At 69.8% G+C, this 57,671-nt stretch carries 45 protein-coding genes, 1 CRISPR repeat array and 1 riboswitch (2 of these 47 only partly in view); of the genes, 26 read left to right on the top strand and 19 right to left on the bottom strand.

Annotated features, from left to right (window positions below; all coding sequences use genetic code 11):
- Together ACX1D0_RS08225 and ACX1D0_RS08220 are read right to left on the bottom strand one after the other, a co-directional pair.
- Positions 1-466, bottom strand: the 5' portion of a protein-coding gene (locus tag ACX1D0_RS08225; RefSeq protein WP_459017430.1) for a precorrin-8X methylmutase. The gene continues 200 nt to the left of window position 1, outside the view; only the first 466 of its 666 coding nucleotides appear in the window; the start codon lies at positions 464-466; its stop codon lies beyond the left edge, outside the window.
- Positions 463-1,311 carry a ferredoxin-like domain-containing protein gene (locus ACX1D0_RS08220; protein ID WP_459017429.1) on the bottom strand — a complete coding sequence of 283 codons (849 nt, stop codon included), beginning with the start codon at positions 1,309-1,311 and terminating at the stop codon, positions 463-465. The genes ACX1D0_RS08225 and ACX1D0_RS08220 overlap by 4 nt, the downstream gene beginning before the upstream one ends.
- 57 nt (positions 1,312-1,368) lie before the next feature.
- A riboswitch (cobalamin riboswitch) is annotated at positions 1,369-1,561 on the bottom strand.
- 89 nt (positions 1,562-1,650) lie between these two features.
- Between ACX1D0_RS08220 and ACX1D0_RS08215 the strand changes: the two genes are divergently transcribed.
- Positions 1,651-3,009, top strand: a complete 1,359-nt coding sequence (locus ACX1D0_RS08215; RefSeq protein ID WP_459017428.1) for a 13E12 repeat family protein — start codon at positions 1,651-1,653, stop codon at positions 3,007-3,009.
- A 78-nt stretch (positions 3,010-3,087) separates the two neighbouring features.
- A CRISPR array of direct repeats spans positions 3,088-10,192; the repeat unit is 29 nt; unit sequence CGGATGACCCCCGCTCGCGCGGGGACGAC.
- A 9-nt stretch (positions 10,193-10,201) separates the two neighbouring features.
- Here ACX1D0_RS08215 and cas2e read toward each other — a convergent pair.
- From cas2e to ACX1D0_RS08170, 9 genes are all read right to left on the bottom strand, one after another.
- Complete coding sequence (cas2e, locus tag ACX1D0_RS08210) at positions 10,202-10,477, bottom strand: type I-E CRISPR-associated endoribonuclease Cas2e (protein WP_459020422.1); 276 nt, start codon at positions 10,475-10,477, stop codon at positions 10,202-10,204.
- 11 nt (positions 10,478-10,488) lie between these two features.
- Complete coding sequence (gene cas1e / locus ACX1D0_RS08205) at positions 10,489-11,478, bottom strand: type I-E CRISPR-associated endonuclease Cas1e (RefSeq protein ID WP_459017427.1); 990 nt, start codon at positions 11,476-11,478, stop codon at positions 10,489-10,491.
- A 5-nt stretch (positions 11,479-11,483) separates the two neighbouring features.
- Positions 11,484-12,191 (bottom strand): type I-E CRISPR-associated protein Cas6/Cse3/CasE, encoded by a 708-nt coding sequence (gene cas6e / locus ACX1D0_RS08200; RefSeq protein ID WP_459017426.1) that lies wholly within the window; start codon positions 12,189-12,191, stop codon positions 11,484-11,486.
- 10 nt (positions 12,192-12,201) lie between these two features.
- The gene (cas5e, locus tag ACX1D0_RS08195) at positions 12,202-12,969 is read right to left on the bottom strand and encodes a type I-E CRISPR-associated protein Cas5/CasD (RefSeq protein WP_459017425.1); all 768 of its coding nucleotides are present in this window, start codon (positions 12,967-12,969) and stop codon (positions 12,202-12,204) included.
- Positions 12,966-14,087 carry a type I-E CRISPR-associated protein Cas7/Cse4/CasC gene (cas7e, locus tag ACX1D0_RS08190; RefSeq protein WP_459017424.1) on the bottom strand — a complete coding sequence of 374 codons (1,122 nt, stop codon included), beginning with the start codon at positions 14,085-14,087 and terminating at the stop codon, positions 12,966-12,968. Before cas7e ends, cas5e begins: the two co-directional genes overlap by 4 nt.
- Positions 14,084-14,623 (bottom strand): type I-E CRISPR-associated protein Cse2/CasB, encoded by a 540-nt coding sequence (gene casB / locus ACX1D0_RS08185; RefSeq protein ID WP_459017423.1) that lies wholly within the window; start codon positions 14,621-14,623, stop codon positions 14,084-14,086. The genes cas7e and casB overlap by 4 nt, the downstream gene beginning before the upstream one ends.
- Positions 14,620-16,173, bottom strand: coding sequence for a type I-E CRISPR-associated protein Cse1/CasA (casA, locus tag ACX1D0_RS08180; protein WP_459017422.1), 1,554 nt, complete (start codon positions 16,171-16,173; stop codon positions 14,620-14,622). Before casA ends, casB begins: the two co-directional genes overlap by 4 nt.
- Before the next feature lie 96 nt (positions 16,174-16,269).
- Positions 16,270-19,074 carry a CRISPR-associated helicase Cas3' gene (cas3, locus tag ACX1D0_RS08175; RefSeq protein WP_459017421.1) on the bottom strand — a complete coding sequence of 935 codons (2,805 nt, stop codon included), beginning with the start codon at positions 19,072-19,074 and terminating at the stop codon, positions 16,270-16,272.
- Positions 19,075-19,256: 182 nt separating this feature from the next.
- Positions 19,257-22,307 carry a glycine--tRNA ligase gene (locus ACX1D0_RS08170; RefSeq protein ID WP_459020421.1) on the bottom strand — a complete coding sequence of 1,017 codons (3,051 nt, stop codon included), beginning with the start codon at positions 22,305-22,307 and terminating at the stop codon, positions 19,257-19,259.
- Between the two features lie 90 nt (positions 22,308-22,397).
- On the opposite strand from ACX1D0_RS08170, the gene ACX1D0_RS08165 reads away from it, so the two are divergent.
- Positions 22,398-23,342, top strand: a complete 945-nt coding sequence (locus ACX1D0_RS08165) for an NAD(P)-dependent oxidoreductase (RefSeq protein WP_459017420.1) — start codon at positions 22,398-22,400, stop codon at positions 23,340-23,342.
- Between the two features lie 43 nt (positions 23,343-23,385).
- Positions 23,386-24,288, top strand: coding sequence for a cation diffusion facilitator family transporter (locus ACX1D0_RS08160; RefSeq protein ID WP_459017419.1), 903 nt, complete (start codon positions 23,386-23,388; stop codon positions 24,286-24,288).
- A gap of 22 nt (positions 24,289-24,310) precedes the next feature.
- Here the strand turns inward: ACX1D0_RS08160 and ACX1D0_RS08155 are convergent, their stop codons facing one another.
- From ACX1D0_RS08155 to ACX1D0_RS08140, 4 genes are all read right to left on the bottom strand, one after another.
- Positions 24,311-25,045 (bottom strand): esterase/lipase family protein, encoded by a 735-nt coding sequence (locus ACX1D0_RS08155; protein WP_459017418.1) that lies wholly within the window; start codon positions 25,043-25,045, stop codon positions 24,311-24,313.
- Positions 25,042-25,815, bottom strand: a complete 774-nt coding sequence (locus tag ACX1D0_RS08150; RefSeq protein WP_459017417.1) for an alpha/beta fold hydrolase — start codon at positions 25,813-25,815, stop codon at positions 25,042-25,044. The genes ACX1D0_RS08155 and ACX1D0_RS08150 overlap by 4 nt, the downstream gene beginning before the upstream one ends.
- 84 nt (positions 25,816-25,899) lie before the next feature.
- Positions 25,900-26,520 (bottom strand): dihydroxyacetone kinase subunit DhaL, encoded by a 621-nt coding sequence (gene dhaL / locus ACX1D0_RS08145; RefSeq protein WP_459017416.1) that lies wholly within the window; start codon positions 26,518-26,520, stop codon positions 25,900-25,902.
- A gap of 76 nt (positions 26,521-26,596) precedes the next feature.
- Positions 26,597-26,848 carry a PLD nuclease N-terminal domain-containing protein gene (locus tag ACX1D0_RS08140; protein WP_459017415.1) on the bottom strand — a complete coding sequence of 84 codons (252 nt, stop codon included), beginning with the start codon at positions 26,846-26,848 and terminating at the stop codon, positions 26,597-26,599.
- Positions 26,849-26,881: 33 nt separating this feature from the next.
- Here ACX1D0_RS08140 and ACX1D0_RS08135 point away from each other — a divergent pair, with 33 nt between their 5' ends.
- Genes ACX1D0_RS08135 through menD form a run of 4 tightly spaced genes read left to right on the top strand, consistent with a single transcriptional unit; the run spans position 26,882 to position 31,240 of the window.
- On the top strand, positions 26,882-27,889 hold the full coding sequence (locus tag ACX1D0_RS08135) for an AMP-binding protein (RefSeq protein WP_459017414.1): 1,008 nt from the start codon (positions 26,882-26,884) through the stop codon (positions 27,887-27,889).
- Positions 27,886-28,764 carry a 1,4-dihydroxy-2-naphthoate polyprenyltransferase gene (locus tag ACX1D0_RS08130; protein ID WP_459017413.1) on the top strand — a complete coding sequence of 293 codons (879 nt, stop codon included), beginning with the start codon at positions 27,886-27,888 and terminating at the stop codon, positions 28,762-28,764. Before ACX1D0_RS08135 ends, ACX1D0_RS08130 begins: the two co-directional genes overlap by 4 nt.
- A complete protein-coding gene (locus ACX1D0_RS08125; RefSeq protein ID WP_459017412.1) occupies positions 28,761-29,708 on the top strand; it encodes an o-succinylbenzoate synthase in 948 nt (315 codons plus the stop codon). Before ACX1D0_RS08130 ends, ACX1D0_RS08125 begins: the two co-directional genes overlap by 4 nt.
- On the top strand, positions 29,705-31,240 hold the full coding sequence (gene menD, locus ACX1D0_RS08120; protein WP_459017411.1) for a 2-succinyl-5-enolpyruvyl-6-hydroxy-3-cyclohexene-1-carboxylic-acid synthase: 1,536 nt from the start codon (positions 29,705-29,707) through the stop codon (positions 31,238-31,240). Before ACX1D0_RS08125 ends, menD begins: the two co-directional genes overlap by 4 nt.
- Here menD and ACX1D0_RS08115 read toward each other — a convergent pair.
- Entirely contained in the window at positions 31,226-32,950 is a 1,725-nt protein-coding gene (locus ACX1D0_RS08115) for a TM0106 family RecB-like putative nuclease (RefSeq protein ID WP_459017410.1), read from the bottom strand. The genes menD and ACX1D0_RS08115 overlap by 15 nt on opposite strands.
- A gap of 1 nt (position 32,951) precedes the next feature.
- Positions 32,952-33,647 (bottom strand): demethylmenaquinone methyltransferase, encoded by a 696-nt coding sequence (locus ACX1D0_RS08110; RefSeq protein WP_459017409.1) that lies wholly within the window; start codon positions 33,645-33,647, stop codon positions 32,952-32,954.
- Between the two features lie 54 nt (positions 33,648-33,701).
- On the opposite strand from ACX1D0_RS08110, the gene ACX1D0_RS08105 reads away from it, so the two are divergent.
- The 3 genes from ACX1D0_RS08105 to ACX1D0_RS08095 are packed head-to-tail and all read left to right on the top strand — an operon-like array spanning position 33,702 to position 36,739.
- On the top strand, positions 33,702-34,457 hold the full coding sequence (locus tag ACX1D0_RS08105) for an alpha/beta fold hydrolase (protein WP_459017408.1): 756 nt from the start codon (positions 33,702-33,704) through the stop codon (positions 34,455-34,457).
- Between the two features lie 15 nt (positions 34,458-34,472).
- Positions 34,473-35,114 carry a heme ABC exporter ATP-binding protein CcmA gene (gene ccmA / locus ACX1D0_RS08100; protein WP_459017407.1) on the top strand — a complete coding sequence of 214 codons (642 nt, stop codon included), beginning with the start codon at positions 34,473-34,475 and terminating at the stop codon, positions 35,112-35,114.
- Positions 35,111-36,739 carry a DUF6297 family protein gene (locus ACX1D0_RS08095; RefSeq protein ID WP_459017406.1) on the top strand — a complete coding sequence of 543 codons (1,629 nt, stop codon included), beginning with the start codon at positions 35,111-35,113 and terminating at the stop codon, positions 36,737-36,739. The genes ccmA and ACX1D0_RS08095 overlap by 4 nt, the downstream gene beginning before the upstream one ends.
- Here ACX1D0_RS08095 and ACX1D0_RS08090 read toward each other — a convergent pair whose 3' ends face one another.
- The gene (locus ACX1D0_RS08090; protein WP_459017405.1) at positions 36,740-37,993 is read right to left on the bottom strand and encodes an isochorismate synthase; all 1,254 of its coding nucleotides are present in this window, start codon (positions 37,991-37,993) and stop codon (positions 36,740-36,742) included.
- A 225-nt stretch (positions 37,994-38,218) separates the two neighbouring features.
- Between ACX1D0_RS08090 and ACX1D0_RS08085 the strand changes: the two genes are divergently transcribed.
- Genes ACX1D0_RS08085 through ACX1D0_RS08010 form a run of 16 tightly spaced genes read left to right on the top strand, consistent with a single transcriptional unit; the run spans position 38,219 to position 55,951 of the window.
- Positions 38,219-39,517 carry a geranylgeranyl reductase family protein gene (locus tag ACX1D0_RS08085; protein WP_459020348.1) on the top strand — a complete coding sequence of 433 codons (1,299 nt, stop codon included), beginning with the start codon at positions 38,219-38,221 and terminating at the stop codon, positions 39,515-39,517.
- A 19-nt stretch (positions 39,518-39,536) separates the two neighbouring features.
- Complete coding sequence (locus ACX1D0_RS08080) at positions 39,537-39,896, top strand: NADH-quinone oxidoreductase subunit A (protein ID WP_459020347.1); 360 nt, start codon at positions 39,537-39,539, stop codon at positions 39,894-39,896.
- A 14-nt stretch (positions 39,897-39,910) separates the two neighbouring features.
- Positions 39,911-40,465: a NuoB/complex I 20 kDa subunit family protein gene (locus ACX1D0_RS08075; RefSeq protein WP_459020346.1), complete on the top strand. Its 555-nt coding sequence runs from the start codon at positions 39,911-39,913 to the stop codon at positions 40,463-40,465.
- Positions 40,462-41,157: an NADH-quinone oxidoreductase subunit C gene (locus ACX1D0_RS08070; protein WP_459020345.1), complete on the top strand. Its 696-nt coding sequence runs from the start codon at positions 40,462-40,464 to the stop codon at positions 41,155-41,157. Before ACX1D0_RS08075 ends, ACX1D0_RS08070 begins: the two co-directional genes overlap by 4 nt.
- Positions 41,157-42,506 carry an NADH-quinone oxidoreductase subunit D gene (locus ACX1D0_RS08065; RefSeq protein WP_459020344.1) on the top strand — a complete coding sequence of 450 codons (1,350 nt, stop codon included), beginning with the start codon at positions 41,157-41,159 and terminating at the stop codon, positions 42,504-42,506. The genes ACX1D0_RS08070 and ACX1D0_RS08065 overlap by 1 nt, the downstream gene beginning before the upstream one ends.
- Positions 42,503-43,246: an NADH-quinone oxidoreductase subunit NuoE gene (gene nuoE / locus ACX1D0_RS08060; RefSeq protein ID WP_459020343.1), complete on the top strand. Its 744-nt coding sequence runs from the start codon at positions 42,503-42,505 to the stop codon at positions 43,244-43,246. Before ACX1D0_RS08065 ends, nuoE begins: the two co-directional genes overlap by 4 nt.
- Positions 43,243-44,556, top strand: a complete 1,314-nt coding sequence (nuoF, locus tag ACX1D0_RS08055; protein WP_459020342.1) for an NADH-quinone oxidoreductase subunit NuoF — start codon at positions 43,243-43,245, stop codon at positions 44,554-44,556. Before nuoE ends, nuoF begins: the two co-directional genes overlap by 4 nt.
- Positions 44,553-46,961 carry an NADH-quinone oxidoreductase subunit G gene (locus ACX1D0_RS08050; protein ID WP_459020341.1) on the top strand — a complete coding sequence of 803 codons (2,409 nt, stop codon included), beginning with the start codon at positions 44,553-44,555 and terminating at the stop codon, positions 46,959-46,961. The genes nuoF and ACX1D0_RS08050 overlap by 4 nt, the downstream gene beginning before the upstream one ends.
- Before the next feature lies 1 nt (position 46,962).
- On the top strand, positions 46,963-48,279 hold the full coding sequence (gene nuoH / locus ACX1D0_RS08045) for an NADH-quinone oxidoreductase subunit NuoH (RefSeq protein WP_459020340.1): 1,317 nt from the start codon (positions 46,963-46,965) through the stop codon (positions 48,277-48,279).
- Positions 48,279-48,836, top strand: coding sequence for an NADH-quinone oxidoreductase subunit NuoI (gene nuoI, locus ACX1D0_RS08040; RefSeq protein WP_459020339.1), 558 nt, complete (start codon positions 48,279-48,281; stop codon positions 48,834-48,836). The genes nuoH and nuoI overlap by 1 nt, the downstream gene beginning before the upstream one ends.
- Positions 48,833-49,654 (top strand): NADH-quinone oxidoreductase subunit J, encoded by an 822-nt coding sequence (locus tag ACX1D0_RS08035; RefSeq protein WP_459020338.1) that lies wholly within the window; start codon positions 48,833-48,835, stop codon positions 49,652-49,654. The genes nuoI and ACX1D0_RS08035 overlap by 4 nt, the downstream gene beginning before the upstream one ends.
- A complete protein-coding gene (nuoK, locus tag ACX1D0_RS08030; protein WP_459020337.1) occupies positions 49,651-49,950 on the top strand; it encodes an NADH-quinone oxidoreductase subunit NuoK in 300 nt (99 codons plus the stop codon). Before ACX1D0_RS08035 ends, nuoK begins: the two co-directional genes overlap by 4 nt.
- Positions 49,951-50,008: 58 nt before the next feature.
- Positions 50,009-51,865: an NADH-quinone oxidoreductase subunit L gene (gene nuoL, locus ACX1D0_RS08025; RefSeq protein ID WP_459020420.1), complete on the top strand. Its 1,857-nt coding sequence runs from the start codon at positions 50,009-50,011 to the stop codon at positions 51,863-51,865.
- Positions 51,866-51,881: 16 nt separating this feature from the next.
- A complete protein-coding gene (locus tag ACX1D0_RS08020; RefSeq protein WP_459020336.1) occupies positions 51,882-53,396 on the top strand; it encodes an NADH-quinone oxidoreductase subunit M in 1,515 nt (504 codons plus the stop codon).
- A complete protein-coding gene (gene nuoN / locus ACX1D0_RS08015) occupies positions 53,393-54,967 on the top strand; it encodes an NADH-quinone oxidoreductase subunit NuoN (RefSeq protein WP_459020335.1) in 1,575 nt (524 codons plus the stop codon). Before ACX1D0_RS08020 ends, nuoN begins: the two co-directional genes overlap by 4 nt.
- Before the next feature lie 18 nt (positions 54,968-54,985).
- Entirely contained in the window at positions 54,986-55,951 is a 966-nt protein-coding gene (locus ACX1D0_RS08010; protein WP_459020334.1) for a polyprenyl synthetase family protein, read from the top strand.
- A gap of 47 nt (positions 55,952-55,998) precedes the next feature.
- On the opposite strand, the gene ACX1D0_RS08005 is transcribed toward ACX1D0_RS08010, so the two are convergent.
- On the bottom strand, positions 55,999-57,671 hold the 3' portion of the coding sequence (locus tag ACX1D0_RS08005; RefSeq protein ID WP_459020333.1) for a M13 family metallopeptidase. It continues 277 nt past the right edge of the window; only the last 1,673 of its 1,950 coding nucleotides appear in the window; the start codon falls outside the window, past its right edge; it ends in the stop codon at positions 55,999-56,001.

The following is a 57,671-nucleotide window of genomic DNA, read 5'->3' as shown; positions in this document are numbered from 1 at the left end:
TCATCTCGAGCAGGTGGAACAGCGCGGTCGGGGCGTTGCCGATCGCGACGACAGCACCGTCGAGCAGCGGCTCCCACAGAGACACCGCCGCCGCGGTACGGGTCGTTCCCCAGGCCTCGGCGAGGCCAGCGACGCGGTCGTCGTTGAGGAAGCACAGCACCTCGTTGTCGCGGGGCAGCCGACGGCGGGTGACCCCTGTGGCCACCATGGTGGCGTCGCAGAGGATCGGTGCTCCCGCCTCGAGAGCCCCTCGGGCGGCCGCGACGAGCCGCGGATGGATCACCAGGTCGCCCACGAGATCGACCTGACCGCTGCCGTGGATCATCCGCACGGCCACCTTCTCGGCGTCCGGGGGAACTGCGGCGAGGTCGGCCGCGAGGCGGATGGCGGCGAAGGAGTTGACATAGATGTCCCGGCCTTCGCCGATGTAGTCGTAGTGCCTGGTCGGCCGGGTGGGGTGCATCATGCTGATTCTCCTCGGGGGACGAGCACACCCCGCCAGGGCGTGACGATGACTTCAGGCGCGCCGTCGGCCAGCGCGGCGATCTCGGTGCGTTCGAGCCCGTTCTCCGGGACGGGAACATGCCGGCCCCCGGGTACCTCGCCGTACGGGAGCGGCGCGGCGGGGGTGGGCAGCCTCGGATCCGGCGGGGCCGGGGCGACGAGGGGGACGGCCAGTTCGGTCACGTGCCAGGGCGCGGTGGGCCCGGAGCCACGCGACGAGAGGAACCGTAGGGCGAGTGCGACGAGGTTCTCGGGTGCCGCGGCGATGGGCACCACCTGACCCCAGTCACCGCCGACGCGGAGTTGTCCCGTGTCGTGGTCCAAGGCGACGAGAGCGAGGTCGGAGCGATGCTCCACGAGGTCGCCCCGGCCGTCGTCGAGTACCACGAGGAACCGGCCAGGCAGGTCCGCCAGGCGCGGTGTGGCCTGCAGGAGAGAGTCGAAGGCTGCTGAGACCGGACGCAGGTCCGCCCGCCCCCCAGCCAGTCCGCTCTGCGGCGAGACCATCACATTGCGGACACGTTCGTGTGAGCGGCTGGGCAGTAGGCCGGTTTCCTCGAGGGCGGCCAGTGCCTCCGCGTCGAGGGAGCCGGCGGCACCGGGGAAGGCACGCACCTGCAGGTTCGCGCGCCCGGTGACGCGCACGCGCCCATCACCGAACCGTTCGGCCACCGCAGCGAGGGCGACCAGGGACCGGGTGGCCACGCGGCCCCCGATGAGACGCAGACGCACCAGGAGGCCGTCGTCGGCGGGCCACGGACGCAGCGCGCCGGGGCACCGGTCTCGTCGGTCGCGGAGAAGTGTCATGGGAACGAGGCCCTTCGGTCCTGGGCCCGTGCGCGGGGCCCCACTGAGACCTGGCGGCGGTTGCCGCTAGGGCCAGCAGGTCTTCGGACTCGGGATCGTTCGGACCGGTGCGCCTTCCCGGGTATCACCCCAGTGGCTGCCATCTCTGGCGTGCTCCGACCGTCACCCTCACCGCTGCGCGTCAGTCCCGGAATCGCACCGGGTTCCCTGACTCCGGGATGTGGAGTACGACTGGCGATGCTCACCCTACCTCTCGGTGCGGAGAATCTCACCAAGAACTTCGCCACATGTCGCACAGGTGAGCGAAAACTGTCAGTGGTGGTCCGTAGTGTTGTGGTCATGGAGGACACGGCGCGGGAGGTTGCGGAGCAGTTACGCTCCGTCGACGAGCTGCGCCGCTTCGCCGAAGCCCAGACCCTCACCCTCCTCTGTGACCTGGCAGACCACTACGAGGTGGGCTACGACCAGGTGGTGGAGGTGCTGGCCGAACGCAGGATCGCCGTCGGGGGTGTCGGCACCCCGGCGGTATCGGAGTTCATCGCGTTGGAGTTGGCCGGGGTGTTGCGCTGCACTCCCACCGCCGCAGCGTCGAAGCTGGCCGATGCCCTGAACCTGAAGCATCGCCACCCCGGCCTGTTCCAGGCGGTGCAGGAGGCGCGGGTCGAACCGTCCCGCGCGTGCAGGGCCGCCTCGATGTGTGTGGACCTTCCCGCCGAGGCGGCAGACGCCGTCACCGACCTGTGGGTGGGCAGGCAGGTGAGGTTGGGTTGGACAGCCGCATTCAACCTGTTGAAGAAGATGATCATCGAGGCGGACCCGGCGGTGGCCGCGGAGCGCGAGCGTCGGCAGCGGGCCAGCCGTGGGGTGCATGTCTGGGGCCTGTTCGACGGGGTGATGAACCTGACCGGCCGCCTTGATGTGATCGACGCCCGCTACCTCGACGCGGCGGTGGATCGGATCGCGGACCTGCTCGCCACCGAGCACCCCGACACGTCGAAGACCATCCTGCGCGCCAAGGCGCTGGGGGTGCTGGCGAACCCGGCCTACGCGCTGGCGCTGCTGCAACAAGCCGCCCAGCCCGCACTCCTCGAGAGTGTGTCGGCGGCGCTGGACGGTGGCGTGCCTGCCGCGCCCGCCGCCGCAGTCCATGGTGGGCAGCGGCACGACCCGCACTGCCTCGGCGCACTGTGCGGCACCATCACCACCCCGCTGGCGAAACTGCGACCCAGGCTGGAGTTGGCGGTGCACATCCACACCGACGCCGCCGGCCAGCTCACCGGGCCGGCCCGGATCGACCGCGCCGGGCACATCACCACCGCGCTGCTGGCCGAACTGCTGCCCGGGTTGCAGGTCTCGGTGCAGCCGGTGATCGACCTTGCGGAGGTCCCCGCCGAGGACGGCTACACGCCGTCGGTGGGGTTGAAGAAGGCGCTGATGCTGACCATGGATCACGAGATGTTCCCCTACTCGAAGCGGCGGGCTGCCGGTCTGGACCTGGATCACACCCAGCCGTTCGCGCCCGGCTGCCGCGGCCAGACTCGGATCGGGAACCTCGCCCCCCTCAGCCGCAGAGTCCATCGGGCGAAAACCGCGCGCGCCTGGCGAGTGGATCAACCCAGACCCGGCCAGTTCTACTGGTTCAGTCCTCTCGGTTACCGCTACGAGGTCACCCCCAGCGGCACCCGCATGCTCGACTGAAGGTCGAGTTGCGCTTGGACGTCACGACACGACCCTTCGAGACGGCCCCGAAAAGCTGCCGAAGCAGCGGATGCAGCCGGGATGACCCCCGCTCGCGCGGGGACGACCCCGGCTCCGCGGCGCAGGCAGACCCACCCCGCGGATGACCCCCGCTCGCGCGGGGACGACGCGTGTGACCTCACCGATCGCCGAGGCGTAGTCGGATGACCCCCGCTCGCGCGGGGACGACCCCAGCAGTAGCGCCGACATAAAGCCCTGCATCGGATGACCCCCGCTCGCGCGGGGACGACTCACCGTCGAGTACCCCGACCGGGCAACCGCACGGATGACCCCCGCTCGCGCGGGGACGACATGACGCCTCGCTGCAGCGAATCCTGAGACAGCGGATGGCCCCCGCTCGCGCGGGGACGACATGACGCCTCGCTGCAGCGAATCCTGAGACAGCGGATGACCCCCGCTCGCGCGGGGACGACTTCACGCGGTCGAAGGCGCCCTCCATGGTCTCCGGATGACCCCCGCTCGCGCGGGGACGACCGGGCGTCGCCCTTTTCAAAATCCCGGAGCTGCGGATGACCCCCGCTCGCGCGGGGACGACCTGGTGATGTCCTCGCGGATCTGGGCGCCGGTCGGATGACCCCCGCTCGCGCGGGGACGACCACCCACACCGCAGACTGCTACGGGATCTGCGAGGATGACCCCCGCTCGCGCGGGGACGACGCGGGGCGCGTCCACTCGGTCGCGCTGGCCGACGGATGACCCCCGCTCGCGCGGGGACGACACGGCCCCGACGCCATGGGGGCGATGGGAGGGCGGATGACCCCCGCTCGCGCGGGGACGACACGGCCGAGGGCGAGAACCAGGGCCGCCGCCAGGGATGACCCCCGCTCGCGCGGGGACGACCCGCCGATCTCCTCGATGGCGGTCCCGCCGTTCGGATGACCCCCGCTCGCGCGGGGACGACCGAACCCAGCTCATAGCAGTAGGTACCCGCCGCGGATGACCCCCGCTCGCGCGGGGACGACTCCAGGGCGCGGCCGGTGGCATGCTCGATGCTCGGATGACCCCCGCTCGCGCGGGGACGACATGCGCGCCGGGGGTATGGCGCACATCAACGGCGGATGACCCCCGCTCGCGCGGGGACGACGCGTTTCCGTCGACTCGCAGTCGGTCCACCTGGGGATGACCCCCGCTCGCGCGGGGACGACCTCCCGCTCAGGCATCAGTAGTTACTCAAGGGCGGATGACCCCCGCTCGCGCGGGGACGACGTGACCCTGCCGGGCACCGATACGCACCCGGCCGGATGACCCCCGCTCGCGCGGGGACGACTCCGGGGCCTGCGGGAATGGATCACGGAGGACCGGATGACCCCCGCTCGCGCGGGGACGACGAGCACGCCACCGGCCTCGCACTCGACGTCATCGGATGACCCCCGCTCGCGCGGGGACGACTGGTTCGTCGCGGCGACCATGTCCTCGAGCGCCGGATGACCCCCGCTCGCGCGGGGACGACCACGGCCACAACCCGGGCGACATCGACGGCTACGGATGACCCCCGCTCGCGCGGGGACGACGTGTTGGAGGCGGGGACCGGGGGGCGGCAACCCGGATGACCCCCGCTCGCGCGGGGACGACAATACCTGCGGATCGGCCGGCTTGTCGTCGGACGGATGACCCCCGCTCGCGCGGGGACGACCCGGTCGGGACGACGTTGGCGCCGCTGCCCGACGGATGACCCCCGCTCGCGCGGGGACGACTGTGGCTGGGTGACGACGTGACCGTCGACAACCGGATGACCCCCGCTCGCGCGGGGACGACGCGCCACGGTCGCCCCGGAGTGACACCCAGCGCGGATGACCCCCGCTCGCGCGGGGACGACAGGGCCTTGGCCTGCTCCCAGGTGTTGGCTCGCGGATGACCCCCGCTCGCGCGGGGACGACGCCAGCATCAGTGGTACCTCCTTCGAGTCGATCGGATGACCCCCGCTCGCGCGGGGACGACGTAGCGCGTCCATACCGTCGGCACTGCCAGGTCGGATGACCCCCGCTCGCGCGGGGACGACATGCGCGCCGGGGGCATGGCGCACATCAACGGCGGATGACCCCCGCTCGCGCGGGGACGACCAGGGCGAGCCACGATAGACGTAATGCAGGATCGGATGACCCCCGCTCGCGCGGGGACGACGACGCAGAGCTGGCCATTTCGTCGCTCAACTGCGGATGACCCCCGCTCGCGCGGGGACGACTAGATGTACTCCGTCACAACCTTGTCGTCGAGCGGATGACCCCCGCTCGCGCGGGGACGACCTCCAGGCCCGCCTCCAGACGCTCGTTGAGGCCGGATGACCCCCGCTCGCGCGGGGACGACATCCCGTGGATCAGGCCGAGGGAGATGATCTCCGGATGACCCCCGCTCGCGCGGGGACGACACGGGAGGTCTGTGCGAGGGTGCGCCGGGCCACGGATGACCCCCGCTCGCGCGGGGACGACATGACAACAACGAGCGGCCCCAGCCAGTCGGCGGGATGACCCCCGCTCGCGCGGGGACGACAGCAAGCCCCAGCGCCGACCCATCACGGACGCGGATGACCCCCGCTCGCGCGGGGACGACCCGGCGCCGACGAGCAGCAAGTCGGCGGTGATCGGATGACCCCCGCTCGCGCGGGGACGACCCACCCGTGGCGATGGCGCCAACCCCGTACTTCGGATGACCCCCGCTCGCGCGGGGACGACTCACGGGTGGCACCCATCGGCTCGTCGGCGGCCGGATGACCCCCGCTCGCGCGGGGACGACCTTGTTGCGCTCACCGTCGGCCTGTCGCCTGACGGATGACCCCCGCTCGCGCGGGGACGACTGCTTGATGAGCTCAAGGCTCATGATTTGCCCCGGATGACCCCCGCTCGCGCGGGGACGACCGCTCCACGAGCCACACGCGCGTGTTGGTCACCGGATGACCCCCGCTCGCGCGGGGACGACCCAAAGTACGAGGCGGGAAAGCCGGTCGCCGCAGGATGACCCCCGCTCGCGCGGGGACGACCACTGGTCACGCAAGCACCGCCTGCCGACCTACGGATGACCCCCGCTCGCGCGGGGACGACCGGAAGTCGCCCGCCCAGATGGAGACGTAGATCGGATGACCCCCGCTCGCGCGGGGACGACTCGGCATCCACGACCACCAGACGTTCGGACCCCGGATGACCCCCGCTCGCGCGGGGACGACGCGGCAGGCGACGACGACGCGGGGCGCCTTGCAGGATGACCCCCGCTCGCGCGGGGACGACGTGATGAGCAAGCACGACAAGTCCAACGCCACAGGATGACCCCCGCTCGCGCGGGGACGACCCCCTAGTCAGGGCCGATTTGGGGTATGGCACCGGATGACCCCCGCTCGCGCGGGGACGACCGGGTGTTGGTCTGCCAGTAGGTGAACAGTGACTGGATGACCCCCGCTCGCGCGGGGACGACGTCTCGAAAGCGCCGTCGCGGAAGACGCGCTGCGGATGACCCCCGCTCGCGCGGGGACGACTTGTTCGGCAATCGGATGAAGTCCTCGCGAACCGGATGACCCCCGCTCGCGCGGGGACGACGCGTGACCGTCGGCATACTCGGCGGCCATGAGCGGATGACCCCCGCTCGCGCGGGGACGACGCGATGAACGCCAAGGCCGTTCCCAAGGAGATCGGATGACCCCCGCTCGCGCGGGGACGACCACAGCCAGAACATGACGGGGCCGACGACGTTCGGATGACCCCCGCTCGCGCGGGGACGACTTCCGGCGTCGGCTGAAGAGGAGCGGTGGTGGCGGATGACCCCCGCTCGCGCGGGGACGACCAACTCGCCAAGGAGTTGGCCGCATCCAAGCACGGATGACCCCCGCTCGCGCGGGGACGACCGGAGATGGCCAGCTCCGCGTCCTTCGGCGCGCGGATGACCCCCGCTCGCGCGGGGACGACACGGAGTCATGGATGGCCACGTCTCGCGTGACCGGATGACCCCCGCTCGCGCGGGGACGACGGGCGCATCTCCACGCCCGCATGGTCGAGGATCGGATGACCCCCGCTCGCGCGGGGACGACAACAAGTAGCGCCGGTTCGGGATCATCGGGAACGGATGACCCCCGCTCGCGCGGGGACGACTCCGACAGGGGGATCAGCCAGCGCGTGCCGACCGGATGACCCCCGCTCGCGCGGGGAGGACCTGGTTCAAGAAGGTCAGCGGCGCCGATACCACGGATGACCCCCGCTCGCGCGGGGACGACTCATCCACATTCAACGCGACGCGCTGCGGGGAGGGATGACCCCCGCTCGCGCGGGGACGACTCCTGTCCGTGCTGGCAACAGCTGTGATGAAGCGGATGACCCCCGCTCGCGCGGGGACGACGGTGTCATCGACATGCAGCACACCGTCATCGCCGGATGACCCCCGCTCGCGCGGGGACGGCTCTTCGTGTGGCCCACGTTTGACGCGAAATTTCGGATGACCCCCGCTCGCGCGGGGACGACCGGGATTCGTGAAGCGCTTCGCCGCTGCTGCTCGGATGACCCCCGCTCGCGCGGGGACGACGCAACTCCGGCCATCGGTGTTGCGGTGGGCATCGGATGACCCCCGCTCGCGCGGGGACGACTGACCGTCAGGCGATCTGCCCTTGCGGCTGAGCGGATGACCCCCGCTCGCGCGGGGACGACTTCTTGCCCGCGTCGTCGGACGAGTCGCCGATCGGATGACCCCCGCTCGCGCGGGGACGACAACACGAAACGGCTAGTGGGGACACGTACCAGCGGATGACCCCCGCTCGCGCGGGGACGACCCGAGCTTCATGGCTCCGCTAAAGTCGGCGCCCGGATGACCCCCGCTCGCGCGGGGACGACCGCGCCAGGACGTCCAGCGACAACGCCGTCGTCGGATGACCCCCGCTCGCGCGGGGACGACCGCTAGGCGGGTGGTTCAGTGAACGTCCGCGACGGATGACCCCCGCTCGCGCGGGGACGACCGGGCCGCCGTCACGCGCGGCATCGGCTGACCCGAATGACCCCCGCTCGCGCGGGGACGACCGTGACTCTGCCGAGCACTGATACGCACCCGGCGGATGACCCCCGCTCGCGCGGGGACGACAGTCCGTCTCCGCCCTCGCCGCTCGGCTCAGGCGGATGACCCCCGCTCGCGCGGGGACGACTTCGCACGGAACTCAGACACACCCGAGGCCACCGGATGACCCCCGCTCGCGCGGGGACGACCTCGATCCAGACAGACCGGCCGGCGACTGCCAGGGATGACCCCCGCTCGCGCGGGGACGACCTGATGCGCCAGACGACCGACGCGCAGGGAACCGGATGACCCCCGCTCGCGCGGGGACGACTCCGTGCACGCAAGGTCACCGCCGACATGCTGCGGATGACCCCCGCTCGCGCGGGGACGACGAGAGCAACAGCCTCCGCTACGCCTGCCAGCTCGGATGACCCCCGCTCGCGCGGGGACGACCTAGTCCGGGCACACATGGCCCCGTTTATAACTGGATGACCCCCGCTCGCGCGGGGACGACTAGGCCGCCGTCACGCGCGGCATCGGCTGACCCGGATGACCCCCGCTCGCGCGGGGACGACCCAGCGGGTGCAGCATACTCACGCCCGACCGTCGGATGACCCCCGCTCGCGCGGGGACGACTAATCCGTCGCCGCAGCGTTGGTGACGAACTCCGGATGACCCCCGCTCGCGCGGGGACGACACAGTCTCGTGCATCACGAGCGCCGTGGACGCCGGATGACCCCCGCTCGCGCGGGGACGACTGGTCCGTGCCTCGTGCTGCTGTTCCGGTTCTCGGATGACCCCCGCTCGCGCGGGGACGACCTGGGCAGCGTCGCGTACACCATCGCAGCAGTCGGATGACCCCCGCTCGCGCGGGGACGACTCAGGCCGGGGTGGTCGACCAGCGGTCGGGCGCGGATGACCCCCGCTCGCGCGGGGACGACATCCCAAACAGGCAGCCAACACCGGACGGCCCAGGATGACCCCCGCTCGCGCGGGGACGACTCAGCTGCGACCGAGGGGGCCCCGGAGGCGGTCGGATGACCCCCGCTCGCGCGGGGACGACCGACGCTCTACATGCCCGACAGGACGCTATGGCGGATGACCCCCGCTCGCGCGGGGACGACTGACGCGGGCGCTGGGCGCGCATGGAACTGGTCGGATGACCCCCGCTCGCGCGGGGACGACTCACAGCCGACGAAGGCGATGCCGCCGGACCCCGGATGACCCCCGCTCGCGCGGGGACGACTCGCGCAAGGGCGCGTTCGGGCCGGTGCCAAGCGGATGACCCCCGCTCGCGCGGGGACGACCGGTCCTGAACGGCCTCCATGACGGCGGTGGCCGGATGACCCCCGCTCGCGCGGGGACGACTGGGCGGCGAGGTCCGCGCCCAGGCCTAGGAGCGGATGACCCCCGCTCGCGCGGGGACGACGCCATGCGGGGACCGGTCGGGCAGATGGCGGACGGATGACCCCCGCTCGCGCGGGGACGACGCGGTGATGATGTCGACATGGCCGATGGTCTCCGGATGACCCCCGCTCGCGCGGGGACGACAGCTGGTAGCAGGCGACGCCGTAGGGGCGTGTCGGATGACCCCCGCTCGCGCGGGGACGACTTGTTGACGTCCAGATTGGCGATGACCTCGGACGGATGACCCCCGCTCGCGCGGGGACGACGATGACGCGAGGTCGTCGGCGTCCGCGCCGGTCGGATGACCCCCGCTCGCGCGGGGACGACAACATGGACGCGGCGAGCGCCGCGGGGCGGGCAGGATGACCCCCGCTCGCGCGGGGACGACCTAAATCCGAAGATCGAGGCGTCGGCGGTCGTCGGATGACCCCCGCTCGCGCGGGGACGACACTGTCGCGTCGGCCAGCGGTAGGACCAGAGCGGGATGACCCCCGCTCGCGCGGGGACGACACTCTGAACGTCGACTATGTGACCGGCGGCCCGGGATGACCCCCGCTCGCGCGGGGACGACTCCCAGCGTGAGCTCGAGGATGCGTACACACGCGGATGACCCCCGCTCGCGCGGGGACGACCGCTGGACAGGATGGTGGCCCAATGGGTGCGCAGGATGACCCCCGCTCGCGCGGGGACGACAGGGCGGCAGCGCGCGCCAGGATGGTGCGCAGCGGATGACCCCCGCTCGCGCGGGGACGACACTCGCTGACTAGGGTATCTTTCTACGTTCGCGAGCGCAGAGCATGAGTCCATCAAAGTCCACAGGGGTCCAGCGGTCGCGCCCAGCGGTGCGAATCTGCCAACCTTGCTCGTTGCCGGCGGGTTCCACCATGACGGCTTGACCGTCGCCGATCCTCTGCTCAAGAACGCGCCAGAGCCCATCTCGGATGCGCGCCGAAGGAGACCCCACGAACACGCCTGCCTGGACCTCCACCATCCATCTCGTCAGGTGCCCCCGCAGACCTTCTGGGGCAGCGACCAGCACGACGACGGTGCTCAAAACGGCACCTCTGGTTCATCGAACTCAGGTCCTCGAATGGCGACGAATCCTTCCCTGGAGAGGATCTCGAACTCCTCATCCCAGTTGCGCCCGCCCTCCACGTTGCCGGCCTCATCCCACAGCAGGCGCTGGTCCTCGGACGCCCCAGCCGGCCTTTCGCCGCCCATAAGAAGCCGGATCACATCAGAGACCACGCGTGCCATGAACTGGCCATTGGCGAACCGGTCCCGCAACTCGTACCGGATCTCACTCTCGTCCACACGACCTGCAGCTGCTAGGTCAAAGGCCAGTGGGATCGTGTACTCCGCCTTGTAGAGGTCGGCGATGTCGAGGACGAAGGACAACGCGTGCCCGGTGTGGACGAACCCGAGTGCAGGACTGGCTCCGACCCCCACAATCGCCGCATGGCTGGCCCCGTACAGGGCAGCGTTGCCGGCTGAGAGCAGTCGGTTGACGTCGTCACCTGCGGCGAAGGCATCACCCGCTTTGTACTCCCGCCGGCGCCATGGGACCCCCGTTCGCTCCGATTGCTGCCGGTAGATCCGCTTCACCCGGGCGCCCTCGCGTCCACGCAGTTGCTGCATGGTCAGGCCGGACACATCCTCGTCGGGGAATCGCATGCCGTACATGGCGCGAGCCACGCCGAGCCGCTCCGGGGTCCGCGACACCAGATAGGCCTGGCGCGTGATCAGCTGTGAGCCGCGGGCAACTCCCATGCCCGAGGCGTACATTCGGACACCGTTCTCTCCTACCCAGGACACCGCCGTACCTGAGTCGGCCAGCAGCCTGATTGCCCCGTGGGTGATTCGAGTGCCGGGCCCTAGGAGAACTGCGGCGATCATCGCCGCAGGCAATCGGACGGTACGAGCCTTGTTGATGAAGACAACGGCGTTCTCGGCCCTGTCGACGTGACAGCGCTCGACATACACCGTGGAGATCCGATCGGAGACTTGGTGCAGGTCATGAGTTTCAGCGAGCCACCACATGGCGATCAGGGCTCCGGGCGTGCCAAGGTCACCAACCCGCAACCATAGGCCTTGCCCTTGCCGATCCCGTCTACCAGACTCGAACGCGTGCGTTCTGAATCCGTCACACGTAAGACCCCTTCGAAGGTCGCGACGTTGAGAGTGACGGGTGGCTCGCCAGGCCGACGCGTGAACCGCAGCTGATCACGGCCCGTCACGCGCAGCCTGGGATTAGTTGAACTGCCCACTGTAAACCCCCATTGAGCCTGTTCATCCGCCGCGCGTGCAAGGAACCAGTTGATCTGATGCTCAGCCGTGCGTTGACCGACCCTGGGTTTGCGGCCGTTCGCGATCCGGCGGCTCTGAGACTCGGTCGGGGCATGCGGCCTGGCCGAGGTGCTGACGGTGTTGAGCGTGGTACGGAAGGCGAACTCGCGACCCGTGGCGATCAGGGCCAGCAGGGGTTGATAGTCGGCCACGATGGGTTCTCCGCCGTCAGCATTGGGCCAGCCGGCGTGTTCTACGAGGTGAGTCCAGTCGGGGCGCGGACCTGAGAGCGCCACCACGTCTGCGTGGTGGTTGTGAACCTCCAGCCGCCAGAGGAGGCGCCCTTCGGCCTCATGCTGGGGCGGGAAGGCCCCGAGCAGGGCTGCATGGAGCCGCTGCGGGTTCTGCAGCAGGCGCTGAGCGCCGCTCCGCAGGGGGTTCAGCCGGATCTTCGAGAGGAAAGTCATCGTCAGCTCCCTACAGCAGCGAGAATGGGTCGTGGCTGGCGCCGGTCGTCGCGACGTCCGTCGGAACCTCAACCCAGGCGTGTGACACGCGGCGACTCATCATCCCGCGCTTGGTGGGCTCGAAGTTCGAAGGGACATCCGTCGCGACATCCTGTCCATCAGCGTCATCCAGCGAGATCGGCAGCCGAATGGTCTCCTCGGTGGCCACACGACGCCTGTGCCATGCGGCTGCCTGCCATGGCACCCTTCTCGCTACCTCGATGAGACCACCGGTCCAGATCTCGCCGCCGTCCTCATCGCGCAGCAGCAAGGGCTGGGTCGGCACGCACGCCCTTCGGCCGAGAGCCAAGGGGAAGACCGGGCGTTGTATGGCGGATTCGAGTCCCCCCAGCAGATGGAGGGGACCCTCCACGACCGCCACGAAGACGGCGTCTTGCAGATAGAAGCGTTGCGTCACATGTGTGAGCTTCTTCGGCGAAGTTGGCATCTGGCGCCCACGGGGGCTCACATTGGCAGACAGCAGAGGCTCACCGTCCAGGGTCGAGACGGTGTGGTAGTCGCGCAGCCTCGACCCCGGCTGATCGACGCGCACCAGGAGGCTAAGGCCGAGGAGGTCTTCGATGCTGTCCTGTCGCCGACGTCCCTCCGCAGCCGCGAGCAACCCGAGCACCCCAGACTTCGTGGGTTGGCTTTGCGTGTCGCGGCGGTTGAACCGACTCGACACACCCCAGGACTGTAGGGGCCCTGCCAGCCGCAGGACGAGACAGTGTCCGGTCATGCCGAGGCTTCCTGGATCGCACCACGGACCCTTGAGAGCAGCGCGTCGAGCGACAGGGCCGAACCGAAGTACGCCTCCAGAGCCGCACCAGACTGCTGAGTGGCCGCGTAGCTTGCCGCGATCTGGGCGGGGCGGTCGCCCCACCGTGCAGCCTCTCCAGCGAGGTGGTCAACCAACCGCTCCTGAGATTCGGCCATGAAGCCCTTGCCCGGGGTCCACACCGGCTTCTCGAACGCCGACACAGCGTTGACGGGCTGATCAGCGCGAACGATCACGGCCAACAACGCGGGTCGCGTGTGGGCGGCGTAGCTCGACTGGTGACCACTCGGCATGGATAGTGCGAACGCGCGGATGAACTCGGCCACACCGTCGACCATCGCTCCGGTGTCCCCTCCCAAGTTCAGCAGCAGCTGATCAGTGGACACGGTGGCGTAGCGGTACATGGTCGCGGAGTTGAACTCGATCGTGCCGATCATGCCGGCTCCGGTCTCTGCGTCCTCCTGCTCGTCGTCCACGGCCGTGTAGTAGTCGAACTGAACCTCGGCGCTGTGCGTGGACAGGGCGTGCGCCACCTGAGCGGCCGCATCGACGTTTATCGCAGGAACATCGGCCACCATTCTTCCAAACAGGGCGACGTCGAGCGAGTGGCCGTTGGAAAGGTAGTGCGCGAGATCTACATCATGCAGTGCCTTCTCGATGGCCGCCTGATTCTGACCGCGCCAGTCATTAGGCAGCGCCATCACCGCATCGACCAGACGGACCAGTTGTTCTCGGGCGAAGAACAGGAGGTAGGCAAGATCGGTCTCCTTTTTCCCCTTGGATTTGATGGGCGCTAGCAGGAACTCTGTGACCGCAGCAGCGTCCGTTTCGTCCAGCCCTCTTTCGATGAAGGCCTTGACCACCATCGGCGCGACTCGTCGGGTACGCACGCCGAGTTCCTCCTTGGGTATGGTCTTCTCGAAGGCCATGCGGGTGGCGCGCTTCCAAGCCTGGGACGAGACGCGGAGCCGGTCGACGCCGCCGTACGTAGCTTGCTTTGGGGTGCCGTTGTCGTCGCGGTTGATGCACGACGGAGGGAGGTCCTGGAGGATGTGGACGTCGACGAAGTAGTTGGTCATGAGTGTTCTCCTGAATCTGTCTTGGGTCTGTTGGAATGGAACTGGAGCCCCCAGCGACGACGAACGCCGGTGAGGCGAAGGGGGTCCTGCCAAGCGGCGAGGTCGCTTGCCAGCCTGGTGTAGTCCAGAGTGGGAACGTGTCCGAGGGTCTTGGCCTCTTGGATCAGCCCACGGAGATGGTGGGCGACCGCGCCGATGGACTGAGCTGCGGCCGCACGCACGAACCGCTGGGTGACTGCCTCTTCGCTGAATCTCCCGCTCAACAGGACAGCTCGGGCGAGATCACCAACACCACGACCTGTCTCATGCACGTGGCGCTTGACCGACTGCTGATGGAGGCCGAACAAGGCAAGCGCCTCATGCTCAGCCCTGAGGTGGTTGGTTACTCTGCCATCACCGGTGAGGTTGCTGTAGAGACCCCACATCTGCGGAACCTCTCCAGCCTCGCGGCCCAGGCCGCGGCGCATCGCCGCCAGGTCCTGACCGGGCGGGGGCCGCCAAGTTCCGTCCATTTGCCGTTCCCAGTAGTAGGTCATGCTTCCTCCTCTTGTGAATGGGGGATGATCTTCTTAAGTGCTCCACGGAAGAATGCCTCCGCCCGCGCCAGAGTGAAGGGGTCCTTCTTCGGTCCCACGCCGGCCACGGCCCGTGGCGGGGCGGCATCGAGGAGTCGGTTCCCAGTAGTCCAGGTGATGGCTCGGGCTGTTCTGCGCCAGTCTGCCAGTGCCTCATCGCCTTTGTCTGGTTCCTCCTGGAGACGCAGCAGGAGCCATCTGGTTGGTTCGTCGAATTCGGACATCATGGAGTCTCCACGGTGATCTCCCTTGTCCCAGGGGATCTTGTCTCCTCCGCACGCGCGTCGGATGTCCGACTGGAGATCGTTCACAAGTCTGCGGAGACTCTCGGCAGTGGCGACAACTCTGATTAGGTCGTCAGCAAGGGACAATCCGTCGAGATCCTCCAAGGCGCGCAGTGGCATGGGGATCCGGTCGAAGATCACGTTCTCGAAAACGGCGGATTGATTCCCATACTCAACGCCGATGCAGAGGACGCCGAGCGGGTAATCATCCGGCAGGAATCGTCCAGCGGTACCGATATTGCGCAACGCACACGGTCCTGACGCATCGCCTCCTCTGGCCGCGTCAGATGCCAGGAGGGCGTCCATGCCGCGCCACGCTGAGCGTCCTGAGATGTGACGGCGGGGGCGGTGGGAGACAGCGCCCTTGGTGTCGATACGCCACGCCGCGTGTGGTTCTAGGTGCGGCGGAACAAAGTCCATCCGGTCGCCCGCCGCCACAAGAACACCGGTGATGCCATCCGTATCACCGATGAGCCGGATCCGTCGTGACTGCCATGTCAGGAGTTCGCGGATTCCCCGTGGCTGATGGACATTCCACTCGGCCGACCACTCGCGCCGCCATGCAGGCAGATCGCCAGCTTGCTCAGCTTTGACAGGGGTCTCCAGCACCAAGGATTCAAACAGGTTGCGCCCTTCCGGCAACACCAGGCCAAGGTGACCAAGTGGCCCTGTGGGGTTACCGGTGGTTTTGCCCCGGCTGGCCCTGGGATCGCCGACTGCAGCCGACTTGATGGCGGCTGTGTCCCACGCCTGGATTGTCACCAGCCCCCTGGCTGCCTCGGCGGGCGACAACGCCTCGACGGTGGACTCCAGGACGGACGTGAAGAGTGGCACGTTGTTGCCGGTTGCGATTTCAGGGATCAGCAGAGTCACCGATTTCCACTCGCCACTGGCGGGCTCGATTTCGGCAACCTGATAGAAAGGGTGCGGGCCGCCAAGTAAGTCGAAGCGGTCATAGTGCTCCTCGAAGTAGGAGTCGAGCACCGAGCGATCGAAGGATCCGGCTTCGAATAGCCTGCGCCACTCCTCGGTTGAAGAGACGGGCCCGAAAGCGTCCACCACGATGGCCACGAGGAGGCGCGCCAAGGCGCCGCCCGCTAGAGGGTTGCCGAAGTCTAGGCCCTTGATGAGGGGTGCATGGGCCAGTGCGTGCTGTAGGGAGACCTGTGCGGGGCCGGAGGCAGTCACGACTGGTACCCAGCTACTTGAGGCGAGATTGAACGTCATCGTTGCTCTTTCTGAATGGTCTATTAGGAGGAAGGTAGTGGGTAGCTCGGACCAGCGTGGGCTTTTCGACGAAATCGTCCTCATGGGGAGGCTCGCCTAGTAAAGTCGGCGAGTCGCCGCTTCGCGGTGGTCATCCGGGCCTGTTAGGGGGCGCAGAGTGGTCCCTGCAACCGCGGGGTAGTGGGGCTCTCCTTCGCGCTGCCGTTCGATAGAGAGCCCCACCTCCAAGTCGTAGCTCACTCGCCCCGCAGGTGTAGTGGCCTGGAAGCTGCCGTCAAGCACCAGGGTCGGCTGGCGGGCCAGCAAATGCGAGCCGTTGAACCCCGACGGCGCCGAAAGGTCTCCCAACCGGATGTCTTGACGGACACGGACAGTGTCGCCGAGCAGGCGCCGAGCCACGTCGGGGTCTGTTGCCCTCGAGCCAGTCGGGCCGAGAGGGGTGCCGTCCAACATGAAGTAGCCGTCCGCGGATCGCCTGACGAGGCAGACCTCAAGGGTCGGTTCACCATCCCGAACCACCGGAGGTTCATCGTCAACGGGCAGTGCATGTAGGTCGGAAATGTCCCGGGTCCTCCAGAGATCTGCCTGGAGGCCGCCGAGAGTGAACGTCGCGGCCCGGGAGCGCCTTCGTGTGGCGTCTGCCATCAGGTCCTTCCACGCCTGCTCGGCGGCCTCGGGCCAGTGACAGCTCTCGCGCCAGGCGTCCGAGTACCCGTAGCTCACCAGATCGGGGATATCGGTCGGCATGGTCCAGGTGCTGGGATGTCGCAGGAGGAGGTCGCAGGTTGCGAGCAGAGCGTGGCTACGGGTGAACCTGCCCTTTGCCTCCGGGCGTTGTCCGTAGACGGCATCGAAGGCCGAGATCCACCGGGGGGGATCCTCGCCCAGGCGTACACCCGTGATGATCGTTCGCGGGCGACGGAGCCGGGGGGGTCGTTCCTCGGCGCTGCGTGCGTGCCTGTGAAGCCGGCCCATGCGTTGCAGAAGGAGGTCAATGGGGGCAATGTCGCTGAACAGGACGTCAGCATCCACATCGAAACTCTGTTCTGCGATCTGCGTGGCCACGATCACTCGCTGAGCCGGTCGGGCTACGTTCGGCCCGAGTGCAGCGACTGCCGCGTGCGTTCGGCGTGCCCTCTCCGCAGTTGTGAGGCGCCCGTGGACCAACTCGACGTCCACGCTGCGGTCCCTCAGGAGCCGATAGACGCCCTGAGCTCGTGCGACGGTGTTGAGAATGACCAGGGCTACGCCGCCGTCCGCGACCTCGTCCGCGACCCGGGTGGCGATCGGCTGAAGGTCGTCAGGGTCCGCAGGGTCCAGGACCTCGACGTCGACTGAGGCGGGGCGGAGTCGTGATGCGCAGGCAACGGTAGTTGTTTCGCGCTCTGGCCCCGCGACCGTGACCCGGGGGTAGTCCCCGCTCTGGGGCAGGGAGTCAGGGTCTCGGCCACAGTACGCGGCAACGAGCCCGTCCCGTGTGGCAGCGGGCAATGTCGCCGACATGAGCAGCACTGGGATGCCGCCGTCGCCGCACCAGCGTAGCAACTCGTGGACGAACTGAGACATGTGCACATCGAAGCTGTGCACCTCGTCGATGATGACGACCTTCCCTGCCAAGCCCGCATGCCGCAGTGAGACGAAGCGGGTCCGGGTGGCCGCCCACAGGATCTGGTCCACCGTACCGACCACACCAGGGGACAGGAGGCTGCGGTGTCGGCCCAGCAGCCACTCGGCGGGAACGCCCGCCCGGTCAGCCCTCGACATCCCCATCCCGAAGGGGTCATCCTCGTCATAGATGTCGGACAGGTCCTCACCGTGCTGGCTGTTCAAGCGGGCGACCCATTCCTGATTCAGCATGGCCTTGCCATGAAGCAGGCTGACCGTGAACTCGCGGTCAACGCTCTCCGCCCATTTGGTGACGCGCGAGTACATCGCATCAGTGGTGCCTTGCGTGGGCATAGCGAACACGAAGCCCTCGAAGCCGAGCGCCGCCGAAAGGTGTTCCGTTGCCCAGAGCGCAGCTTCGGTCTTGCCCTCACCCATCGGCGCTTCGACGATCAACAAGGCCGGTCCATCGAGCGTCTTAATGATCCCGGGAATCAGGTCCTGAAGCGGAGCCGGGACCCGGCCGAAGCGCTCATCGAATGTCGTCTGGCTCAGAGCGCTCGGGTCCCATCCAGAGCGGATGCCCAGGTGGATCCAAGCTCGATCCGCTCTGGCACGCGCCTCCGCCAGTGATACGTCCCTCAGTCCCAACCCAGGAAACTCGTCAGAACTCGCGATCCAGTCCGCCATTGTGACGTATCCGAGAAGGCTCAACTGGGTCTGGGGTGACGGCGCGGGGAGATTCAGGACAGTCAGATCCGATCCCAGTCGGTGCAGCACGAGCACGGCGAGTTCCTCCTGCACAGCGACCCAGCGTGCCCCACCATGGGACTTTCGCGGGCGCCCGACTCTGCCCTTGAGAAGCCCATGATGTCCGCTGACGAGGGAGGAGACCCACGTGTGAATTTCCGTTGTTCCGGAGCGGTAGGTCAGGCCGTCGATGATGGCTGCCCCTGCCAAGGTGTGGTGCCAAAGATGTGCATCGGCGAGGGTTCGCAGCCCCCAGTCCAACCCGGAGTCTCTGACCTGCTGCGCCAGAAGAGGGACCTTGGACTGGAAGGCCGGGGTGGCCTTTCCGATGTCGTGAAGACCACAGGTGGCAACGAACACCTCGCGGCCGCGCCGCTCGCACGCGCTATCGACTGCGTTGCGGACAGCCACTGGAATGAAGTGATCCCAGATCAATTCGGCCGTGGCAGCTGAGTCCATCAAGTGCCCGATCAGAGAATGGGGAATACCGCCTGCATGCGATTTCGCCCATAGAAGATGAAGATCTGCACTGCTGGACCCCGTCATACGAAGCAGTATGGTTCCGGGCACCGACAGTTTTCGCCGGGGGTGCCGAAAGCACGGATACCTGACGGACTCAGGCGCGGGTCAAGATACCGCCGCAGTTAGCGCCTGGCTTCCTGCGGCACGCAGTCATCCCGCAGGGCGCTCTGACGTTCGGCTCCGCGCGAACGCCTGAGTGAAGCGACTCACCCCAGGGCGATATCCAGGGCCCGCCAGTCGACGCCCGCGGGTGCCAGGGCCAGGACCGATGCCAGGAGCCCCTGGCGCGACGCGCGCACGGCCGGATCCTCGGCGTTGACCAGGATGTCGGTGAAGAACCGGTCCGCCGCGGCCACGACGTCACCCGTGGCGTCCAGCAGGGCGGGGATCGTCGCGTCGGCGCTGCTGGCCGGGGCGGCCTCCACCGCTGTGCGCAGTTCCACCTCGGCCGGCTCGGTCAGCAGTGCTTCGTCATAGCCGGCCGCCGTGCTCGCGGGCAGGATCCGCCCGATCCGCACCAGCGTCGACACGAGTTCCCGCAGCCGCGGGTCCTGCCGGGCCTCATCGAGCTCGCGCAGGAGCCTGGCCCCCCGTCCCGGGGCGTCGGCGGCGGGGAGGATCGCGGTGACCAGGTCAGCCGACGTGCCCTCGTCGCGCAGCAGCTGCGCGAAGCGGCCGACGGTGAACTCCAGCGCCGCGTCGACGGCGTCCGCCGCGACCTCCACGCCCTGGTCCGCCAGGCGTGCGACGGCATCCTCAAGGCCGGCCCGCACGGTCAGGGACTCGAGCGGGGTGCCGGCGGACTCGCGCAGGATCCGCACCACGCCCAGGGCGGCGCGGCGCAGGCCGAAGGGGTCCGACGAGCCCGTGGGCTTGGCCCCGAGCGCGAACATGGCGGCGAGCAGGTCGAAGCGGTCGGCCAGGGCCAGCAGCGCGCCGGGGATCGACGCGGGCACCGGATCCGCGGACGTGTGCGGCTGCTCCATCTCGTACAGCGCATCGGCCACGGCCTGCGTCTCGCCCTTGCGGACGGCGTACTCGCGGGCGATGAACCCGGCCAGGGAGCTCATCTCCACCACCATCTGGGTGGCCAGGTCGAACTTGGCCAGCTGCCCGGCGCGGGTGAGCGTGGCGCGGTCCTCGCCGGCCAGTGCGACCCGGTCCGCGAGCTTCCCGGCGACGTCCGCGATGCGGCGGGCGCGGGCCCCCACGGACCCGAGGCGCTCCTCGAAGGTGAGCTTGTCCAGGCCGGGCACGAAGGCGTCCACGCCCTCTGCCTGCAGGTCCGCGTTCCAGAAGAACAACGCGTCCTCGTAGCGGGCGCGGATGACCGACTCGTTACCGGCTCGGACGGTGTCGTCGTCGCAGAGGCCGTTGGCCATGGTGACGAAGTGGGGCGCGAGCCCGCCGTCGCGGTACACCGGCAGGTAGCGCTGGTGCTTGCGCATGACGGTGGTGAGAATCCGCTCCGGCAGCTCGAGGTAGCGCTCGTCGAAGTGGCCCAGCACACCGCGGGGATCCTCGACCAGGTTGGTGATCTCGTCGATCACCGCAGCCTCGCCGTCCACGTCCACCGTGCCGCCGACGCCTGCCGCCAGCGCGACCGCCTGCTCCACCACCGACGCGCGGCGCGCGGACGTGGAGACCGTGATGGAGCCGGAGGCGATCGTGGGGAGGAGGTCCGCGGCGGTGGCCACGTCCACCCAGCCGACGCGGGCGCCGTCGGAGCGCGTGCCCGACTCCTGGCCGGCGACGGCGCGCTGCAGGGAGGTGGCGCGCCCGGCGGTGAGCCCGGAGACGGTGGCGGGCACGACGGTGTCGCCCCAGAGCGCTACGATCCACCGGATCGCGCGGGAGAAGGAGAGGGAGGGGTCGCTCCAGCGCATGTTCTTCTCGGCGCGCAGGCCCGAGACGATGTCGGTGAGGGCCTCGCCGGCCACGTCGAGCACGTGGCGCCCGGTCACCGTCACCGCGACAACCGCGTGGTCCTGTCCGCCGATCTCCGCGCGCACCACCTGGCCCGCCTCGACGCTCTGGCCCCGCATGAAGCCCTGCAGCGCCTTGGACGGGTTGCCGTCGGCGTCGAAGGCGGCGACCCACTTCGGCCCCTTGCGCAGCTGCTCTGCGTCGGGCTCCTGGGCCGCGACATCCTCCACCACAGCCACGATGCGACGGGGGGTGCCGTCGACGGTTATGGCGCCGTGGGTCAGGCGGGTCGCCGCTAGCTTGGCGGTGAGGGCCTCGCGGACGGCGTCGACGGTCTGGGGCACGACGTGCGGCGGGAGCTCCTCCACGCCGATCTCGAAGGCCAGGGTCTGCGGGGCCGTGCCGAGCGCCGCGCGGTCCACGGGGGCGTCGGATGCCACCGGTGCCGGGGCCGCCTCGCGCAGCAGCGGGTAGCCGAGCTCCTCGCGGCGCTCGATCCACAGGACGGCCGTGTCGCGCATCAGCCGGCGCATCGTCGCGAACGCCTTGGCCCGCTCCGTCGTCGAGATGGCGCCGCGGGCGTCGAGCACGTTGAAGGCGTGGCTGGACTTGAGGATGTAGCCGTGGGCGGGGACCGGGAGCCTGGCCTCGACCATGCGGGCGGCCTCGCCGACGTAGGTCTCGTACAGCCGGCGGTTGGCCTCGACGTCCGCGTCGTCCAGGTAGTAGCGGCTCATCTCGTACTCCTGCTGCCCGAACGCCTCACCGTAGGTGACGGGGCGGCCGTCGGAGGCGATGGAGTAGACGATGTCCTTGAAGTGCGTCACGCCCTGCTGGGCCATGAGGATCCGCTCCACGCCGTAGGTGAGCTCCACGGGGACCGGATCCAGGTTCTGGCCACCCACCTGCTGGAAGTAGGTGAACTGCGTGATCTCCATGCCGTCCAGCCACACCTCCCAGCCGAGGCCCCAGGCGCCGATGGCGGGCTGCTGCCAGTTGTCCTCGACGAAGCGCACGTCGTGCTTGGACAGGTCGATGCCGAGCGCTTCCAGCGAGCCCAGGTACAGCTCCTGCGGGTTGCCGGGTTCGGGCTTGAGGATGACCTGGAACTGGGTGTGCATCTGCAGCCGGTTGGGGTTCTCGCCGTAGCGGGAATCGTCCGGGCGCACCGACGGCTCCACGTAGGCCACGTCCCACGGCTCCGGCCCGAGGACCCGCAGCACCGTCGCCGGATTCATCGTGCCGGCGCCCACCTCGCTGTTGAACGGCTGCCACGTGAGGCAGCCCTTCGCGGTCCAGTAGTCGGAAAGGCGGCGGAGGGCTTCTTGCATGGTCAGCACCCCTGCAGGTTACCGAGTTCTGCCGCAGGACGCCCACCCGCCTGTGGGATGCTGGGCCGGTCCTATGGAGGTGCTTGCCAGATGAAGGTCCTGATCCCAGACACGTACACCGGAGCGATACCGTCGATCGACGGCGCTGAGGTGGTGGTGATCCCGGGCGATCGCCCCGTACCGGAGGAGCACGTGGACGCCGAGGTGCTGGTGGTGTGGGGGCAGAGCGGTGACGTGCTCGCGGACTCCGCCCGCCGCATGACGCGGCTCCGCCTCGTCCAGGGCCTGGCGGCCGGCCCGGACACCGTGGTGGCCGCCGGCTTCGCGCCGGACGTGCTGCTGGCCAGCGGGGTGGGACTCCACGACGGGCCCGTGGCCGAGCACGCGCTGGCGCTCACGCTCGCACTGGTGCGGCTGCTGCCGCTGGCGATGCGGCAGCAGCAGGACCACGTCTGGGACGACGAACTGGGCGGGGCCATGCTGGACCGGGCCCACGACGGCCGCATCATCACCCTCGACGGCGCCAACGTGACGATCTGGGGCTTCGGCTCCATCGCGTCCCGGCTGGCGCCCCTGCTCCGCGCCCTCGGTGCGTGGGTCACCGGCATCGCCCGCTCCACGGGGCCGCGGCACGGCTTCGAGGTGTTCGACGAGGACTCCCTCCCGCTGGTCCTGGCGGAGACCGACGTGCTGATCATGGTGCTACCGAGGCACGGCTCGACCGACGCGGCGTTGAACGCCGAGCGGCTCGCGCAGCTGAAGCCCGCGGCACTGGTGGTCAACGTCGGCCGCGGCACCACCGTCGACGAGGAGGCGCTGCTCGCCGCGGTGCGCTCCGGCAGGGTGGCCGGTGCGGCGCTGGACGTGACGGCCGTCGAGCCGCTGCCCCCATCGTCGCCCCTGTGGGACGAGCCGAACGTGCTCCTGACGCCGCACGTGGCCAGCGGGCGCCCCCAGGAGGCCGACGGGCTGATCGGCGCCAACGTGCGCGCGCTCGGCGGCGACGGCGACCTCATCAACCTCCTGGCCCGTTGAGCCGACGTTGATCCCGCCCGACGGGACGCGACAGGATGGACGCATGCCCACACCACGCGTCGACCTCACGAAGTTCGCCTGGTTGTCGATCGCGGCCGCGCTCGTCACCATCGCGCTGAAGACCTCAGCCTGGCTCATCACCGGATCCGTCGGCCTGCTCTCCGACGCCGCGGAGTCGGTGGTCAACCTGGTGGCGGCGGTCGTGGCGCTGTTCGCGCTGCGGGTCGCGGCGAAACCGGCGGACAAGAACCACCACTTCGGCCACTCGAAGGCCGAGTACTTCTCCTCCGCCATCGAGGGCGTGATGATCTTCGTGGCGGCGGTGGCCATCGTGGGGTTCGCCGTCGAACGGCTGATCTTCCCCCGGCCGCTGGAGGAGATCGGGGTGGGCCTGCTGATCTCGGTGGTGGCCGCGGCCGTCAACGGCGGCGTGGCGGTGGTCCTGCTCAGGGCCGGGAGTCGCTACAACTCGATCACGCTCAAGGCCGACGGGCATCACCTCATGACAGACGTGGTGACCTCCGCCGGCGTCGTGGTGGGCATCGCCCTGGTGTGGCTCACGGGCTGGGACTGGCTGGATCCGGTCGTCGCGCTGCTGGTGGGCCTCAACATCCTGTGGACCGGATGGCGGCTGGTCTCCGAATCGGCCTCAGGGCTCATGGACGAGGCGCTGCCCAAGGAGACCAACGCCCGGCTGCGGGAGATCCTGGAAGAGCACGAGCGCGAGGACATCAGGTTCCACGCCTTCCGGACGCGCATCTCCGGCGCGCGGGCGTTCATGGAGTTCCACATGCTCGTGCCGGGCGCCTGGTCCGTGCAGCAGGGCCACGACGCCATGGAGGACCTGGTGGACCTGATCCAGGGCGAGTTCAGGGAGTTGCGGGTCATCGGCCATCTGGAACCGATCGAGGACCCCCGCAGCTACGAGGACATCCACATCGACTGAGGCCGGGTGGGACCACGGCCCCTCAGGGAGCCGGGTCGACGTCGGCGAGGCGGTGGATGTGGTCGTGGATGATCCTCCACACCGACTCCTCGCGCATGGGGCGGAAGTGGCCGGGCACGTCGAGGTTCACGTTGGTGGCCCCCGCCAGATGCGAGCCGTCCGGGATCACCTGGTCCCACGCCGGGGCCAGGGACACGATGCGCGCGTTGGCGCTCACGTCGTCTGCCAGGCTGCGCAGGATCGGATTCTCCGGCGAGAACAGGCCGAGCGGGGACCTCGCGACCAGCCGGTGCAGCCTCCTGCCCACCGTCGACCCCCCGAACGGCGTGGCGACCGTCACGAGGCCCAGGGCCACGTCGTCGCGCTGGCGCAGGAGCACGGACTTGCCGATCAGCCCGCCCTTCGAGTGCGCCACCAGGACGCACCTCCGGACCCCCCGCTCCTCGAGCACCGCCAGGCAGCGCTGCGCCGACGCGTCGAGATCGCCCAGGTTCCAGCCCAGCGTCTCGACGAACTCGACGCGGTGCCCGTGCCTGACCAGCCAGCGGGCCAGGGGGGCGAGGTAGCTCCACGGCTCCAGGATGCCGGGCAGGAGCACCACCGGAATGTCGCGGCAACCGTGTCCGTCCCCGTCCTGCCCGGGGTGGCGCCAGGGGAGGACGCGCCGCCAGAGCGCGGCGGTCATGTCGCGGCCGGCGATGCCCCAGTCGGTGGCCGCCGCGCGCGCCCGGCCGATCGCTGCCCGGACCCGCCTCACGTCAGCCCCGCGATGTCGAGGCAGCCGTCCACCACCCGCTCCGGGTGCGTGACCATCACCTGGTGCGAGGCGTTCGGCACGACGTCGACGGTGACGCGCTCGCTGCCCGCGGCCGCCCGCAGGACGTCGAGCCATGGGCCCGGTGCCAGCCGGTCGTACTCTCCGGCGATGAGCGCGAGGTCCGCGCGCACCTCGGCGATGCGTTCCTCGATGGGGTAGGCGAGCATCGCGGGGAAGGTGTCGATGAACCACCGCGGACCGCAGCTGAGCCAGGCGCGGATGGACGGCCAGGCCGACGCGGGGGTCTCCCGCGAGGCGGCCTGGAGGAAGCGTCGCACCACCGTCGGAGCGCGCCGCTCGGCGCCGTTGACGACGGGGCCGATCAGCACGCCGGCCGAGGCGATCGTGGGCTGGCGGCGCAAGGCCTCAACCACCACCTGGACGCCCATGGAGTGTCCGACGAGGACGGCGTCGTGGAGGCCCAGCCGCTCGATGGTGTCGATCAGCGCCAGCGCGAAGCTGGGGATGCGCAGCGTCCGGTCCGGCGTGTCGGCCCGCCCGAAGCCGGGAAGGTCCACGGTCACGACGCGGGCATGCGGTGCCAGATGGCGGGCGAGTTCACGGAAATACAGCGACGACACTCCCAGCCCGTGCACCAACACGAACGCCTTCTCCAGCGGCATGGCGTCGGGGCGCGAATCGAGGACCACGACGTTGAGGTCGCGGATCTGGAACTCGCGTTCGGTGAAGCCCGGGTCGTCGGCGGTCACTCTGCGATCGTGCCACACCGCCCGCGCCGGGGGGAGAGGCGGCGCGCGGGGCGCCCCCAGGGCCTTGACGCCGGCGCGATTCGCTCACCGGATGTGCTTGGCCGCCGTGGCGAGGATCAGCGCCATGGAGACCGCTCCCGGGTCGATGACGCCCACGGAGGATTCGGCCTTCAGCGCAGCGCGGCCGCGCCTGGCCACCAGGGGCAGGGTGGCGTCGCGTCCGGCCTCGGCCGCCGTGGCCGCCCTGGCCAGCGCCTCAGCCACGGCGCAGCCCTCTGCGGCCGCCTCCTCCATGGCCCGTGCGGCGGGTTCCAGCGCGTCCACCATGGTCTTGTCGCCCACCTCGGCGCGGCCACGGGCGACCACGCCGTCGAGACCGGAACGCAGCGCGCGGGCCAACCCGGCCGTCGAGACCTCCGAGGGCCAGGACGCGCCTGCCCGCAGGAAGAAGGTGCCGAAGAGCGGACCGGAGGCGCCGCCCACGGTGCTGACCAGCGCCATGCCCACCAGGCGCAACGCTTCGGCGGCGGTGGGGGTCTCGCTGAGGTCGATGGTCAACGCCGCCTCGGTGCCGCGCCGCATGTTGGTGCCGTGGTCGCCGTCACCGAGGGTGCGGTCCAGGCCGTCCAACTCCTCGCTGCGCAGCGCGAACTCGCGGGCGCACTCGCGGAGCCAGTCGGACACCGCCCCCACTGCTCCAGGCATGATCTGTTCTCCTCTGTCCGACGTGGCCGACCCATTCTAGGCTGTCTAGGGCCGGGTGCCGAACTCGTGGACTGGCTCAGCGGAGGCCGCGGAGAAAGTCCTCGTCGTCGTCCGGGGCGCTGGGCCCGCGGTCGAGGGCCCGTCCGCCCGTCGTCGGGCGGCCCAGGAAGAGCCACGCCAGCGGACCCACCACCGGCAGACCGATGACCAGGAACGCCCACAGCCACCGCGGCATGGCACGCACGCGTTGCCCCCGCGCCTGCGCCACCTCGACGACGCAGTACACGGTGAGCATCACGATCGCGATGATCAGAAGAACCCGGGTCACAGACCTATCCTACTCGCGGGCTAATGTGACGACGTGGGCCACTGGATCGACGACGCGCGCAGCCTCCTCGGCGAGGGGGCCGGCCTGTGGCTCGCCGACGGCGAGGGTTCCGCGCCGCCCGGCACCGCCGTCGTCGGCACCTCGGGATCCACCGGCCCGGCGAAGCGGGTGGTCCTCGGCCGCGCCGCCCTCGCCGCCGCAGCGGACGCCGCCCACGAGCGGCTCGGATTCCGCGCCACCTGGCACCTCGCGCTGCCGCCGCGCTACGTTGCGGGGCTCATGGTGCTCGTGCGCGGGCTGCGGGGTCGCGGCGTGCGCCTCGCCGACCCGTCGCTGGCGGGGCTCGAACCGGCGGCGGGACCCAACGCCGTGTCCATCGTGGCCACGCAACTGTTCCGTGCGCTCGGGGACCCCGGTGTCGCGGCGGGGCTGGCCCGGTTCGACGCGGTGCTCGTGGGCGGCTCGGCGCTCGACCCGGACCTGCGCCGACGCGCCGAGGCGGCGGGGATCGCCGTGATCGGGACCTACGGCATGAGCGAGACCTGCGGCGGGGTGGTGTGGGACGGGGTGCCGCTGCCGGGCGTCGACGTCCGGCTGGGGGCCGACGCCCGGGTGTCCATCGCCGGCCCCACCCTGTTCGACGGCTATCTGGGAATGCCCCGTGAGACGGCCGAGGTGCTCGTCGACGGCGCCCTCCTCACCCGCGACAGGGGCCGCTGGGCCGACGGCAGGCTGGTCATCGACGGGCGCATCGACGACGTGGTGATCAGCGGGGGCGTCAACGTCGACCTGGCCGCGGTGCGCGGCGCCGCCCTGGCGCTCGACCCGGACACCGAGGTGCTGGCCGTGCCGGACCCCGAATGGGGGGTGCGCGTGGTGCTGTTCGCGACGAGCGGAGACCTGGCCGGCTGGCGCGACCGCCTCCGGGAGACGCTCCCCGCGGCCTCCCTGCCACGGCAATGCGTGCTGGTCCGGGGGCTGCCCCGGACCGCCGGCGGCAAACCGGACCGCGAAAAGCTCCTACAGTTGCTCGGGTCATGAACGAGAAGCTCACAGTCTGGGTGGCCGGTGCGCGCCCCCGCACCCTGCCCGCCGCCGTCGCCCCCATCCTCGCCGGAGCGGCCAGCGCCGCCGCGCTCGGCCACTACGACTGGGGCATGGCCGCGCTGTGCCTCGGCGTCGCGCTCGCCCTGCAGGTGGGGGTCAACTACGCCAACGACTACTCCGACGGCGTGCGGGGCACCGACGACGACCGCGTCGGCCCCACCCGCCTCGTGGCGTCGGGCCTAGCGTCTCCCCGTGCGGTGAAGACGGCCGCGTTCGCCGCGTTCGGGCTGGCCGGCCTGGCCGGCATCGCCGTCGTGGCCCTCAGCGGGCACTGGTGGCTGCTCGCCGTGGGTGCCCTCAGCATCCTGTCGGCCTGGTACTACACCGGTGGCGCCAGACCGTACGGCTACCTGGGTCTGGGTGAGGTCATGGTGTTCGTGTTCTTCGGCCTCGTCGCCACCGTCGGCACCGCGTACGTCATCGCCGACGCCGCGCCCCCGCACGCGTGGCTGGCCGCGACCTCCGTCGGCTCGCTCGCCAGCGCCATCCTCGTGGCCAACAACCTGCGCGACATCGCCACGGACGCCGTCGTCGGCAAGATGACCCTGCCGGTGCGGCTGGGGGACCGGGGGTCGCGGCTGTTCTTCGCGCTCCTCGCGGCACTCGCCCTCGTCGCGACACTCGGGTTCGCGGCCCTCACCACCTGGTGGGCCCTCGTCGCGCTCGTCGGCGGGCTGCTCCTCGTCGCCCCACTGCGGCGGGTCCTGGGCGGTGCCACGGGCCGCGCCCTCATCCCCGTCATCCAGTCCACCGGCATGGCCGAGATCGGGATCGCGGTCGGCCTGCTGGCGGGTGTGTCGCTGGCATGAGGCTCCACGTCGTCGATGTTCCTTTGACGGTGCCGTTCCGGGGCCTCACCCGGCGCAGCGCCGTGCTGATCCACGGCGCGGCCGGATGGGCCGAATGGAGCCCGTTCCCCGAGTACGGCGACCACGAGGCCGCATCCTGGCTGCGCGCCGCGCTGGAGGCCGCTGGGCACGGCTATCCCGACCCCGTCCGCGGCTGGGTGGAGGTCAACGGGATCGTGCCTGCCCTCCCTCCCGACCAGGCCGCGGCCCGCGCGGTCGCCTCCGGGTGCCGGACCGTCAAGATCAAGGTCGCGGCCGCGGGCGAGCGGCTGGACGACGACGTGGCCAGGGTCGCGGCGGTGCGCTCGGCCCTGCCGGACGCCCGGATCCGGGTGGACGCCAACGGGGCCTGGTCCCTGGCCGAGGCTCGCGACGCCCTCCGGGAGCTGGGCCACTACGCGCTGGAGTTCGCCGAGCAGCCGTGCGCCACCGTCGAGGACCTCGCCGCCCTGCGGGCGATGGACATCGGTGTGCCGATCGCGGCGGACGAGTCCATCCGCAGAGCCGCGGACCCGCTCCGGGTCCGCGACGCCGGCGCCGCGGACATCGCCGTGCTGAAGGTGCAGCCACTGGGGGGCGTGCGGGCCTGCCTGCGGCTGGCGGAGGCGGTCGGGCTGCCCGTCGTGGTCTCCAGCGCGGTGGAGACCTCCGTCGGTCTGCGGGCGGGGGTGGCCCTGGCCGCCGCGCTGCCGGACCTGCCGTACGCCTGCGGGCTGGAGACCGGCCGCCTGCTCGCGCACGACGTGGTGACGCACCCCCTCGTGCCCGTCGACGGGGTGATCGGCGTCGGCGGGATCGACGTGGAGCCCCGCCTGCTCGAGCGCCACGCGGCCGGCCCGGAGCTCACCAGGTTCTGGTTGGATCGGTGGGAGCGGGTCCACCGGCTCGTGGAGGAGGGACGATGAGCAGCATCGAGCTCGGATCGGTGGTCCTCGACGCCCTCATCGGCTCCGGCGTCACCGACGTCGTCCTGGCCCCCGGATCCCGCAGCGCCTCGCTCGCGCTCGCCGCTGACCGGGCGGACCGGGCCGGTGCGCTGCGGCTGCACGTGCGCGTCGACGAGCGGGTCGCGGGGTTCACCGCGCTCGGGCTGGCCAAGGAATCGGGGCGTGCCGTGGCGGTGATCACCACCTCCGGGACCGCCGTGGCCAACCTGGCGCCCGCCGCCATGGAGGCGAAGGCCTCGGGTGTGGCGCTCGTGCTGATCACGGCGGACCGGCCCGCGCACCTGGTCGGGACCGGGGCCAACCAGACCACAGACCAGGTGGGCGCGTTCGGCCCGTCGACGCTCGGGGTCGTGCGCCTGTCATCGGAGTCCGGCGACGAGGATGCGTGGGCGGCCGGCGTGCACCGCGCCGTCGCGCTCGCCGAGGGGAGGCGCACCCGCCAGCCCGGGCCGGTGCAGCTCAACGCCGAGTTCGCGGCACCGCTGGTGGGCACCCTCCCGGCGCTGCGCCCGCGCGGGTTCGCGGTCCCGAGGTCTGCTGGGCACACGGCCGTCGAGCTCGACGCCCGCCGCACGGTGGTGCTGGTGGGCGACGCGCCGCCCACCGTCGGTCTGGAGGCGCGGGCGCTGGCCGAGGTGTCAGGGGCGCCGCTGCTGGCGGAGCCGTCGTCCAACGCCCGCAGCGGGCCCAACGCGGTGGCCCGCTACCGCGAACTGCTCGACGGGGTGGGCCGCGCCATCGCGCGCGTGATCGTGGTGGGACACCCCACCTTGTCGCGCCCGGTGACGGCGCTGCTGTCGCGGCGGGACGTGGAGATCGTCGTGGTCTCGTCCACGGCCGCCTGGATCGACCCGGGGCACCGTGCCTCAGTGATCGCCGACCGCGTGATCCTGCAGGACCAGGACCCGGCCTGGGTGGACCAGTGGCGTGAGGCGGCCGTGGAGGGCGACGCCGCCGCGACGGGCTTCACCCAGCGCGACGTGGCGGATGCCGTGCTGGCGTCCCTGACCGACGCCGACGACCTCGTGCTGGGCTCCAGCTCCATCATCCGCGCCGCGGACCTCGCGCCCATCGCGTCGTCGCCGCCGCGGGTGTTCGCGAACCGCGGGTTGGCGGGGATCGACGGCACCGTGGCCACGGCCACGGGGATCGCCCTGGCGGGCCGTCGTCCGACCACCGTGCTGCTGGGTGACCTCACCCTCCAGCACGACCTCGGCGCCCTCGTCCGGGCCCCGCAGGAGCCGGCCTCCCGGCTCCGGATCGTGGTGGCCGACGACGGCGGCGGGTCGATCTTCCACGGCCTGGAGCAGGGGGCGCCGGCCTACGCGGACAGCTTCGAGCGCGTCTTCGGCACCCCGCAGGGCCTCGACCTGGTGCCCGTCGGACAGGCCCTGGGCTGGAACTCGGTGCGGGTGGGGACCCGCGGAGAGCTCGAGCGTGCGCTCGTCGGTGGCGCCGAGTTGATCGTCGCCACGCTACGACGGGGCTGAGGCCTCCGCCGCGGGGGCGTCCAGGCCCGTCAGCCAGCGGCGGACCGCCAGGGTGGCCCGCACGTCGTCCTCGTTGTACTGCAGCACGCGCTCCCGGGCCGCGGCGCGCGACTCCGGCGTGGTGCCCGTGACCGCCTCGCTGAACCAGGTCTGCGACGCCAGGCCGCCCGGCTCCTCGTCGCGCCAGGCGAATCCGGCGCCGCGAGTGGCGACCACCTTGAGGCCCAGGCCGTCCACGCCGACGAAGTTGTCCCGCACGAAGCCGAACAGGTCCACGAAGTGCGTGCGGATGATCCCGCACAGCTCCTTCAACACCGGGCTGGCGCTGCGTTCGGCGAGCCGGTGCAGGTGGACGGTCTCGTAGTCGCTGTAGTGAAACACGCGCAGCTCGGGGTGCCGCTGGACCAGGCCGAGCAGCCACCGGGCGAACTCCTCCGCCAGCTCGAACTCCTTGGACGCGACGTCCGCCCCGAAGCGGCTGAACTGCACGTAGCGGGGGGCCGGGGAGGCGTCGTCCCCGGCAACCAGGGCGCCCCACAGATACACCGTGCCGTCGTCGGAGGTCTCGATGTCCAGGTCCACCTCGACGGCGGCTCGGGGCACGCCGATGGGGTCCACGCTCACCCGCTCCAGGTCCACCCCGGTGGCCAGCATGCGGGCCCGCTTCGCGGCCTGCCGGAGCCGCTGCTCGGGGCGGTCGCGGTGCCCCGTGAGCGGAAGGTAGCGCGGTAGAAGCTCCTCGACGTCCGCCTCCGCCAATTGCGCCACCGTCGTGATGCCCAGGCTCATCAGGGTCTGCAGCTCGCGCACGTCCAGCGGCGCCTTGGAGATGCGCAGCGACAGGTCGTCGTCGTCGATGCGCGTCCGGCACACCGACCACCACGAGCACCATTCGCACTCCTTGACCCTGATCGGCCGGACCACGGGGGGCGGATCGTCCAGGCCGGTGCGCTCCGCGGCGCGCTCGGCCACGTGGACGCGGAACTGGTGCTCGTGGTCGTAACGCTCGAGCGCCGAGCGGAGCTTGTGGCCGGCGCTGCGAGAATAGGTGCGGATGAAGCGGTGCGTGAGGTCCACCCAGGTGGCCGTGGGTTCGGCGCCCGCCGCGCGATCGTTGCCCACGACCGCCGCCCGCGGCTCCGAGGAGGCGAATCCGCAGGATTCGAGCAGCCGCCAGTGGTGCGCCAGTTCGAGCAGCGCCCCCTCGCGGTAGACGCGGTAGCGCAGGTCCGGGAGAACCTCGCAGGCGCCGATGTGGCCAAGCGGCGACCATTGCAGGGCGGTGGCGCCCACCTGCTTCTCGCGCACCCGGTAGGGCTTGACCTTGAGCGGCCAGTAGCCCGCCGCCCCGGAGGCGGTGTCCGTGCCGCGGACCAACGCGTCCGGGCGCCCGCTCCGGTGCCCGTCGAGGTCCAGCGGCAGCACCCCCCCGAGGATCACTGGCGCGCCGGCACCCATGGCCGCCAGGCAGGCCGCCTCCCGCTCCACCCAGCTGGCGCCCGCCTGATGCATGCCACGGAGGTCCACGGCCCCGGCGTCCGCGGCGAGCCGGTTGAGTACCTCGTCGCGGAAGTCCGAGCCGCCCTGGAACGACTCGCGCAGCGACTCGTCGAGGGGCGCCTCCGGCTGGGCCAGGGTGGGATCGAAGAGATGGAACGTCTTGACCGGGCAGCTGCGCGCGGCGTAGGCGTCCAGCACGAACCCGTTCACGTCAGGCGTTCCAGCCGCGATGCAGCGCGACGATGCCCCCCGCGTGATCCTGCCACTCGACGCCGCTCCACCCGGCCTCCAGCATCAGCTGCGCCAGCCCCCGCTGATCCGGCCACGCCAGGATGGATTCGGCCAGGTAGCCGTAGGCCACCGGATTGCTCGACAGCCTGGCGATGGTGGGCAGGGCAGCCACCAGGTAGTTGGTGTAGACGTGCCGGAAGGCCGGCATGGTGGGGGTGGAGAACTCGGCGATCACGATCCTGCCGCCCGGCCTGGTCACCCGGCGCATCTCCACGAGGGCGTCCAGGGTGCGCTCCACGTTGCGCAGGCCGTAGGAGATGGTCACGGCGTCGAACGTGGCATCGGCGAAGGGGAGGGCCAGGGCGTCGCCCGCCACGAAGTCCAGGTGGGGCTGCTGACGGCGGCCCTGCGTGAGCATGCCGATCGAGATGTCCGAGGGCACCACGTAGGCGCCCGCCTCCGCGAGCACCGCGGAGGAGGTGCCCGTGCCGGCGGCCAGGTCGAGGATCCGTTGACCGGGCCGCGGGGCGATGGCCCTCACGGTGGCCCTGCGCCAGGCGTGCACCTGGCCGAGGCTGAGGACGGAGTTGAAGAGGTCGTAGCGCTTGGCCACGCCGTCGAACATGGCGGCCACCTCGCCGCGTCGCTTCTCCATCGTGGCCCGCTGATTCTGCATTGCTGCAGCCTAGCGGGGCGCCCGGCAGACCGGCGCGGGCGGCATGCTTGACCCATGACGCAACCGCAGGACCCGAGCACGGCCCGCCTCGTGCTGGTGCACGGCTCGATGTCCTCGTCGGCGCAGTGGGCCGACTATCCGGCGCTGCTGCCCGGCCTCGACGTGGTCGCGGTGGACCTGCCGGGCCACGGTCCCCGGAGCGGGGAGACGTTCTCGACGGCGGGCGCGCTCGAGGTCATCGGTGAGGCCGCGGCCGGGGATCGGCCCGTGGTCCTCGTCGGGCACAGCCTCGGCGGCTACCTCTGCGGGCTGTTCGCCTCGACCCCGCGCCCCCGGCTGGCGGGGGTGGTGCTGATCGGCGCGACGGGCAACCCGAGGGGGCCGATGGCCGTGCCGTACCGGGGCTTCGCCTGGCTGACGGGGCGGGTGGATCACCGGCGGCTCGGCCGGGTCCGGCTCGGGCTCGCCAGGCGGCTCGGCGTTCGGGAGGGCCTGCTCCCCGACGCGGCGTCCTACGGCTCGCTGCCCGCCGTATGGCGCGCGGTGGCCGAGGACTGCCCGCCGCGCGTCCTGGCCACGGTGGCGTGTCCCGTGCTGTTTCTCAACGGGCAGTTCGACCAGATGAGGGTCGACGAGCGCCGGTACCGTCGCCTGGTGCCCGGAGCCGGGCTGGCCATCGTTCCCCGGGCGAGCCACTTCGCACCGCTCACGCACCCGGCGGCGGTGGCCTCGATCATCCGGCGGTTCGTCGATCAGGTGGTGGCCGTCCCGGCGAGGCAGGCGCCCGATGTGCCACCGCTTCGTCGATGAGCCACAATTGGCCGCGTGGCTAAGAAAGACGTCGTACTCCAGGTCGACAACCTCAAGAAGGCCTACGGGCCCGTGACCATCATCGAGAACTTCAGCATGAGGGTGCACGCAGGGGAGGCGGTCGCCCTGACGGGACGCAACGGCGCCGGAAAGTCGACGGTGCTGCGCTGCCTCGTGGGAGCCGACCGTCCGGACGAGGGCACCATCACCGTCAACGGCACCAAGGTCACCGAGACCAACCCGGAGATCCGTCGCACCGTGGCCACCGTCATCGACGACCTGGACTTCTTCCCGGACCTCAGCGTCGTCGAGCACCTCGATCTTCTGGCCCGGGCACACGGCCTCCACGACCCCGACGACCTCGTCGACGAGGTGCTCGAGGAGGTGCAGCTGGTCCCGCAGGCGGGGCAGCTGCCCAGCACCCTCTCGTCGGGTCAGCGCCGACGCCTTGCGCTGGCCACCGCGTTCGTCCGCCCCCGCCAGCTGCTCGTGCTCGACGAGCCCGAGCAGCGTCTCGACGTGGAGGGCGTCGCCTGGCTGGGTGAGCGGTTGAAGGCGGAGCTCGCCGGCGGTCTCGCCATCGTGCTCGCCAGCCACGAACCCTCCCTGCTGCAGGCCATCGGGGCCCGCGAGCTCCACCTCGGGGGCGCCCGATGATGGACCACCGGCTGACGGAGGTCGGCGTCGTCGACGAGAAGCAGCTCAAGCTGCTGATGCGCGACTGGCGCCGCGGCCGCGCGGACCGCAACCTGTGGCAGGCCCTGTCCGACGGGTACGTCATGGTGTTCTCCATCGTCCTCATCGGCGCCATGCTGGTGTCGTCCATCCTCCAGGCTCAACGCACCGCGGCCATCTGTGACACCGCGGGCTGCGTGGCCGCCCGCGGACTCCTGCCCTGGGCCTCGGTGGCGGGCATCCTGGCGTTCACGCTCGTGGTGGCCAGGCTGTTCGGCCCGGTCGTCGCGTCGTCGGCCGAGGGATTCTGGCTCATGGACGGACCTACCGACCGGCGCCGCCTGCTGGCCGGCCGCCTCGTCGGCGGCATCGCCGCCGCGGCCGTCCTGGGCGCCGCTGCCGGCGCGCTCATCGCCTCCCTGACCGGCTCCCGGGCCGCGGAGATCGGCATCTGGGCGCTGGCCGGCGGCCTGGGGGCGGCGGGACTCATCGCGTTCGCGGCGGCCGAGCAGGGGCTGGACCGGCACTGGATCGTCACCGGGGTGCAGTGGATCATCGGGGCCACGGCGATCGGCACCATGGTGCTGCTGGTCAGCGGCGCTGCCGGCTGGATGGATCTCGGCGGGCTGACCCTCATCGCGGTGGAGCTGGCCTACATCATCGCCGGCGTGGGGCTGCTGCTGGTCGTAGTGGCCGGGTTCCTGGCCCACCGACGGCTGCGCAACATCCGCCGCCAGCGCCTGACCACCGGCGGTTCGCTGCTCAGCGGCCTGCAGGGCGCCGCGTTCGCGCTGGAGTTCGCGCTGATCCGCGACATCCTCGTCGAGGCGAAGGCCAAGAAGCGCGGCCACGTGCGCCCCACGCGCGGCGCCGGGTCAGGGCTGACCGCGCTGGTCATGCGCGACGTGCAGCGCCTGTGGCGCCAACCCATGCCGCTGATCACCCTGCTCGCCACCATGGTGGTGCCCTACGCGGTACAGGCCCTGGGGCTGGCGATGCTCAACCCGCCCATCTCGGCTCTCGTGCTGCTGGCGGCGCTGGTGCCGTTCATGAACTCCCTCCGGGTCCTCACGCGCACCAAGGGCCTCCAGCGCTGCCTCCCGTTCGACCCGTCCCAGATCAAGCAGGCGGCCATGATCGTGCCGGCGGTGCTGGCGCTCCTGTGGACCGTCGGCGTCTTCCCTGCGTTCCTCGGCGTGGCAGGGGGGGTGGAGTCGGATCCGGTCACGGCGGCCTCCTCAGCTCTGGTGACGGGCGTCGCAGGCCTGCTGGCGGCGGTGCGCTGGGTCTCGGCCAAGCCGGCGGACTACTCCGGCCCCATCGTCTCCACCGGCATCGGCGCCATGCCGCCGGGGCTGCTGTTCTCGCTGCTGCGCGGTGTGGACATCGTGGTGCTCGTGACCCTGCCGATCGTGTTCAACTGGCCGGTGTGGGTCTCGCTGATCATCGCGCTGATCGCCTTCATGCTCCTGCGCTCCGGCCTGGACCGCGACACCCTCATGGACCAGCAGGCGGAACAGAAGCGCCTGCTCGAGGAGGAGAAGACCCGACGCAGCGGCGGACCCGGCAGCCCGAAGCAGAAGATCCAGGTGCCGCGGAAGCGCTGATCAGGCCAGTCCGAGGGCCTGCAGCATCGGGACGAACTTCGCGCCGGTCTCGGCGAGTTCGGCCTCCGGCGCCGAATCCGCGACGATGCCCGCGCCGGCGAACAGCTGGATCTCCTCAGGGGTCCCCGGGCGCACCTGGCCCCCGCGCAGGGCGATGGCCCACTCGCCGTCGCCCTGGGTGTCCACCCACCCGACGGGGCCGGCGTAGCGGCCGCGGTCCAGGGATTCCAGTTCACTGATGATGTCCAGCGCCAGGTGGGTCGGGGTACCGCACACGGCCGCGCTCGGGTGCAGGGCCGCGGCCAGCGTCAGGGCGCTGGCGGACTGGCTGACCACGCCCGTGATGTCGGTGGCCAGGTGCATGACGTTGGGCAGCTTGAGGACCGACGGCGCCTCGGGGACGTTCATCGCCTGGCAGTAGGGCGCCAGCGCGGAGGCGACGGAGTCGACGGCGAACTCATGCTCCGAGATGTCCTTCTGCGAGCGCGCCAGTTCGGTCGCCTTGGCCAGGGGGTCGGTACCTTCGGCGTCGCGCCAGACGGTGCCGGCCAGCACCCGCGAGGTCACCAGGCCGCCGTGCCGGCGCAGCAGCAGCTCCGGGGTGGCGCCCACGATTCCGTCGACGAGGTAGGTCCACGTCATGGGGTATTTCGCCATCAGCTCGGCGAGGAGGTGGCGCAGGTCCAGCGGCGCGTCGGCCCGGACGCGGAGGTCACGCGCCAGGACCACCTTGTGCACCTCGTCGCGCCGGATGAGGTCCACCACTGCCGCGACGATGTCCGTCCACAGCTGCTCGGTCATGGACCCGCCGAGTTGCCGCAGGCCCCTGGGCGGGACGGTCGGCGAGCCGGGCGGGGGGAGCGTGGTGGTGCGGCGCGAGGCCCCCAGCCGGGTCATCCATGACACGCCGCCGCGCCGCCCGACGATGACCTCGGGGACGATGAGGACCGAGCGGTCCTCGGAGCGGTCGGGGTCGAAGGTGAACGCGCCCACGGCCAGCGGCCCCGTGCCGAACTCTCCGGGCATCTCGGAGTCGTGATCGATCTGGCTCGATATCTCGTCCCACCACACGTCGGCGGCCTCGAGGGTGTCGGTCTCGAAGCGCGCCACCTCGCCGAGCGTCACGAAGCCCTCGCCGCGCCGCACGAAGGCGCACCCGGGTGCCGCGTCAGGCAGAAACCGCTCAAGGGGGCCGGGGTCCGCGATGGCGACGGTCGTGGCGCGCATCCTCGCACTGCCGAAGTCCAGAATCACCTTGGCGAGCATAGCCGTGCGATGACCCGCGGGCCACCCGCCCCCAACCCGTGGACCTTCCTGGCGAACCTCGGCGAACCGACTATTACGCAACGTAGTCATAACTTAAATGCCCCCGCAAGGCCTTGTCAGTGGGCCTTGGGTCGTTCTGAACCCGGTTGGTCGAAATCTGCGGGCACCCCCTAGACTGACCGCGAGAGACGCCCGGGAAGACAGGAGAACCGCATGTCGTTCGCCAAGCCTGATGGCGCGGCGTCTGCCGACACACCCACCGAATCGGACGTCATCGTCGTCGGTGCGGGCCCCGGCGGATCCAGCACTGCTGCCTACCTGGCGCGGCACGGCCTCAACGTGACCCTCCTGGAGAAGTCACACTTCCCCCGCGAGAAGGTGTGCGGCGACGGTCTCACCCCCCGCGCCACCCGTGCGCTGACCCGCATCGGGATCGACACCTCCGAGGCCAACGGCTGGCTCCACAACAAGGGTCTTCGCGTCTACGGTGGCCGCACCGAGCCGTTCGAGCTGCCCTGGCCGGACCTCACCGACTTCCCGCCCTACGGACTCGTCCGGCCCCGCGCGGACTTCGACGACATGCTCGCCAGGCACGCCGTCGCCCAGGGCGCCACCCTCGTGGAGGGAGCCAACGTGGACGCCGCGGTCCTCGACGACCGCACGGGCCGGATCACGGGCGTCACCACCAAGGATGGCCGCGCCTTCCGCGCCCCCTACGTGGTCGCGGCGGACGGCAACTCGTCGCGCCTGTCGGTGTCCATGGGCCTGAACAAGCGCGACGACCGCCCCATGGGTGTGGCCGTGCGGACCTACTTCACGTCCCCGCGTACCAACGACGACCACCTCGAGTCCTGGCTCGAGTTGTGGGACGGCAAGCCCCACGTGTCCACGCTCATGCCCGGCTACGGCTGGGTGTTCGGCATGGGTGACGGCACCTGCAACGTCGGCCTGGGCGTGCTCAACACCTCGAAGAGTTTCGGCAAGACGGATTACCGTGCGCTGCTGAAGCGCTGGCTCGAGAACACGCCGGAGGAGTGGGGCTTCCGCGACGAGAACATGGTGGGCCCGGTGCAGGGCGCCGCGCTCCCCATGGCGTTCAACCGCCAGCCCCACTACGGCCGCGGGCTCGTGCTGGTGGGCGACGCCGGAGGCATGGTCAATCCGTTCAACGGCGAGGGCATCGCATACGCGATGGAATCGGCTGAGATGGCCGCCTCGGCCCTGGCCGAGGCGTTCTCGCGTGGCGCCGGCACCAGGTCCGCCGAGCAGGCCATGCAGGCATATCCCGCCCAGCTGAAGGCGAGCCTCGGTGGCTACTATCGCCTCGGCACCATCTTCGTGAAACTCATCGGCGACCCCCGGATCATGCACCTCTGTACGCGCTACGGACTGCCCCGCAAGACGCTGATGCGCTTCGTGATGAAACTGCTGGCCAACCTGACCGACTCGCATGGCGGTGATGCCATGGACCGCATCATCAACGCGCTCTGCAAGGCTGCGCCCTCGGCCTGACCGGAAGGAAAGTTCACTGATGAATCCTTACATCCCGATCGTGGGCATGGTGGTCCTGGCCACCGTCTTCGTGGTGATCTCGATGTCGCTGAGCCTCGTCGTCGGCCCCCGGCGCTACAACCGGGCCAAGTACGACAGCTACGAGTGCGGCATCCAGCCCACCCCGCAGCCTGTGGGCGGAGGCCGCTTCCCGGTCAAGTACTACATCACCGCCATGCTGTTCATCATCTTCGACATCGAGGTGGTCTTCCTCTTCCCGTGGGCCGTGGCCTACCGGCAGTTGGGCACCTTCGCCGTCGTCGAGATGATCGTGTTCATCGTCACCGTGTTCATCGCGTACTTCTATGTCCTGCGCCGCAACGGCCTCGACTGGGACTGAGAGGAAATCCAGGCATGGGTATCGAAGACAAGCTCCCCAGCGGCATCCTCCTGACCACGGTCGAGGGTGTCTTCGGCTGGGTCCGCAAGGCCTCGTTCTGGCCCGCGACGATGGGTCTGGCCTGTTGCGCCATCGAGATGATGGCCTACGGCACGCCCCGCTACGACGCAGGACGCTGGGGCCAGGAGGTGTTCCGCGCCTCGCCGCGCCAGGCGGACCTCATGATCGTCTCCGGCCGCGTCTCGCAGAAGATGGCGCCGGTGGTGCGCCAGGTCTACGACCAGATGCCCAACCCTAAGTGGGTCATCTCGATGGGTGCCTGCGCGTCGTCGGGCGGCATGTTCAACAACTACGCCATCGTCCAGGGCTGTGACCATTTCCTCCCCGTGGACATGTACGTCCCCGGCTGCCCCCCGCGGCCGGACATGCTGATCGACGCGATGTTCAAGCTGCGCGAGAAGGTGCAGAACCGCCCCATCGGGCCGAACGAGGCAGCCGCCGTCGAGGAGGCCGAACGGGCTGCGCTCATCGCGCCGGCCAAGGTGGAGTTGAAGGGACTCATGCGATGAGCGAGACGCAACCCGAGCAGAACCTGCCCGCCCAGGCCGCCGCCCCCGTGGGCCAGCCGGTCTTCGCGCGCCAGGAGGGCATGTGGTCGCGCGGGTCGGGCGACACCTCAGGCTACAGCGGCATCCGCCGCGAGCTCGCGATGCCCGGGCGCTCCGAAGGCCCGTTCGGCGAACCGTTCGACGCCATCCACGGCCGCGCGCTCGAGGTGCTGCCAGGGCTGGGGGAGGGCCGCGTCCTGTTCGACCGCGGGGAGCTGACCATCTATGTGCCGCGCGAGCAGCTGCCCGACGTGGTGCGCCGGTTCCGCGACGACGCCTACCTCCGTTTCGAGGTGTGCGCGTCGGTGTCCGGGGTGCACTACCCGCAGGAGCGGGGCGCCGAGCTGCACGTGGTCTACCACCTGCTCAGCCACACCCACAACCGCCGGGTGCGCCTCGAGGTCACGTGCCCCGAGGAGGATCCCCACATCCCCTCGGTGGTGGCCACCTATCCCATGGCCGATTACCACGAGCGCGAGACCTGGGACATGTTCGGCGTCGTCTTCGACGGCCACCCGTCGCTGACCCGCATCCTCATGCCCGACGACTGGCAGGGTCACCCGCAGCGCAAGGACTACCCGCTCGGCGGCGTGGACGTCGAGTACAAGGGCGCCAAGGTCCCCGCCCCCGATAACCGGAGGAACTACTCCTGATGAGCACGCACGCAGCGACCGAAGACGTCTTCGCGGGGTCGACGGCAGACAAGGCTGACCGCGTCTACCTGGCGCAGGGCGGGGACTGGGCGGACATCGCCGCCGAGCACGCCGAGCGCGGCGACGAGACCATCGTGGTCAACATGGGCCCGCAGCACCCGTCGACGCACGGGGTGCTCCGCCTCATCCTGGAGATGGACGGCGAGACCGTCACCTCGATCCGCCCCGGCATCGGCTTCCTGCACACCGGCATCGAGAAGAACATGGAGTACAAGACGTGGACCCAGGGGGTCACTTATGTGACCCGCATGGACTACGTCGCCCCGCTGTTCAACGAGGCCGTCTACTGCCTGGCCGTCGAGCGCCTGCTGGGGATCACCGATGAGGTTCCGGAGCGGGCCAGCATCATCCGGGTCCTCGTCATGGAACTCAACCGGATCGCCTCACACCTGGTGGCGATGGGAACCGGCGGCATGGAGATCGGAGCCCTGACCGTCATGACGGTCGCGTTCCGCGAGCGCGAGATGATCCTCGACTTCCTCGAGGGGCTCTCCGGGCTGCGCATGAACCACGCCTACATCCGCCCCGGCGGCGTCGCCAACGACCTGCCGGAGGACGGGCTCAGCCACCTCCGCACGGTCATCGACTGGCTGAAGAAGCACCTGCCGGAGTACGCCATCTTCTGCAACGAGAACCCCATCTTCATCGGCCGCCAGTCCGGCGTCGGCGTCATGGACCTCACCTCGGCCATGATGATGGGCATGTCGGGCCCGCCGCTGCGCGCCACCGGCTACGACTGGGACCTGCGTAAGAAGCAGCCCTACTGCGGCTACGAGACCTACGAGTTCGACACCGTCACGTGGGATTCGAACGACGCCTACGGACGCTTCCGGATCCGCCTGCAGGAGTGCTGGGAGTCCTTGAAGATCGTCGAGCAGTGCTACGAGCGCCTGGAGCGCACCCAGGGCCAGCCCGTGATGGTGGCGGACACGAAGATCGCGTGGCCGGCCCAGCTGTCCGTCGGCGAGGACGGCCAGGGCAACTCCAACGAGCACATCAAGCACATCATGGGCGAGTCCATGGAGGCGCTGATCCACCACTTCAAGATCGTGACCGAGGGCTTCAAGGTGCCGGTCGGTCAGGTGTACGAGGCCATCGAGTCGCCCAAGGGCGAACTGGCCTGTCACGTCGTCTCCGACGGCGGCACCCGCCCCTACCGGGTCCACTTCCGGGATCCGGGCTTCAACCACCTGCAGTCGATCCCGGCGATGTGCGAGGGCGGCATGATGTCCGACGTCGTCGTCGCGATCGCCAGCCTCGACCCCGTCCTTGGAGGTGTGGACCGATGAGCGGCCACTTTGCCAGCAACTTCCCCGAGTCCGGTTCGGTGGACTACTCGGATCAGTCGACCAGCATCGACGAGGGCACCATCGAGGAGTTGCGTCAGCTCGCCGCCCGGTACCCGCAGCCACGCTCGGCACTGCTGCCGATGCTGCACCTCGTGCAGTCGGTGGACGGCCGGGTCAGCCCCCGCGGCATCGAGGTGTGCGCGGACGTGCTGGGCATCACCACCGCCCAGGTCTCCGGTGTCGCCACCTTCTACACCATGTACAAGCGGCGCCCCGCCGGCAAGCACCACGTCGGCGTCTGCACCACCGCGCTGTGCGCCGTGATGGGTGGCGACATCCTGCTCGACCGGGCCAAGAAGCGCCTGGGGATCGACGAGAACCAGACCACGCCGGACGGGCAGGTCTCGTTGGAGCGCCTCGAGTGCAACGCGGCATGCGACTTCGCTCCGGTGACGATGGTCAACTGGGAGTTCTTCGACAACATGGATCCCGCGAAGCTCGATGAGCTCCTGGACCAGCTGGTCGCCGACGAGGAGGTGGTGTCCCCGCGCGGGGCCACGCTCACCTCGTGGCGCGAGGCGGAGCGGGTGCTGGCGGGATTCCCGGACGGGCGTGCCGACGAGGGCCCCTCGGCCGGAGCCGCCTCACTGCTCGGGCGCGAGATCGCCCGCGAGAACAACTGGTCCGCGCCGTCGGCCGACACCCGGCCGGCCGCTGAGAAGCCGGAGGCCACCAAGTGACGGATCTGCTGACCCCGGTCCTCTCCGCCCACTGGGGCGAGGACAACTCGTGGAAGCTGTCGCGCTACGAGACCAGCGGCGGCTACCGCGCCCTGCGCACCGCGCTGGCGATGCAGCCCGTGGACGTGGTGAACCTGGTCAAGGAGGCCAATCTCCGCGGCCGTGGCGGGGCCGGCTTCCCCACCGGCATGAAGTGGTCCTTCGTGCCCCAGGACAATCCCAACCCGAAGTACCTCGTGGTCAACGCGGACGAGTCGGAGCCGGGCACCTGCAAGGACATGCCGCTCATGCTCGCCACGCCCCACACCCTCGTCGAGGGCGTGATCATCTCCTCCTACGCCATCAACGCCCACACGGCGTTCATCTACTGTCGCGGCGAGGTGCTGCACGTCATCCGCCGGCTGCAGCAGGCGGTGCGCGAGGCATACGCCGCCGGGTACCTGGGCAGGAACATCCTCGGCACCGGCTACGACCTGGACATCATCGTCCACGCGGGGGCCGGCGCCTACATCTGCGGCGAGGAGACGGCGCTGCTCGACTCGCTCGAGGGCCGCCGCGGGCAACCGCGCCTGCGCCCGCCGTTCCCGGCCGTGGCCGGCCTGTACGCATCCCCCACCGTGATCAACAACGTGGAGTCGATCGCCTCGGTGCCGTCGATCCTCACCAACGGCGCGTCCTGGTTCAAGTCGATGGGGTCGGAGAAGTCGAGCGGGTTCACCCTCTACTCGTTGTCCGGGCACGTCGCCCGCCCCGGACAGTTCGAGGCCCCCATGGGCATCACGATGCGTCAGCTGCTGGACTTGTCCGGCGGAATCCGCGGTGGTGGTGAGCTGAAGTTCTTCACCCCCGGCGGCTCGTCGACGCCCATCCTCACGGCCGAACACCTCGACCTTCCCCTGGACTACGAGGGGATGGCCGGAGCCGGCAGCATGCTGGGCACCAAGGCCCTGCAGGTCTTCGACGAGACCACGTCGATCGTGCGCACCACGCTGCGGTTCGTCGAGTTCTACAAGCACGAGTCCTGCGGCAAGTGCACCCCCTGCCGTGAAGGCTCGTGGTGGCTGGTGCAGCTGCTCATGAAGTTCGAGGCCGGCACCGCCCTGGAGGGCGACGTGGACAAGCTGCTGGACATCTGTGACAACATCGGCGGGCGCTCGTTCTGCGCCCTGGCAGATGGCGCCGTCGCCTGCGTCACCAGCGCGGTGCGGCACTTCCGCTCCGAGTTCGAGCTCGGCTACCACACGCCGGCCTGGGAACTGTTCCCCTACGAGAAGAGCGCGCTGTTCGCCGTGGAAGGAGACCTTCGATGAGCGTCGACACCAAGACCACCACGGGTGAGGAGGTCGCGCCGAAGCCGGATCTGGTGACCCTCACCATCGACGGCACCCAGGTGAGCGTGCCGAAGGGCACCCTCATCATCCGCGCCGCGGAGATGATCGGCACCGCCATCCCGCGCTTCTGCGACCACCCCCTGCTCGACCCCGTCGGCGCCTGTCGCCAGTGCATGGTGGACATCCCCGACGCCGGCAACGGACGCGGATTCCCCAAGCCGCAGGCCTCGTGCACCATGCCGGTGGCCGAGGGCATGAAGGTCAACACGCAGGTCAGCTCCCCGGTCGCCAAGAAGGCGCAGGTGGGGATGCTGGAGCTGCTGCTCATCAACCACCCGCTGGACTGCCCCATCTGCGACAAGGGCGGCGAGTGCCCCCTCCAGAACCAGGCGTTGTCGCACGGGCCGGGGGAGAGCCGGTTCCGTGAGCTGAAGCGCACCTTCCCGAAACCGGTGAGCATCTCGGCGCAGATCCTGCTGGACCGCGAGCGCTGCGTGCTGTGCGCGCGCTGCACCCGGTTCTCGGAGCAGATCTCCGGAGACCCGTTCATCGCGCTCGTCGAGCGCGGCGCGCTCCAGCAGATCGGCACCTACGAGCAGGATCCCTACGACTCCTACTTCTCGGGCAACGTCGTGCAGATCTGCCCGGTCGGCGCCCTCACCTCGGCCGCGTACCGCTTCCAGGCGCGCCCCTTCGACCTCGTGTCGACGACGGTGACCTGTGAGCACTGCGCCTCCGGCTGCCAGCTGCGCGCCGATCAGCGCCACCACCAGGTCAAGCGGCGCCTCGCCAGCGAGAACGAGGCCGTCAACGAGGAGTGGAGCTGCGACAAGGGCCGCTTCGGCTTCATGTACGCACGGGGCGAGGACCGCATCACCCTTCCGCTCGTGCGCCGCGACGGCGTGCTCCAGCCCGCATCCTGGCCCGAGGCCATCGATGCCGTGGTCCTCGGGCTCCGGGCCGCGGGCACCTCCGTCGGCGTCCAGACCGGTGGACGGCTCACCGTCGAGAACGCCTACGGCTACAGCCGGTTCGCCCGCGCAGTCCTGGGCACCAACAGCGTTGACTTCCGCTCCAGGCCCTCGTCGGCCGAGGAGGCCGAGTTCCTCGCGGCCCGCGTGGCCGGGCAGCCCCTGACCCGGTCGGTCACCTACTCGGATCTCGACAGCGCCGGCCACGTGGTCCTGGTGAGCTTCGAGCCGGAGGATGAGTCGCCCATCGTGTTCCTGCGGCTCCGGAAGGCGGTGCGCGGGAACCGCCTGAAGGTCACCACGCTGGCGCCGTTCGCGTCGCGCGGCTCTGAGAAGTTGTCCGCCACCCTGGTCCCGGTCGCCCCCGGTGGGGAGGTCGCTGCGCTCGACGAGCTCACCGATCTCGATGCCGGCACCGTGATCCTCGTGGGCGAGCGGGCGGCCACCGTTCCCGGCCTCCTCAGCGCCGTCGCCGCCAAGGCGGACGCCACCGGCTCCCGCCTCGCCTGGATCCCGCGCCGCGCAGGCGACGTGGGCGCGGTCGAGGCCGGATGCCTGCCGGGCCTGTTGCCCGGCGGTCGTCCCGTCAGCGACCCGACCGCGCGCGTAGACGTGGCCTCGCAGTGGGGCCTCGCCTCGCTGCCGGCAGACGTGGGCCTCTCCGCGGAGGAGCAGTTCGCGGCCGCCGCCGACGGCTCCCTCAAGGCGCTCGTGCTGGCTGGTGTGGATCCGGCGGACCTCGCCGACCCGTCCACGGCGCTCGCCGGCCTGGAGAGGGCCGAGTTCGTGCTCAGCATCGAACAGCGCCTTTCCCAGGTGTCGCAGCGCGCCGACGTGGTGCTGCCGGCCGCCCTCGTCGAGGAGCAGTCGGGCCATTTCCTCAACTGGGAGCACCGTCACGGACGGGTGCGGGTGGTCAACAAGAACGTCCCCTCGCCCATGACCGACCTGCGGATCCTGGCCGCCCTCGCCGATGCGATGGGCCAGGACCTCGGGTTCCGCGCCTCGAAGCAGGCCTACGCCGACCTGATCGAGCTGGGCACGTGGGACGGCCAGCGCACCGCCACCCCGACGGTGAACGCGTCCGTCGCGGCCGCCGACGGCGTGACGCTCGCCGGGTGGCGCGAGCTGCTGGACGCTTCGCAGGGCAATGACCACGAGCTGGCGCTGCGGGCCACGGCCCGGCCCGCCGTCGCCCGTGTGTCCGCAGCCACGGCCGAACGCCTCGGCCTCGGGGACGTGGCCACGGTGGAGTCCGACGGCGGCACCATGGTCCTGCCGGTCGAGGTCACCCCCGGCATGGTCGACGACGTGGTCTGGGTTCCGCTGAACCCCAACACAGCCGACCGGCTTTCCGTGGTGCCCGGCGCCCCCGCCCACGTCTCGGCCGTCTCGATGGATGAAGGAGCCTGACATGAACATCTTCTTCCAGGACCCCTGGTGGCTGATCCTGATCAAGGTGGTGGCGATGTTCGTCATCCTCCTGGTCTGGACCATCTTCAACGTGTGGTACGAGCGGCGCCTGGTCGGCAAGATGCAGCACCGCCTCGGCCCCATCATGAACGGCCCCTTCGGGCTCGGACAGGCCCTCGCCGACGGTGCCAAGCTCCTCGTCAAGGAGGACTTCCGGCCGAAGAACGCGGACAAGTGGGTGTTCAACCTGGCACCCATCCTCACCGGTGTCGCGGCGTTCACCACCTGGACGGTGATCCCGTTCGGCGGTGAGGTGGAGATGTTCGGCGTCACCACCCGGCTGCAGGTCACGGACCTCCCGGTGGCCACGCTCTTCATCCTGGCCGTGGCCTCCATCGGCATCTACGGCATCGTGCTCGCCGGCTGGGCGGGCAACTCCACGTACTCCTTCCTCGGCTCGATCCGGTCCACGGCCCAGATGATCTCCTACGAGATCGCCATGGGCCTGTCGATGGTGGCGGTGTTCCTGCAGGCGGGCGCCATGTCCACCGCGCAGATCGTCGAGGCGCAGCGGCAGACCATTCTCTTCCGCGTGCCGTTCACCGACATGACCTTCGATCCGGGCATCACCGGGTGGTACGCCATCCTGCTTTTCCCGTCGTTCGTCATCTACGGCATCTCGATGGTGGGGGAGACGAACCGTGCGCCGTTCGATCTTCCCGAATGTGAATCGGAACTCGTCTCTGGTTACCTCACCGAGTACTCCGGCTTCCGCTACGCCATGTTCTTCCTCGCCGAGTACATCAACATGGCCACCGTCTCGGCCGTGTGCACCACGCTGTTCCTCGGCGGATACCTGCCCCCGTGGCCGCTCAACCTGATCCCCTTCATGAACAACCCGTGGCTCGGCCCGGTGTTCTTCGTCCTGAAGGTCCAGCTGCTGATCTCGGTGTTCGTGTGGCTCCGCGGCACCCTGCCGCGATTCCGCTACGACCAGTTCATGAACCTCGGCTGGAAGGGCCTCATCCCGATCTCCCTGGTGTGGATCCTGATGATCGCAGTGGCCCCCGGCTACACCATCGGCCTCTCGCTGGCTCTCATCGTGGTCCTGTACCTCATCCTCGGCGGGAAGGACCGTGTCTCGGACCAGCCGGAGCCACGCGTGGTGACCACCGACGAGGTCTTCGACCCCTTCGCCGGCGGCTACCCGACGCCTCCCCGGCCGGGGCAGATCCTGCCGGAGTTCGCCGGCGTGGTGTCGGGCCGTGGAGACGATGAGTCCATGTCGACAGCCGCCACCGAAGGGAAGGAGTCCTGATGGGACTGCTAGATCCGTGGGCCGGTTTCGGCGTCACGTTCAACACGATCTTCCGCAAGACCTTCACGCAGTCCTACCCGCACAAGAAGGGCGCGGAGAAGGTCACCATGCCCCGCTTCCACGGCCGGCACCAGCTCAACCGCTGGCCCGACGGTCTGGAGAAGTGCGTCGGTTGCGAGTTGTGCGCCTGGGCGTGCCCGGCGGACGCGATCTACGTCGAGGGTGCCGACAACACCGACGACGACCGCTACTCACCCGGTGAGCGCTACGGCCGCGTCTACCAGATCAACTACCTGCGCTGCATCTTCTGCGGCCTGTGCATCGAGGCCTGCCCCACGCGCGCCCTGACGATGACCAACGAGTTCAAGATCTCGGACGACACGCGCGCCAAGCTGATCTACGAGAAGCAGGACCTGCTGGCCCCGCTGCTCAGCGGCATGGAGCAGCCCCCGCACCCCCGTCGACTGGGCGACAACGAGCAGACCTACTTCCTCGGGCTGCCGGAGACCGGCACGCCGGACACCCGCACCGCCACAATCTCAGGAGCCGCCACATGATGCCCTTGATTCCGCTGGTGACCGCCAGTGAGGTGGCCTTCTGGGTCTGCGCACCCATCGCGGTGGTGTGCGCGCTGGGGCTGCTGCTGTCGCGGAAGCCGGTCCACTCCGCCATCTGGATGGCCGGCGTCATGGTCAGCCTCGCGGTGTTGTACGCCGCCAACGACGCGCCGTTCCTGTTCGTGATCCAGATCATCGTCTACACGGGCGCAATCCTCATGCTCTTCCTGTTCGTCGTCATGCTGGTCGGCGTGGACTCGACGGACTCCGTGGTGGAGACCATCAAGGGCCACCGCGCCTCGTCGGTGCTCGTCGCGGTGGGGCTCGGCGCGCTCCTCGTGCTGGGCGTCGGGCAGTTCGCCGTCAACGGCGCCCCCGCCGGCCTGACCGCGGCGAACGCGGAGTACGGAGGAAACATCCAGTCGCTGGCCGCACTCCTGTTCTCCAAGTACGTCTTCATCTTCGAGGCCACCGCCGCACTCCTGATCACCGCCGCAGTCGGCGCCATGATCCTGGCCCACGGCGAGCAGCTCAAGCGCAAGGCCTCGCAGGTCGAGTCCCTGCAGGAGCGGGTCCGCGCCTACTCGGAGGAGGGGGTGCACCCGGGTGCGCTGCCCAGCTCCGGCGTGTTCGCCCGGCACAACGCGATCTCCACGCCGGCGCTGCTGCCCGACGGTTCCATCGCTGAGAAGTCGGTGTCGAACACGTTGTCCATGCGCGGCGTCATCGTCGACGTCAACGAACTGCGCTCGCCCACCACCTCGGCTTACGCCGCCATCGCCGGCCGGACCGACGAGACCGAAGGAGACGACGAATGAACCCGGAGGGCTATCTCGTTCTCTCGGCGATCCTCTTCGCGATCGGAATCGCAGGATTCCTGCTTCGCCGCAACGCGATCATCGCCTTCATGAGCATCGAGCTCATGCTCAATGCCACCAACCTGGCCTTCGTCGCCTTCGCCAACTACCACGGCAACCTGGACGGCCTCATCGCGGCGTTCTTCGTCATGGTGGTGGCGGCCGCGGAGGTCGTGGTGGGGCTGGCGATCATCGTCGCCGTCTACCGTGCCCGCCGATCGGCTTCCGTCGACGACGCCAACCTGATGAAGTTCTAAGGGGTTTAGAAGCGTGCAACTCCTCGAATCCGTGTCCGCCCTGTCCGGCTCCGGCGCCATGGCGTGGCTGCTGATCGCGATCCCGCTGGCCAGCGCTGCGTTCCTGCTGCTGGCCGGCCGGCTGGCCGACGGGTGGGGCCATCTCCTGGCCACCCTCGCCCCCATCGCCTCCTTCGTCCTGGGCCTCGTCCTCTTCGTCCAGCTCCTCGGCGCCGCCGAGGACGCGCGGCAGATCGACGTGAGCGTCTACGAGTGGATCTCCACCGGCTCCTGGTCAATCGAGTTCGGCCTCCTGGTGGATCCCCTGTCGATCCTCTTCGTGCTCCTCATCACCGGCGTCGGATCGCTGATCCACGTGTACTCGATCGGGTACATGGCCCACGACGACCGCCGTCGACGGTTCTTCGCCTACCTGAACCTCTTCATCGCGGCCATGCTCACGCTGGTCCTGGCCAACAACTACCTGGTGCTCTTCCTCGGGTGGGAGGGCGTCGGCCTGGCCTCGTTCCTGCTCATCTCCTTCTGGGCGCACAAGCCGTCCGCGGCGGCCGCCGGCAACAAGGCGTTCATCGTCAACCGAGTGGGCGACCTCGGTCTCAGCATGGCGATCTTCACCATGCTGGCCATGTTCGGCAGCGTGAAGTTCGCCGACGTCAACGCGGGCGCGGAGTCGCTCAGCCCCGCGTGGGCCACGCTGATCGGCCTGCTGCTCCTGCTGGGTGCCTGCGGCAAGTCCGCGCAGGTCCCGCTGCAGTCCTGGCTGCTGGACGCCATGGAGGGCCCCACCCCGGTGTCGGCCCTCATCCACGCGGCCACCATGGTCACCGCCGGCGTGTACCTGGTGGTGCGGTCCAACGCCATCTACGAGCAGACCGAGGTCGCCACGACGGCCGTGGCCATCGTCGGCACCGTGACGCTGCTGGTGGGCGCATGGATCGGCTCGTCGAAGGACGACATCAAGAAGGTCCTGGCGGGCTCGACCATGTCGCAGATCGGCTACATGATGCTGGCGGCCGGGCTGGGCCCGGCAGGGGCGTCGTTCGCGATCTTCCACCTGCTCACGCACGGCTTCTTCAAGGCCAACATGTTCCTCGGCGCCGGTTCCGTCATGCACGGGATGAACGACGACGTGAACATGCGCCACTACGGCGCGCTGTCGTCGAGCATGCGGATCACGTTCATCACCTTCGCGATGGGATACCTCGCCATCATCGGCTTCCCGTTCACCGCGGGCTTCTACTCGAAGGACCACATCATCGAGGCGGCGTTCCACGAGAACACCGTCATCGGGGTGCTGGCGCTCATCGGCGCCGGAGTCACGGCCTACTACATGACACGTCTCATGATGATGACCTTCTTCGGTGTGAAGCGGTGGGAGAAGGACGTGCACCCGCACGAGTCCCCCCTGGTCATGACCGTGCCGCTCATGGTGCTGGGCGCCCTGTCGCTCGTCGCGGGACTGTTCCTCAACGGATGGATCCAGGGATGGCTCGCGTCCTCGACGGGCCAGGAGGAGCACACCACCGGGCTGCTCACCTTCACCACCGTCGGCGTGGCCACATTGGCGGTGGTCGCCGTCGGCGTGCTGATCGGCTGGTGGCTGCACCGCCGCGACATTCCCGTCGACGCCCCCGCCACCGCCAACCCGCTCGTGCTCGCCGGTCGCAGTGACCTGTACGGCGACGCGTTCAACGAGTACGCCGTCGTCCGCCCCGCCAAGGGCCTGGCCTCCGGCCTCACCTGGTTCGACCGCGGCGCCGTCGACGGTGTCGCCATGGGCAGCGCGAGCCTCGCGAGCGGCCTGGGGGCCTGGTTGCGCAAGGGCCAGAACGGCTACGTGCGCAGCTACGGCCTCATCCTCGGTGTCGGTGTGCTCGCGCTCGCCGCCGTCGTGATCATCGGTCAGCTGGGCTAAGGAGAATTCGAAGAACATGCCATTGCCACTACTGACCATCCTTGCCCTCGTGCCGCTCGCCGGCGCGCTGGTGCTGTTCGTCGTGAAGGGCCCGGCCGGCAGGCTGATCGGCTACGGCGTCGCCCTCACCACCGCCATCCTCGGCGTCCTCGCGGTCGTGCTGCAGGCCCGGGGCGTGCCGCTGGCCGAAGAGGTCGCCTGGATCCCGCAGATCGGCGCGCACTACGCGCTCGACCTCGACGGGATGGGGGCCGTCCTCGTCCTCATGACCGTCATCCTGGTGCCGGTCGTGCTACTCGCCGAGTGGCGCGTCGGCGAGGCGCCGGATGCCCGCTGGGACACCACCACCTTCTTCGCGTTGGCGCTCCTGCTGCAGTCCTTCGCGCTGTTCGTCTTCATGGCCTCCGACATCCTGGTGTTCTACGTCGCCTTCGAAGCCACCCTCATCCCCACCTATTTCCTCATCGGCGGGTTCGGCGGCCCCAAGCGGTCCGCGGCCGCCATGAAGTTCCTGCTCTACTCCCTGGCCGGAGGCCTGGTGATGCTGGTGGCGGTGGCGGGCGTCTACGCCGTGACCGCGGCGGCCGGCAGCCCCAGCTTCCTGATCGGGGACCTCATCGGCCTCGAGATGAGCACGGAGTTGGGCCGCTGGCTCTTCGCCGGCTTCTTCTTCGCGTTCGCGGTGAAGGCACCGCTCGCCGGGCTGCACACGTGGCTGCCGGATGCTGCGGAGCAGTCCACCCCCGGCACCTCCACCCTTCTGGTGGGCATCCTGGACAAGATCGGCACCTTCGGCATGCTGAAGATCTGTCTCACCGCGTTCCCCGAGGCCACCCAGTGGGCCACCCCGGTGATCCTGATCTGGGCGCTCGTCTCCGTCCTCTACGGGGCCTTCATGGCCTTCGGGGCCACGGATCTGCTGCGCCTGGTGTCCTACACCTCGATCAGCCACTTCGGGTTCATGGTGTTCGGCATCTTCGCCCTCACTTCCCAGTCCATCAGCGGCTCGATCTTCTACATGTTCAACCACGGCCTGTCGACGGCGGCACTGTTCCTCGTCGTCGGGTTCCTGATTCGTCGTCGCGGTTCCGCGCACATCGACGCCTTCGGCGGCGTGCAGAAGGTGGCCCCGGTCCTGGCCGGCGTGCTGCTGATGTCGGGCCTGTCCGCGCTCGCGCTCCCCGGCATGGGCAGCTTCGTCTCGGAGTTCCTCGTGATGGCCGGCGCCTGGCAGCGGTACCCGATCCACACGGCGGTCATCACCCTGGGCATGGTGATGGCGGCGGTGTACGTGCTGCGCATGTACAAGACCACCATGACCGGCCCCGTCACGGAGCAGGTCTCCACCCAGGTCACCCACGACCTCAGCGCCCGTGAGAAGGCCGTCGTGGCCCCGCTCCTCATCCTCCTCATCGTCTTCGGCTTCGTGCCCAGGCCCGTGCTGGTGATGGCTGACGAGACGGCGGCCCAGACGATGGCCGTCGTCGGAGTCGAGGATCCCGCCCCGCAGGTCAAGGAAGGCAACCGATGATCAACGTGTTGGAGATCGCTGCTCCCACTCTGGAGTGGATGCTGCTGTCGCCGCTCCTGGTGATCCTGGCCGTCGCCTGCCTCGGCGTGCTGATCGAGGCGGCCGTGCCGCGGGAGCTGCGCTACGTCGTGCAGTCCTCGCTGGCTGCGCTCGGCGTGGTCGCGGCCCTCGGCCTGACCATCCTCAACTGGATCCAGGCCACCCCGCAGATCGCAGCCATGGGCGTCCTCGCCATCGACGGCCCGTCGTTCTTCTTCTGGAGCCTCCTGCTGGTCTTCGGGCTCGGGGGTGTGGCGCTGTTCGCCGAGCGGGGTCTGGGCAGCGGCCAGTCCGCCTTCGCGTCCTCCGCGGCCACCGTTCCCGGGTCGCCGCTCGAGCGTGAGGCTGATCGCCTCCGCCGTGAGCACACCGAGGTCTTCCCGCTGCTGCTCTTCTCGCTGTTCGGCATGATGATCTTCGCCTCGGCCAACGACCTCCTGACGCTGTTCGTCGCGGTGGAGATCTTCTCGCTGCCGCTGTACCTGCTGACCGGAATGGCGCGTCGTCGCCGCCTGCTCAGCCAGGAAGCCGCCTTGAAGTACTTCCTGCTCGGATCGCTCGCCTCGGCCATCATGCTCTACGGCGTGGCCATGCTCTACGGCTACTCGGGCGCGTTCCAGCTGGTGGCCATCGACGCAGCGATCACGGCGGGCTCGGGGAGCACGCCTCTGCTGCTCACGGGCATGCTGCTGACCTCCGTCGGCCTGCTGTTCAAGATCGGCGCTGTGCCCTTCCACGCCTGGACCCCGGACGTGTACATGGGTGCCCCGTCGCCGGTGACCGGATTCATGGCGGTGGCCACCAAGACGGCCGCGGTCGCGGCCCTGCTGCGGGTCTTCTACGTCGCCCTCGGCGGTCTGCGGTGGGACTGGCAGCTCATGTTCGCGGTGGTGGCGGTGGTGACCATGCTCCTCGGAGCGACGGTGGCCCTTGCCCAGAACGACATCAAGCGGCTGCTCGCGTACTCGTCCATCGCGCACGCCGGATTCATCCTGGTCGGTGTCGTGGGTGCGGTGCAGGCCGGCGACGACGTGAGCATCTCCAGCGTGGGAGCCATCGGTTTCTACCTGCTGACCTACGGTGTGGCCACGCTCGGGGCCTTCGCCATCATCACGATGGTGCGTCGTTCCGGCGGTGAGGCCAACAGCCTCGACGCGTGGAAGGGCCTCGGTCGCCGCAACCCGGTGATCGCAGCGCTCATGACCCTCTTCCTGCTCAGCTTCGCCGGCATCCCGCTGACGTCGGGCTTCGTCGGCAAGCTGGCGGTGTTCGCTTCCGCCTGGGCCGGCGGCTACGGCTGGTTGGTCCTCGTGGCGGTGGTGATGAGCGTGATCGCCGCGTTCTTCTACCTCAAGGTCGTCGTGGCCATGTGGTTCCAGGACGCCAACGAATACGAGATCGGGACCGTGGAGACACCCTCGCTGTGGACCTGGTCTGTGCTTGTCGTCGCCGGAGTGGTTACCCTTGTGCTCGGCCTGATCCCCGGCGGCGTGCTGGCGCTGATCGCGGACGCGGCCCAGTTCATTCGCTGACCCTGACTAGGAGACCCCGTGGCGGACGCGCCGCTCGATGAGCACCTGAATGCCCTTCTCGATTCTTTCGAGGAGCGGCTGGTCGAGTCGGCCGTCGCCGGTTCTCCGTTCGTGACCGAGGTGGCACGGCACATCATCGCCGCCGGTGGCAAGAGGTTCCGCCCGCTGCTGGTGTTTCTCGCCGCGGAGTTCGGAGGGGACGTCGACGAGGCGGACCTCATGCGCGCGGCCATGGTGATGGAACTGACGCACGTCGCCAGCCTGTACCACGACGACGTCATGGACGTTGCGGACCTTCGCCGCGGGGCGCCGTCGGCGAACCGGCTCTGGGGCAACTCGGTGGCCATCCTCGTGGGCGATTTCCTGTTCGCGCGCGCGTCGACGACCGTCGCCGAGCTGGGTGTCGAGTACGTGATGCTGCAGGCGGAGACTTTTGCCCGCCTCGCGCAGGGACAGATCGCCGAGACGAAGGGCCCGGCGGACGGACAGGACCCGTTGGAGCACTACATCCAGGTGATCGCGGACAAGACCGGGTCCCTCATCGCGGCATCCGCGCTGTTCGGCGGCATGGTGGCGGGCGCGGACCGGACCGTGCTGGAGGCGCTCGCGGCCTTCGGTGAGGAGGTCGGCCTGGTGTTCCAGCTCTCGGACGATCTCATCGACATCACCTCCACCAAGACGGGCAAGACTCCCGGGACAGACCTGCGGGAGGGCGTGCCGACGCTGCCGGTGCTCATGCTCCGCGCGTCGAAGGATCCGGCGGACGCCGAGTTGTTGGCCCTGATCGACGGAGACCTGAGCGGAGACGCAGCCCTCGCCCGGGTGCTGGCCGCTCTTCGCAGTCACCCCGTGATGCATCGGGCGAAGGCTGAGGTGGAGCGTCGCGCGGACCTCGCCCGCAACCACCTGGCACCGTTGCCCGACGGCGTCGCCAAGGATGCGCTGCTCAAGGTCTGCACGGACCTGGTGGACCGCACCGCCTGACTCCCCTCCGGTTGCCCTGAGGAACCACGGCGGGGGCCCGGCCGGCGTCACCAGATGGTGACGCGGTCCTCCTCGGGAAGCCAGAGGGCGTCCTCAGGGGTGACACCGAACGCCTCGTAGAAGGGGTCCAGGTTGCGCACGATCTGGTTGCAGCGGAACTCGCCGGGGGAGTGGGGGTCGGTGGCGAGGAGTACCTTCATCGCCTCGGGGCGGCGCTTGCCGCGCCACGCCTGGGCCCAGCCCACGAAGAAACGCTGTGCGGGGGTGAGCCCGTCGATCGGCTCCCCGTCAGGGTCCCCGCCGGCCAGCAGCCACGCGCGGTAGGCGATACCGAGCCCACCCAGGTCGCCGATGTTCTCACCGACGGTGAGCTTCCCGTTGACCGAGCCGCTGTCGACGCCCTCCGGCACCAGGCCGTCGAACTGCCCGGTGAGCCGGTCGGCGAGCGCTTCGAACGAGTCGCGGTCCGCAGGCTGCCACCAGTCGCGCAGCCGGCCGTCACCGTCGCACGTGGAACCCTTGTCGTCGAAACCGTGGCCGATCTCATGCCCGATCACCGCGCCGATGGCGCCGTAGTTGACCGCGTCGTCGGCGTCGGCGTTGAAGAACGGCGGCTGCAGGATGGCGGCCGGGAACACGATCTCGTTGCGCAGCGGGTGGTAGTAGGCGTTGACGGTCTGCGGGAACATCTGCCACTCGTCGCGATCCACGGGTGCGCCGATCCGGCCGAGCATGTAGTCCAACTCGAACGAGTTGGCCGCCAGCACGTTGGGCACCAGGGAGTCCGGAGACACCTCGAGGGCGGAGTAGTCGCGCCACTTCGACGGGTACCCCACCTTCGGGGTGAACTGGCCGAGCTTGCGGAGCGCCTCGGCGCGGGTCTCCTCCGTCATCCAGGTGAGCCGCTCGATGGACTCGCGGTATGCCGCCAGCAGGTTGGCGACGAGCACGTCCATCGCCTGCTTGGCCTCTGGCAGGAAGTGACGCGCCACGTAGGCCCGACCCACCGCCTCGCCGAGCACGCCCTCGACGAACGCGATGCCACGCTTCCAGCGCGGCCGCTGCTCCTCGTTGCCGTTGAGGGTGCGTTCGTAGAAGTCGAACCGGGCCTCGACGAACTCCGACGACAGGTACGGCGACAGTGCGGCGATCGCCTTCCAGCGTGCCCAGCTGCGCCACGCGTCCAGCGGCGTCGAGTCCAGCAGGGGGGCGGTGCCCTCGAGGAACGACGGCTGCGAGACGATCACCTCGGTCAGCTTCTCCCGGGGGATGCCTGCCCCGGCGAGGAATGCGTCCCAGTCGAAGCCGGGTGAGGCCGCCACGACGTCGTCGTAGGAGGTGGGGTTGTACATGGCGCGGAGGTCGCGGAGGCGGACGCGGTCCCAGTGGTGGGCCGCGATGGCGGTCTCCAGGTCCATGACCGCCCGGGCCTGGTCCGCGGCGTCGGCGAACCCGGCAAGTGCGAGGACCCGGGTCACGTGGGCGAGGTACAGCTCGCGGATCTCGGCGTGCCCCTCCTCGCGGTAGTACGCCTCGTCGGGCAGGCCGAGCCCACCCTGGGAGGAGAAGACGGCGTAGCGGGTGGGCTCGCCGGGGTCGGACTCTTCGTAGAGGTGGACCAGAGGGCTGAGGCCGTGGCGCAGCGACCAGCCGAGGTGGCCCGCCAGGTCGCTCGTCGAGCCGATGGCGTCGATCGCGGCGAACACGGGCTGCAGGGGCG

The sequence above is a fragment of the Tessaracoccus pujii genome, assembly GCF_054483895.1.
The sequence above is the reverse complement of the archived record's forward strand: the minus strand, read 5'-3'. Positions and strand labels throughout refer to the sequence as shown.

Coding starts and splice junctions, on each gene's coding strand:
- ACX1D0_RS08220 (WP_459017429.1), bottom strand. CDS start 1,311: ATGACACTTCTCCGCGACCGACGAGACCGGTGCCCCGGCGCGCTGCGT.
- ACX1D0_RS08215 (WP_459017428.1), top strand. CDS start 1,651: ATGGAGGACACGGCGCGGGAGGTTGCGGAGCAGTTACGCTCCGTCGAC.
- cas1e (WP_459017427.1), bottom strand. CDS start 11,478: ATGTGGTGGCTCGCTGAAACTCATGACCTGCACCAAGTCTCCGATCGG.
- cas6e (WP_459017426.1), bottom strand. CDS start 12,191: ATGACTTTCCTCTCGAAGATCCGGCTGAACCCCCTGCGGAGCGGCGCT.
- cas5e (WP_459017425.1), bottom strand. CDS start 12,969: ATGACCGGACACTGTCTCGTCCTGCGGCTGGCAGGGCCCCTACAGTCC.
- cas7e (WP_459017424.1), bottom strand. CDS start 14,087: ATGACCAACTACTTCGTCGACGTCCACATCCTCCAGGACCTCCCTCCG.
- casB (WP_459017423.1), bottom strand. CDS start 14,623: ATGACCTACTACTGGGAACGGCAAATGGACGGAACTTGGCGGCCCCCG.
- casA (WP_459017422.1), bottom strand. CDS start 16,173: ATGACGTTCAATCTCGCCTCAAGTAGCTGGGTACCAGTCGTGACTGCC.
- cas3 (WP_459017421.1), bottom strand. CDS start 19,074: ATGACGGGGTCCAGCAGTGCAGATCTTCATCTTCTATGGGCGAAATCG.
- ACX1D0_RS08170 (WP_459020421.1), bottom strand. CDS start 22,307: ATGCAAGAAGCCCTCCGCCGCCTTTCCGACTACTGGACCGCGAAGGGC.
- ACX1D0_RS08165 (WP_459017420.1), top strand. CDS start 22,398: ATGAAGGTCCTGATCCCAGACACGTACACCGGAGCGATACCGTCGATC.
- ACX1D0_RS08160 (WP_459017419.1), top strand. CDS start 23,386: ATGCCCACACCACGCGTCGACCTCACGAAGTTCGCCTGGTTGTCGATC.
- dhaL (WP_459017416.1), bottom strand. CDS start 26,520: ATGCCTGGAGCAGTGGGGGCGGTGTCCGACTGGCTCCGCGAGTGCGCC.
- ACX1D0_RS08130 (WP_459017413.1), top strand. CDS start 27,886: ATGAACGAGAAGCTCACAGTCTGGGTGGCCGGTGCGCGCCCCCGCACC.
- ACX1D0_RS08125 (WP_459017412.1), top strand. CDS start 28,761: ATGAGGCTCCACGTCGTCGATGTTCCTTTGACGGTGCCGTTCCGGGGC.
- menD (WP_459017411.1), top strand. CDS start 29,705: ATGAGCAGCATCGAGCTCGGATCGGTGGTCCTCGACGCCCTCATCGGC.
- ACX1D0_RS08110 (WP_459017409.1), bottom strand. CDS start 33,647: ATGCAGAATCAGCGGGCCACGATGGAGAAGCGACGCGGCGAGGTGGCC.
- ACX1D0_RS08105 (WP_459017408.1), top strand. CDS start 33,702: ATGACGCAACCGCAGGACCCGAGCACGGCCCGCCTCGTGCTGGTGCAC.
- ACX1D0_RS08095 (WP_459017406.1), top strand. CDS start 35,111: ATGATGGACCACCGGCTGACGGAGGTCGGCGTCGTCGACGAGAAGCAG.
- ACX1D0_RS08085 (WP_459020348.1), top strand. CDS start 38,219: ATGTCGTTCGCCAAGCCTGATGGCGCGGCGTCTGCCGACACACCCACC.
- ACX1D0_RS08080 (WP_459020347.1), top strand. CDS start 39,537: ATGAATCCTTACATCCCGATCGTGGGCATGGTGGTCCTGGCCACCGTC.
- ACX1D0_RS08075 (WP_459020346.1), top strand. CDS start 39,911: ATGGGTATCGAAGACAAGCTCCCCAGCGGCATCCTCCTGACCACGGTC.
- ACX1D0_RS08070 (WP_459020345.1), top strand. CDS start 40,462: ATGAGCGAGACGCAACCCGAGCAGAACCTGCCCGCCCAGGCCGCCGCC.
- ACX1D0_RS08065 (WP_459020344.1), top strand. CDS start 41,157: ATGAGCACGCACGCAGCGACCGAAGACGTCTTCGCGGGGTCGACGGCA.
- nuoE (WP_459020343.1), top strand. CDS start 42,503: ATGAGCGGCCACTTTGCCAGCAACTTCCCCGAGTCCGGTTCGGTGGAC.
- ACX1D0_RS08050 (WP_459020341.1), top strand. CDS start 44,553: ATGAGCGTCGACACCAAGACCACCACGGGTGAGGAGGTCGCGCCGAAG.
- nuoH (WP_459020340.1), top strand. CDS start 46,963: ATGAACATCTTCTTCCAGGACCCCTGGTGGCTGATCCTGATCAAGGTG.
- nuoI (WP_459020339.1), top strand. CDS start 48,279: ATGGGACTGCTAGATCCGTGGGCCGGTTTCGGCGTCACGTTCAACACG.
- ACX1D0_RS08035 (WP_459020338.1), top strand. CDS start 48,833: ATGATGCCCTTGATTCCGCTGGTGACCGCCAGTGAGGTGGCCTTCTGG.
- nuoK (WP_459020337.1), top strand. CDS start 49,651: ATGAACCCGGAGGGCTATCTCGTTCTCTCGGCGATCCTCTTCGCGATC.
- nuoL (WP_459020420.1), top strand. CDS start 50,009: ATGGCGTGGCTGCTGATCGCGATCCCGCTGGCCAGCGCTGCGTTCCTG.
- ACX1D0_RS08020 (WP_459020336.1), top strand. CDS start 51,882: ATGCCATTGCCACTACTGACCATCCTTGCCCTCGTGCCGCTCGCCGGC.
- nuoN (WP_459020335.1), top strand. CDS start 53,393: ATGATCAACGTGTTGGAGATCGCTGCTCCCACTCTGGAGTGGATGCTG.